The sequence below is a fragment of the Streptomyces sp. NPDC023573 genome (assembly GCF_055559735.1).
In genome coordinates, this window is the sequence record NZ_JBVHKB010000005.1 from 465,799 (window position 1) to 520,996 (window position 55,198).

55 protein-coding genes and 1 pseudogene (1 of these 56 cut by a window edge) are annotated in these 55,198 nt (G+C 70.4%); 30 read left to right on the forward strand and 26 right to left on the reverse strand.

Annotated elements, in window-relative coordinates; all coding sequences use genetic code 11:
* The 3 genes from ACZ32T_RS19125 to ACZ32T_RS19135 form a co-directional block, all read left to right on the forward strand.
* Positions 1-37: the end of a hypothetical protein gene (locus tag ACZ32T_RS19125; protein ID WP_467266132.1), read on the forward strand. It extends 239 nt beyond the left edge of the window; only the last 37 of its 276 coding nucleotides appear in the window; its start codon lies beyond the left edge, outside the window; its stop codon occupies positions 35-37.
* 71 nt (positions 38-108) lie between these two features.
* Positions 109-2,601 (forward strand): outer membrane protein assembly factor BamB family protein, encoded by a 2,493-nt coding sequence (locus tag ACZ32T_RS19130; protein ID WP_467367899.1) that lies wholly within the window; start codon positions 109-111, stop codon positions 2,599-2,601.
* Between the two features lie 152 nt (positions 2,602-2,753).
* Complete coding sequence (locus tag ACZ32T_RS19135) at positions 2,754-3,905, forward strand: C40 family peptidase (RefSeq protein WP_467266136.1); 1,152 nt, start codon at positions 2,754-2,756, stop codon at positions 3,903-3,905.
* A gap of 52 nt (positions 3,906-3,957) precedes the next feature.
* Here ACZ32T_RS19135 and ACZ32T_RS19140 read toward each other — a convergent pair whose 3' ends face one another.
* From ACZ32T_RS19140 to ACZ32T_RS19160, 5 genes are read right to left on the reverse strand one after another with little or no spacing between them, the layout of a single operon-like run.
* Positions 3,958-5,199 (reverse strand): styrene monooxygenase/indole monooxygenase family protein, encoded by a 1,242-nt coding sequence (locus ACZ32T_RS19140; RefSeq protein WP_467266138.1) that lies wholly within the window; start codon positions 5,197-5,199, stop codon positions 3,958-3,960.
* Between the two features lie 36 nt (positions 5,200-5,235).
* On the reverse strand, positions 5,236-5,886 hold the full coding sequence (locus ACZ32T_RS19145) for a GTP-binding protein (protein WP_356711684.1): 651 nt from the start codon (positions 5,884-5,886) through the stop codon (positions 5,236-5,238).
* Positions 5,867-6,280, reverse strand: coding sequence for a DUF742 domain-containing protein (locus ACZ32T_RS19150; RefSeq protein ID WP_467367902.1), 414 nt, complete (start codon positions 6,278-6,280; stop codon positions 5,867-5,869). The genes ACZ32T_RS19145 and ACZ32T_RS19150 overlap by 20 nt, the downstream gene beginning before the upstream one ends.
* The gene (locus ACZ32T_RS19155; RefSeq protein ID WP_467266144.1) at positions 6,277-6,756 is read right to left on the reverse strand and encodes a roadblock/LC7 domain-containing protein; all 480 of its coding nucleotides are present in this window, start codon (positions 6,754-6,756) and stop codon (positions 6,277-6,279) included. Before ACZ32T_RS19155 ends, ACZ32T_RS19150 begins: the two co-directional genes overlap by 4 nt.
* Entirely contained in the window at positions 6,753-9,650 is a 2,898-nt protein-coding gene (locus ACZ32T_RS19160) for a sensor histidine kinase (RefSeq protein WP_467367904.1), read from the reverse strand. Before ACZ32T_RS19160 ends, ACZ32T_RS19155 begins: the two co-directional genes overlap by 4 nt.
* 369 nt (positions 9,651-10,019) lie before the next feature.
* Here ACZ32T_RS19160 and ACZ32T_RS19165 point away from each other — a divergent pair, with 369 nt between their 5' ends.
* Complete coding sequence (locus ACZ32T_RS19165) at positions 10,020-10,805, forward strand: protein phosphatase 2C domain-containing protein (protein WP_467367906.1); 786 nt, start codon at positions 10,020-10,022, stop codon at positions 10,803-10,805.
* A gap of 19 nt (positions 10,806-10,824) precedes the next feature.
* On the opposite strand, the gene ACZ32T_RS19170 is transcribed toward ACZ32T_RS19165, so the two are convergent.
* Complete coding sequence (locus ACZ32T_RS19170) at positions 10,825-11,322, reverse strand: MarR family winged helix-turn-helix transcriptional regulator (protein WP_467266151.1); 498 nt, start codon at positions 11,320-11,322, stop codon at positions 10,825-10,827.
* Between the two features lie 236 nt (positions 11,323-11,558).
* Here ACZ32T_RS19170 and ACZ32T_RS19175 point away from each other — a divergent pair, with 236 nt between their 5' ends.
* A complete protein-coding gene (locus tag ACZ32T_RS19175; protein WP_467266153.1) occupies positions 11,559-12,404 on the forward strand; it encodes a lysozyme in 846 nt (281 codons plus the stop codon).
* A gap of 182 nt (positions 12,405-12,586) precedes the next feature.
* A complete protein-coding gene (locus ACZ32T_RS19180; RefSeq protein WP_467266261.1) occupies positions 12,587-13,339 on the forward strand; it encodes a polysaccharide deacetylase family protein in 753 nt (250 codons plus the stop codon).
* Positions 13,340-13,433: 94 nt separating this feature from the next.
* On the opposite strand, the gene lon is transcribed toward ACZ32T_RS19180, so the two are convergent.
* A complete protein-coding gene (gene lon, locus ACZ32T_RS19185) occupies positions 13,434-15,863 on the reverse strand; it encodes an endopeptidase La (protein ID WP_467367908.1) in 2,430 nt (809 codons plus the stop codon).
* Positions 15,864-15,992: 129 nt separating this feature from the next.
* Between lon and ACZ32T_RS19190 the strand changes: the two genes are divergently transcribed.
* The 6 genes from ACZ32T_RS19190 (at position 15,993) to ACZ32T_RS19215 (ending at position 23,986) form a co-directional block, all read left to right on the forward strand.
* A complete protein-coding gene (locus ACZ32T_RS19190; RefSeq protein ID WP_467266157.1) occupies positions 15,993-16,820 on the forward strand; it encodes a nucleotidyltransferase domain-containing protein in 828 nt (275 codons plus the stop codon).
* Positions 16,821-16,916: 96 nt separating this feature from the next.
* Positions 16,917-17,600 (forward strand): spermidine synthase family protein, encoded by a 684-nt coding sequence (locus tag ACZ32T_RS19195; protein ID WP_467266263.1) that lies wholly within the window; start codon positions 16,917-16,919, stop codon positions 17,598-17,600.
* A gap of 233 nt (positions 17,601-17,833) precedes the next feature.
* A complete protein-coding gene (locus tag ACZ32T_RS19200; RefSeq protein ID WP_014154105.1) occupies positions 17,834-18,571 on the forward strand; it encodes a response regulator transcription factor in 738 nt (245 codons plus the stop codon).
* Positions 18,568-19,644, forward strand: coding sequence for a HAMP domain-containing sensor histidine kinase (locus tag ACZ32T_RS19205; protein WP_467266159.1), 1,077 nt, complete (start codon positions 18,568-18,570; stop codon positions 19,642-19,644). Before ACZ32T_RS19200 ends, ACZ32T_RS19205 begins: the two co-directional genes overlap by 4 nt.
* 259 nt (positions 19,645-19,903) lie before the next feature.
* Positions 19,904-23,713, forward strand: a complete 3,810-nt coding sequence (locus ACZ32T_RS19210; RefSeq protein WP_467266161.1) for a multifunctional oxoglutarate decarboxylase/oxoglutarate dehydrogenase thiamine pyrophosphate-binding subunit/dihydrolipoyllysine-residue succinyltransferase subunit — start codon at positions 19,904-19,906, stop codon at positions 23,711-23,713.
* Between the two features lie 90 nt (positions 23,714-23,803).
* Complete coding sequence (locus tag ACZ32T_RS19215; RefSeq protein ID WP_003961784.1) at positions 23,804-23,986, forward strand: DUF6104 family protein; 183 nt, start codon at positions 23,804-23,806, stop codon at positions 23,984-23,986.
* Positions 23,987-24,001: 15 nt separating this feature from the next.
* On the opposite strand, the gene ACZ32T_RS19220 is transcribed toward ACZ32T_RS19215, so the two are convergent.
* Positions 24,002-24,883 carry a hypothetical protein gene (locus ACZ32T_RS19220; RefSeq protein ID WP_467266164.1) on the reverse strand — a complete coding sequence of 294 codons (882 nt, stop codon included), beginning with the start codon at positions 24,881-24,883 and terminating at the stop codon, positions 24,002-24,004.
* Between the two features lie 169 nt (positions 24,884-25,052).
* Here ACZ32T_RS19220 and ACZ32T_RS19225 point away from each other — a divergent pair, with 169 nt between their 5' ends.
* Together ACZ32T_RS19225 and ACZ32T_RS19230 are read left to right on the forward strand one after the other, a co-directional pair.
* On the forward strand, positions 25,053-25,910 hold the full coding sequence (locus ACZ32T_RS19225; RefSeq protein WP_467266166.1) for a DUF4097 family beta strand repeat-containing protein: 858 nt from the start codon (positions 25,053-25,055) through the stop codon (positions 25,908-25,910).
* Position 25,911: 1 nt separating this feature from the next.
* Positions 25,912-26,889 carry a helix-turn-helix transcriptional regulator gene (locus ACZ32T_RS19230; RefSeq protein WP_467266168.1) on the forward strand — a complete coding sequence of 326 codons (978 nt, stop codon included), beginning with the start codon at positions 25,912-25,914 and terminating at the stop codon, positions 26,887-26,889.
* A gap of 53 nt (positions 26,890-26,942) precedes the next feature.
* Here the strand turns inward: ACZ32T_RS19230 and ACZ32T_RS19235 are convergent, their stop codons facing one another.
* The 5 genes from ACZ32T_RS19235 to ACZ32T_RS19255 form a co-directional block, all read right to left on the reverse strand.
* Positions 26,943-27,515 carry a Clp protease N-terminal domain-containing protein gene (locus ACZ32T_RS19235; RefSeq protein ID WP_467367910.1) on the reverse strand — a complete coding sequence of 191 codons (573 nt, stop codon included), beginning with the start codon at positions 27,513-27,515 and terminating at the stop codon, positions 26,943-26,945.
* The gene (locus ACZ32T_RS19240) at positions 27,515-27,724 is read right to left on the reverse strand and encodes a sigma factor-like helix-turn-helix DNA-binding protein (RefSeq protein WP_033298277.1); all 210 of its coding nucleotides are present in this window, start codon (positions 27,722-27,724) and stop codon (positions 27,515-27,517) included. Before ACZ32T_RS19240 ends, ACZ32T_RS19235 begins: the two co-directional genes overlap by 1 nt.
* 31 nt (positions 27,725-27,755) lie before the next feature.
* The gene (locus ACZ32T_RS19245; protein WP_467266174.1) at positions 27,756-28,304 is read right to left on the reverse strand and encodes a GNAT family N-acetyltransferase; all 549 of its coding nucleotides are present in this window, start codon (positions 28,302-28,304) and stop codon (positions 27,756-27,758) included.
* Positions 28,301-29,266 (reverse strand): zinc-binding dehydrogenase, encoded by a 966-nt coding sequence (locus tag ACZ32T_RS19250; RefSeq protein ID WP_467266176.1) that lies wholly within the window; start codon positions 29,264-29,266, stop codon positions 28,301-28,303. The genes ACZ32T_RS19245 and ACZ32T_RS19250 overlap by 4 nt, the downstream gene beginning before the upstream one ends.
* 121 nt (positions 29,267-29,387) lie before the next feature.
* On the reverse strand, positions 29,388-30,623 hold the full coding sequence (locus ACZ32T_RS19255; protein WP_467266178.1) for an NAD(P)-dependent malic enzyme: 1,236 nt from the start codon (positions 30,621-30,623) through the stop codon (positions 29,388-29,390).
* A 522-nt stretch (positions 30,624-31,145) separates the two neighbouring features.
* Here ACZ32T_RS19255 and ACZ32T_RS19260 point away from each other — a divergent pair.
* Genes ACZ32T_RS19260 through ACZ32T_RS19270 form a run of 3 tightly spaced genes read left to right on the forward strand, consistent with a single transcriptional unit; the run spans position 31,146 to position 33,834 of the window.
* Entirely contained in the window at positions 31,146-32,105 is a 960-nt protein-coding gene (locus ACZ32T_RS19260; RefSeq protein WP_467266180.1) for an ABC transporter substrate-binding protein, read from the forward strand.
* A gap of 29 nt (positions 32,106-32,134) precedes the next feature.
* A complete protein-coding gene (locus ACZ32T_RS19265; RefSeq protein WP_467266183.1) occupies positions 32,135-33,076 on the forward strand; it encodes an amino acid ABC transporter permease in 942 nt (313 codons plus the stop codon).
* Positions 33,073-33,834 carry an amino acid ABC transporter ATP-binding protein gene (locus ACZ32T_RS19270; protein ID WP_401514113.1) on the forward strand — a complete coding sequence of 254 codons (762 nt, stop codon included), beginning with the start codon at positions 33,073-33,075 and terminating at the stop codon, positions 33,832-33,834. The genes ACZ32T_RS19265 and ACZ32T_RS19270 overlap by 4 nt, the downstream gene beginning before the upstream one ends.
* Positions 33,835-33,904: 70 nt before the next feature.
* Here the strand turns inward: ACZ32T_RS19270 and ACZ32T_RS19275 are convergent, their stop codons facing one another.
* Positions 33,905-34,666, reverse strand: a complete 762-nt coding sequence (locus ACZ32T_RS19275) for a class I SAM-dependent methyltransferase (protein ID WP_467367913.1) — start codon at positions 34,664-34,666, stop codon at positions 33,905-33,907.
* An 88-nt stretch (positions 34,667-34,754) separates the two neighbouring features.
* Between ACZ32T_RS19275 and ACZ32T_RS19280 the strand changes: the two genes are divergently transcribed.
* Complete coding sequence (locus ACZ32T_RS19280) at positions 34,755-35,384, forward strand: CGNR zinc finger domain-containing protein (RefSeq protein ID WP_356711728.1); 630 nt, start codon at positions 34,755-34,757, stop codon at positions 35,382-35,384.
* Here the strand turns inward: ACZ32T_RS19280 and sodX are convergent.
* The gene (gene sodX, locus ACZ32T_RS19285; RefSeq protein WP_356711730.1) at positions 35,288-35,725 is read right to left on the reverse strand and encodes a nickel-type superoxide dismutase maturation protease; all 438 of its coding nucleotides are present in this window, start codon (positions 35,723-35,725) and stop codon (positions 35,288-35,290) included. The genes ACZ32T_RS19280 and sodX overlap by 97 nt on opposite strands.
* Before the next feature lie 179 nt (positions 35,726-35,904).
* Here sodX and sodN point away from each other — a divergent pair, with 179 nt between their 5' ends.
* Entirely contained in the window at positions 35,905-36,300 is a 396-nt protein-coding gene (gene sodN / locus ACZ32T_RS19290; protein ID WP_033298259.1) for a superoxide dismutase, Ni, read from the forward strand.
* Positions 36,301-36,307: 7 nt separating this feature from the next.
* On the opposite strand, the gene ACZ32T_RS19295 is transcribed toward sodN, so the two are convergent.
* Together ACZ32T_RS19295 and ACZ32T_RS19300 are read right to left on the reverse strand one after the other, a co-directional pair.
* Positions 36,308-37,462: a tyrosine-type recombinase/integrase gene (locus tag ACZ32T_RS19295; protein ID WP_467367915.1), complete on the reverse strand. Its 1,155-nt coding sequence runs from the start codon at positions 37,460-37,462 to the stop codon at positions 36,308-36,310.
* A 24-nt stretch (positions 37,463-37,486) separates the two neighbouring features.
* A complete protein-coding gene (locus ACZ32T_RS19300) occupies positions 37,487-37,987 on the reverse strand; it encodes a helix-turn-helix transcriptional regulator (protein ID WP_100561490.1) in 501 nt (166 codons plus the stop codon).
* A gap of 120 nt (positions 37,988-38,107) precedes the next feature.
* Here ACZ32T_RS19300 and ACZ32T_RS19305 point away from each other — a divergent pair, with 120 nt between their 5' ends.
* The 4 genes and pseudogenes from ACZ32T_RS19305 (at position 38,108) to ACZ32T_RS19320 (ending at position 42,459) form a co-directional block, all read left to right on the forward strand.
* Positions 38,108-38,302, forward strand: coding sequence for a helix-turn-helix transcriptional regulator (locus tag ACZ32T_RS19305; protein WP_030628141.1), 195 nt, complete (start codon positions 38,108-38,110; stop codon positions 38,300-38,302).
* A gap of 143 nt (positions 38,303-38,445) precedes the next feature.
* Positions 38,446-39,886: pseudogene (locus ACZ32T_RS19310) on the forward strand (DUF3631 domain-containing protein).
* A gap of 313 nt (positions 39,887-40,199) precedes the next feature.
* Complete coding sequence (locus ACZ32T_RS19315) at positions 40,200-40,769, forward strand: hypothetical protein (protein ID WP_467368048.1); 570 nt, start codon at positions 40,200-40,202, stop codon at positions 40,767-40,769.
* The gene (locus ACZ32T_RS19320) at positions 40,759-42,459 is read left to right on the forward strand and encodes a relaxase/mobilization nuclease domain-containing protein (RefSeq protein WP_467367919.1); all 1,701 of its coding nucleotides are present in this window, start codon (positions 40,759-40,761) and stop codon (positions 42,457-42,459) included. Before ACZ32T_RS19315 ends, ACZ32T_RS19320 begins: the two co-directional genes overlap by 11 nt.
* Positions 42,460-42,717: 258 nt before the next feature.
* Here the strand turns inward: ACZ32T_RS19320 and ACZ32T_RS19325 are convergent, their stop codons facing one another.
* Entirely contained in the window at positions 42,718-43,371 is a 654-nt protein-coding gene (locus ACZ32T_RS19325) for a TetR/AcrR family transcriptional regulator (RefSeq protein WP_467367921.1), read from the reverse strand.
* Between the two features lie 106 nt (positions 43,372-43,477).
* On the opposite strand from ACZ32T_RS19325, the gene ACZ32T_RS19330 reads away from it, so the two are divergent.
* From ACZ32T_RS19330 to ACZ32T_RS19345, 4 genes are all read left to right on the forward strand, one after another.
* Complete coding sequence (locus tag ACZ32T_RS19330; RefSeq protein ID WP_467367923.1) at positions 43,478-43,660, forward strand: hypothetical protein; 183 nt, start codon at positions 43,478-43,480, stop codon at positions 43,658-43,660.
* A 58-nt stretch (positions 43,661-43,718) separates the two neighbouring features.
* Positions 43,719-44,120 (forward strand): VOC family protein, encoded by a 402-nt coding sequence (locus ACZ32T_RS19335; RefSeq protein ID WP_467367925.1) that lies wholly within the window; start codon positions 43,719-43,721, stop codon positions 44,118-44,120.
* A 59-nt stretch (positions 44,121-44,179) separates the two neighbouring features.
* Positions 44,180-44,437, forward strand: coding sequence for a hypothetical protein (locus ACZ32T_RS19340; protein ID WP_329232762.1), 258 nt, complete (start codon positions 44,180-44,182; stop codon positions 44,435-44,437).
* A 97-nt stretch (positions 44,438-44,534) separates the two neighbouring features.
* The gene (locus ACZ32T_RS19345; RefSeq protein WP_467367928.1) at positions 44,535-44,882 is read left to right on the forward strand and encodes a DUF1330 domain-containing protein; all 348 of its coding nucleotides are present in this window, start codon (positions 44,535-44,537) and stop codon (positions 44,880-44,882) included.
* Between the two features lie 144 nt (positions 44,883-45,026).
* Here the strand turns inward: ACZ32T_RS19345 and ACZ32T_RS19350 are convergent, their stop codons facing one another.
* From ACZ32T_RS19350 to ACZ32T_RS19365, 4 genes are all read right to left on the reverse strand, one after another.
* Positions 45,027-45,572: an HAD domain-containing protein gene (locus ACZ32T_RS19350; protein WP_329232758.1), complete on the reverse strand. Its 546-nt coding sequence runs from the start codon at positions 45,570-45,572 to the stop codon at positions 45,027-45,029.
* Positions 45,573-45,587: 15 nt separating this feature from the next.
* Positions 45,588-46,280 (reverse strand): class I SAM-dependent methyltransferase, encoded by a 693-nt coding sequence (locus ACZ32T_RS19355; RefSeq protein ID WP_329232756.1) that lies wholly within the window; start codon positions 46,278-46,280, stop codon positions 45,588-45,590.
* Position 46,281: 1 nt separating this feature from the next.
* Positions 46,282-47,193, reverse strand: a complete 912-nt coding sequence (locus ACZ32T_RS19360) for a phosphotransferase family protein (protein WP_467367932.1) — start codon at positions 47,191-47,193, stop codon at positions 46,282-46,284.
* 75 nt (positions 47,194-47,268) lie between these two features.
* Positions 47,269-48,018, reverse strand: coding sequence for a hypothetical protein (locus tag ACZ32T_RS19365; RefSeq protein WP_467367934.1), 750 nt, complete (start codon positions 48,016-48,018; stop codon positions 47,269-47,271).
* 223 nt (positions 48,019-48,241) lie between these two features.
* On the opposite strand from ACZ32T_RS19365, the gene ACZ32T_RS19370 reads away from it, so the two are divergent.
* The 3 genes from ACZ32T_RS19370 to ACZ32T_RS19380 all read left to right on the forward strand — a co-directional run bounded on the left by ACZ32T_RS19370 (position 48,242) and on the right by ACZ32T_RS19380 (position 51,553).
* Positions 48,242-49,597, forward strand: a complete 1,356-nt coding sequence (locus ACZ32T_RS19370; protein ID WP_467367936.1) for a helix-turn-helix domain-containing protein — start codon at positions 48,242-48,244, stop codon at positions 49,595-49,597.
* Position 49,598: 1 nt separating this feature from the next.
* The gene (locus ACZ32T_RS19375) at positions 49,599-50,129 is read left to right on the forward strand and encodes an NUDIX domain-containing protein (RefSeq protein ID WP_467367938.1); all 531 of its coding nucleotides are present in this window, start codon (positions 49,599-49,601) and stop codon (positions 50,127-50,129) included.
* Positions 50,130-50,461: 332 nt separating this feature from the next.
* Complete coding sequence (locus ACZ32T_RS19380) at positions 50,462-51,553, forward strand: hypothetical protein (RefSeq protein WP_467367940.1); 1,092 nt, start codon at positions 50,462-50,464, stop codon at positions 51,551-51,553.
* A 365-nt stretch (positions 51,554-51,918) separates the two neighbouring features.
* Here ACZ32T_RS19380 and ACZ32T_RS19385 read toward each other — a convergent pair whose 3' ends face one another.
* The 4 genes from ACZ32T_RS19385 to ACZ32T_RS19400 all read right to left on the reverse strand — a co-directional run bounded on the left by ACZ32T_RS19385 (position 51,919) and on the right by ACZ32T_RS19400 (position 55,189).
* Positions 51,919-52,800 (reverse strand): SDR family oxidoreductase, encoded by an 882-nt coding sequence (locus ACZ32T_RS19385; RefSeq protein WP_467367942.1) that lies wholly within the window; start codon positions 52,798-52,800, stop codon positions 51,919-51,921.
* Entirely contained in the window at positions 52,797-53,150 is a 354-nt protein-coding gene (locus tag ACZ32T_RS19390) for a DUF952 domain-containing protein (RefSeq protein ID WP_467367944.1), read from the reverse strand. Before ACZ32T_RS19390 ends, ACZ32T_RS19385 begins: the two co-directional genes overlap by 4 nt.
* Before the next feature lie 9 nt (positions 53,151-53,159).
* On the reverse strand, positions 53,160-54,164 hold the full coding sequence (locus ACZ32T_RS19395; RefSeq protein ID WP_467266195.1) for an NAD-dependent epimerase/dehydratase family protein: 1,005 nt from the start codon (positions 54,162-54,164) through the stop codon (positions 53,160-53,162).
* 71 nt (positions 54,165-54,235) lie between these two features.
* A complete protein-coding gene (locus ACZ32T_RS19400) occupies positions 54,236-55,189 on the reverse strand; it encodes a LysR family transcriptional regulator (RefSeq protein WP_467266197.1) in 954 nt (317 codons plus the stop codon).
* Positions 55,190-55,198: the final 9 nt, after the last annotated feature.

Genomic DNA, 55,198 nt, shown 5'->3' on the forward strand with positions numbered 1-55,198 from the left:
CAAGTGGCCCTGGACCAAGCCCCGCAGCGGGTCCTGAACCACCTCGGGGCCCCCGCCCGTAAGATCGGCGGTCAGGTGCCGAGGGCACGGTCACGAGGGGGGTGCGCCATGGAGGCGCCGCGTCAGGACGATCCACGCCGCTTCGGCCCGTACACCACGCTGGCGCGCCTTCGCGAGAGCGCGGGCGCCGTGCACTTCCTGACCCGGGGCGAAAGCCTCGACGACCTCGCCGTGGTGACGGCCGCCCGGCCCGCCCTCGCCTCCGTGCCCGCCTTCCGTCGCCGCTTCCGGTCCGAGGCCCGCACCGCGGAGCGGCTGGCCGGCGGATGGGTGCAGCCGGCGCTCGCCACGCCGGACGACGAGGGCCTGTGGACGGCCACGGCCTACGTGCCGGCGGTGACGCTCGCCGAGGCGATCGGCCTCGCCGGTCCGCTGCCCGAGCGTGCCGTACGGATACTGGGCGCGGGTCTGGCCGAGACCCTCTCCCGGGTCCACGCCACCGGGGCCGTGCTGCAGGGCCTGGCGCCGGAGACGGTGCTGCTGGCCGAGGACGGCCCCCGGCTGACCGCGTTCGGGCCTCTGGGAGCCGCCGCCTCCGCCGAGGCCAGGGAAGGCGGGCAGCTGTCCGTACGACTGGGCTACCTCACCCCCGAGCAGGTAGAGGGCAGGGAAGTGGGCCCGGCGTCCGACCTGTTCGTCCTCGGCCTGCTGCTGGCGTACGCGGCGACGGGGACGACCCCGCTCGCCGAGGGCCCCGCGGAGGAGGCCGCGGAGCGGATCGCTCACGGGTCCGCCGAACTCGGCGCCGTACCCGGCGATCTGCGCGCGCTGATCGCGCGCTGCCTGGCGAAGGACCCGGACGACCGGCCCGGTGCCGGGTCGGCCGCCGCCGAACTGGCGCTGGAGGGCGCGGCGGGGCTCGCCAAGGGCGGCTGGCTCCCCGGTCCGCTGTCGGCGGCCGTGAAGGACCAGGCGGCGCGGGTGCGCGCGCTGGAGACGCCGGACCGTGAAGGGACGGCCGGGGCCGGCGGCGGTGACATCGGCGAGGACAGCCGGACCACCCGTTTCCTGGGACCCGGGGCGCGCGCACCGCACTCCGACCGGGCGACGACCCAGCTCGCCGTCACTCGGGAAGCGGCCCCGCCCGCACCTCCGCGCACCCCTCCGCCTGCACCCGCCCGGCCCTACGCCTACCCGGCCACCGCACCGCAGGGCGTGCCCGCCGTGCCCGCACCACCGCTCCCCCGGGCCCGGCCCGCCGCCCCGTGCCCCGCCGCCGCCCCGGCCACCAGCCGCCGCGCGCTGCTCACCACCGTCGCCGCCGGTGCGGCCGGAATGGTCCTGGGTGGGGCGGCCGTGTCCGTCCTCGGGTCCGACGAGCCCGCCTCTGCGGCCGACGACAAGCCGGCCGCCGAGCCTCGCCCCACGGTCCCCGGCCGGGCGCCGGATCCCCGGTGGATGTACACCCACCCGGCCGCCTCGCCGGCGCCGCTCACCGCGGGCGTCTGGAAAGACGAGCTGCTGGTGCTGACGGACACTGCCGGGGCGACCGCCGTGAGCCTACGGACCGGGCGGAAGCTCTGGGATTGCGCCGACGCCGCGGGCGGCCAGGCGGTGCCGGCGGCCGGGGGCGGCCTCTGCTTCCTGGCGGCCCCCACCGAGTTCCTCTGGCTGGCGCCGAAGGACGGGCGGGTCGTGCACCGGGTGCGCTTCGTGGACCAGTTCGCCGGCGTACCGGACATGAAGGTTGCTCCGCTCACCGGGGTGTCCGGCACGGTCCTCTGGTTCACCGGCTCCCACACCGTCACGCAGAAGGCGCCGAAGCCGAAAAAGGGCAAGAAGCCCGGCAAGGACAAGCAGGTCGTCAAGGCGTACTTCTTCGCGTACGACATCGTGCGGCGCGAGGAGCTCTGGCGCGTCGCCGTACCCGCCGGGCGGGCGCCCGGCACCCCGGCCTACCGGCTGACCGCCGTGCGGGACGCCGACATCGTCGTACGCCAGGACGCGGGCACGCTCACCCCCGCCGACGCGGCGGCGGCCAAGGGCAGAGCGTCGTTCCGCTGCTTCGACCGCACCACGGGGAAGCAGCTGTGGACCCGGCAGTTCGGCAGGGTCGGGCCGTCCGGCGCGGCGGCCGGCGACGGGGAAGGGCGGCTGTACGGCGCGGTCGGCGACGGCCTCCAGGCCTTCGAGACCGGCACGGGGAAGCCGGTCTGGACGCTGAACGGCACCGAGTCGTCCGTCTTCGGCACGCCCGTCCCCGCCGGGACGCTGCTCCACACCACCAATCGCGACCAGGAGGTCGGCGCGGTGGAGCGGGCGACCGGAAAGCAGGTCTGGCGGCGGTCCACCGAGATCCCGCCCGGCCAGGACGCCCCCGTCCTCACGCTGAGCGGTGGCGGGAAGACGCTGCTGGCCGCGGACGCCTCCCAGGTGACCGCGTTCGCCGCGGCGGACGGGCGCCGGCTGTGGAAGTTCCAGGACATCGGGGCCCAGGACCCGAAGGGCGCCACCGTCAGCGCTCCGTACAGGGTGCTGGCCACCGGGCGGACGGCTGTCGTGCAGCGCGAGCGGGCTTTCTACGCGTTCCCCGCCCAGTGACCTCCAGGCGTCCGCCGTTCGGGGCATTCCCCCGGGCGGCACGCCCGGCGGTCCTTGCATCACCCGGGACCGGGTGACCGGATGGACGAGATCCGAGCACTTGTGGGGTAGTCCGATTAATCGGCCTCGCCCCTGTCACCGGAGGTGATGTCGTGGCACGCAGGTTCGCGCGCACCCTCTGCGCGGCGGCCCTGGCCTGGGTCGTCGCCGCCTCCCCCGCCGTGGCCGAGCCGTCGGAGCCCGAGCCGGAGCCTGTGACCGCTCCGGCCGCCGGGGCGCCGGGGAGCGTCGCCGGGCTCCTGAAGCAGTTGCAGACGCTCTACCGGAAGGCCGAGGAGGCCGGTGAGCTCTACAACGGCACCGAGGAGGAGCTGAAGAAGCGGACCGCCGAGGCCAGGAAGCTCCGCACCGAGCTGGCCGAGGCACGGAGGGCGCTGAACGCCGGGCGCAGGGACGCCGGACGCCTGGCGCGCGACCAGTACCAGGGGAGCACCGACTTCTCCGTCTACATGACACTGCTGCTGGCCGACGACCCGGCCCGCGCCCTGGAGCAGAGCCATGTCATCGAGCGCGCACAGGCCGGCCGTTCGGCCGTGGTCGACCGGCTCGCCGGAGCGGAGAAGCGTGCCGAGCTCCTGGCGGCCAGGTCCCGGACGGCCCAGGAGCGGCAGCGGGTGCTGGCCGAGCGGCAGAAGAAGCAGCGCGACACCGTGCGGTCCCGGCTGAAGGGCATCGAGGCGATGCTGGCCTCGCTCTCGGCGGAGCAGCTCGCCGCGGTGGCGAAGCTGGAGGAGCGGAACATCGGCGCCGCCCAGGACGCGCTGACCGCCTCGGGAGCGCTCAGCTCCGTCCGCCCGCCGTCCGAGGCGGGCGGGGAGGCCGTCCGCTACGCCGTCGAGCAGATCGGCAAGCCCTACGTGTGGGGCGCGGAGGGCCCGGAGTCGTACGACTGTTCCGGGCTCACCTCGCAGGCGTGGTCCACCGCGGGCCGGGCCATCCCGCGCACGTCGCAGGAGCAGTGGCGGCAGCTCCCGAAGGTGCCGGTCCGCTCGCTGCGCCCCGGGGACCTGGTGGTCTACTTCCCGGAGGCGACGCACGTCGCGCTCTACATCGGCGACGGCCTCGTGGTCCAGGCGCCCAGGCCGGGCGCCACGGTGAAGGTCTCACCGCTGGCGTCGAACCCGCTCCTGGGGGCCGTACGCCCGGACCCGGGCGGCAAGCCGCTCAGCACGTACACGCTCCCCGAACTCCCCGAGGGCGCCACCTCGGGCGCGGACACGGGGTACGACGCCCCGGAAGCCTGAGAACCGGGCCGTCATCGCCCTGGTGACGGCCCGGTTCCCGTGCGTGCCGGCGTCAGTCCTGGGGGCCCGAGATCTCGGCGAGGTACGCGTTCGTCTTCTCGGGCTCGTAGAAGAAGTTCTCGAAGTCCGCCGGGTCGTTGAACCCGTTCGCGAACCGGTCGGCGGCGGGCTGGAGCCCGCCGGCCGCACCGATGAGGTTCAGGACGTGCTCCGGCGGCGGCGCGAGCATCGCGTTCGTCCACTTCACCACGTGCTGGGTCTTCTCCCAGTGCCGCTCGAACGTGGCTTCCATCCACTCCTCGTCGAACGGCCGGTCGCCGTGTTCCAGGATCGAGTGCAGGTAGGAGTGCGCACACTTGGACGCGGTGTTGGAGCCCTGGCCGGTGATCGGGTCGTTGGCGACGACCACGTCCCCCACACCGAGGACCAGGCCGCCTCCGGGCAGCCGGCCCACGGGCTTGCGCACGGTCGGGGCGTAACGGCCCGCCAGCGTCGCGTTGGCGTCGGTCAGCTCGACCTTGGTGGCGCGTGCGTACTCCCACGGGGTGAACCGCTCCATGAGCTCCAGCGTCTTGGCCAGGTGCTCCGAGGGGTCCTTCACGCCCTGGAAGGCGTCGAGGGGGCCGCCGGGGACACCCTCCCAGAACAGGATGTCCGCGCGGCCCGACATCGTCAGGGTCGGCATGACGAAGAGTTCGCCGACGCCCGGGACCAGGTTGCACCGGACCGCGTCGAACTCCGGGTGCTCCGGGCGCGGGCCCAGACCGTGCACATAGGCGACGGCCAGTGCGCGCTGCGGAGCGTCGTACGGCGAACGCGAGGCGTCCCGGCCGAACATGGAGACGAGCTCGCCCTTGCCGGCCGAGACCATCACCAGGTCGTACGTACGGGAGAAGTAGTCCAGGTCGGAGACCGCGGCACCGTGGATGACGAGCTGCCCGCCGCGCTGGGCGAACGTCTCCATCCAGCCGGCCATCTTGACGCGCTGGTCGACGGACTGGGCGATGCCGTCCAGCTTGCCGACCCAGTCGATGACACGCGAGGAGTCCGGCCCGGCGACCGAGACGCCGAGGCCCTCGATCCGCGGGGCCTGCGACTCCCAGAAGTTGAGCTGAAGGTCGCGCTCGTGCTGGAGAGCCGTGTGGAACATGCACTGCGTCGACATGACCCGGCCGGACCGGATCTCGTCCGCGGTGCGGTTGGACATCAGGGTGACTTCGTACCCGTTGGACTGCAGTCCGAGGGCGAGCTGGAGACCGGACTGGCCGGCTCCGACTATGAGTATCTTCCGCATCGCGGTTCTCCGTTACGTGTACTGGGCGCGTCGGTCTTACTCGGGGGCGACGTCGAGTGCGTGGCCCACCAGGGCGAGCAGCGACTCGACGACGGTGATCCTCTTACGCGCGTCCATGATCACAACAGGTACGTGCGGAGCTATTGTCAGGGCCTCCCTGACGTCCTCCTCCTCGTAACCGGTCGTCCCCTCGAAGTGGTTGACGGCCACGATGTAGGGAAGTCCGCAGCTCTCGAAGTAGTCGAGCGCCGCGAAGCAGTCGGCGAGGCGCCGGGTGTCGGCCAGGACCACGGCGCCGATCGCGCCGCGCACCAGGTCGTCCCACATGAACCAGAAGCGCTGCTGGCCGGGGGTCCCGAAGACGTACAGGACGAGGTCGTCGTCCAGTGTCAGTCGGCCGAAGTCCATCGCGACGGTCGTGGTGACCTTGTCGGGCGTGGCCGAGAGGTCGTCGGTCTCCTCGCTGGCCTGCGTCATCAGCGCTTCGGTCTGCAGCGGGGTTATCTCGGAGACCGAGCCGACGAAGGTCGTCTTGCCCACGCCGAACCCGCCGGCGACCACGATCTTGGTCGCGATCGGCGCGCGGGTGTGGTCGAGCTGCCAGGTCTGTACCGGCTCGTCCGGCCGCTCCTGCGGCCCTCGCTGACGCGGAGTGAAGAGCGGCGCCTCAGAGACGGCGGAGTCCATTGAGCACCCTTTCGAGCAGCGCGCGGTCGGGCTGGCCGGTGCCGTGACCGGTCCCGTAGACGCGGATCTTTCCCTGGTCGGCCAAGTCGCTGAGCAGCACACGGACCACACCGAGCGGCATCTTCAGCAGGGCGGAGATCTCCGCGACCGTACGCATACGGCGGCAGAGTTCGACGATGGCGTGGAGCTCGGGCATGACGCGCGAGGCGAGGTTGCCGTTGGTGAGCTCGCGGCGCTCCTCGGGGGCGTCCAGCGCCGCGACGAACGTCTCGACGAGCAGGACGTGGCCGAAGCGGGTGCGGCCTCCGGTGAGGGAGTACGGGCGGACCCGTGCGACCTTGCGGTCGGCACCGCGGACCGGGAGTTTTCGTGCGGGTTCAGCAGCTGACGTCACTGGGTGCTCTCCATCGATTTGCGCAGCTCACTGCGGAGTTCGGGGGTGAGTACGTGTCCGGCACGGCCGACGAAGAGCGCCATGTGGTAGGCGATGACGCTCATGTCGCAGTCGGCGGTGGCGTGCACACCGAGCAGGGAACCGTCGCTGATCGACATGACGAAGACGCTGCCCTCGTCCATGGCGACCATCGTCTGCCTGACGCCGCCGCCGTCCATCAGCTTGGCGGCGCCGATCGTGAGGGACCCGATGCCGGAGACGATGGTGGCGAGGTCGGCGCTGGAGCCCCTGGGGCCCGTCTGCCGTCCTCCCACCTCGGCCGCCGCGAGACCGGGGTCCGAGGAGAGCAGCATCAGTCCGTCGGACGAGACGACGGTGACCGAGTGGACCCCTGGCACCTCCTCCACGAGATTGCTCAGCAACCAGTGCAGGTTCCGGGCCTCGGCGCTCAGCCCGAATGTGCTGGGTGCAGTCAACTGCGTGCCTCCTCGACTGTGTCCCCCGTCTCATCGATGCGACCGTCGGTACGGTCGTGGTCGGTCTGTGGGCCGGTGTCGGCGATCTCCGCCTCGACATCGTGGCGGCCGTCCTTCGCGCCCTGGTGGAACCCGCCCAGCCGACGGCGCAGGGCCTCCTTGTCCAGGGTGCGCTTGCGATCGGTGGCCGGGGCCGCCGGCGCTGCCGCGATCTTCGGGGTGCGCTTGGGCAGTCCCTTGTCCGTGAGGCGCTCGGGCAGCGGTGCCGGGTCGGGCACCTCCTCGCCCAGTCCGGTCAGCGGCTGCCGGGGGCCGGGAAGGGCGTCGGCGGCGGGCTCGGCCGCCGGGGTCGCGGGCGCGGGGGCGGGGGCTGCCGGCACGGGGCTCGTGTCGGCGGCACGCTCATGACGGTCGGGGCCGACGGCGTACGGGCTCGGCGCGTCCTGCTGAGCGGGCAGCCGGACCTGCATCGTGGTCTCGGACTCGGACTCCTGGCCGGCGGCGGGACCGGCCCCCGGCACGGCCTCGGACGTCGGCTCCGCCGCGGGCTCGGCCCCGGCCCCGGCCCCGGTGGGCGCGGCCGCCTCCGGTGCCTTGGGCTCCGGTGCCGTGGGCTCCGGTGCGGTCGGCTCCGGCGCCGCCGTCTGCAGGGTGCGCTCGGCGGCCGCGATCAGCGGGTCGTCGGCGGGCTGGGGCGAACGGGGCGGCAGTGCGTTGGAGTTGGCCTCGGCGACCGATCCCGGGAGGTTCAGCGTGGGCGCGTCCCCGGGCAGCGGCACGGGCGGCGGGGACGCCGCGGGCGGCGCCTTGGGCAGCAGCGCCTGCGGAAGGACGACGACCGCGGTCACCCCGCTCCCCTTCTGTTCGCGCAGCTGCACCCGCACTCCGTGGCGGGCCGCCAGCAGCGAGGTCACCTGAAGACCGAGCCCGGCCCCGTCCGCGGCCTGTTCGCCGGCTTCGAAGGACGCCGGGTCGGCCAGCCTCGCATTGAGCTCGCTCATCCGGACCGCCGACATGCCGATGCCCTCGTCCTGCACGGAGAGCATCACCTCCCCGGTCTCCAGCAGCCAGCCGGAGAGCTCGACATGGGAGTCCGGCGGGGAGAAGGAGGTCGCGTTCTCCAGGAGTTCGGCGACGAGGTGGCTCAGGTCGTCGGCGGCGAAGCCCGCGATCTGGGCGTGCGGCGGCAAGGACTGGATGGTGACCCGCTCGTACCGCTCGATCTCGCTGACCGCGGCGCGCAGTACGTCGACGAGCGGGATCGGGCCCGCGTGCCCCTGGTTGTGGTCGGTGCCCGCGAGGACCAGCATGTTCTCGCTGTGGCGCCGCATGACGGTGGCCATGTGGTCCAGCTTGAAGAGGGTGGCGAGGCGTTCCGGGTCCTGCTCACGCTCCTCCAGGCCCTCGATGACGCCGAGCTGGCGCTCGACGAGCCCGAGCGTGCGCAGTGACAGGTTGACGAAGGTGTGGTGGACGGTGTTCCGCAGCCGCTCCAGCTGCTTTCCGAGCTCGGCCACCGTGACCTGGAGTTCGGCCCGCTGGAGCGTGAGGGCCTCCCGGCCGGCGATGAGTTCGCCGCGCTCGGTCTGCAGGCCCTCCAGCCGGCCGGTGACGTCGTGGTGCAGTCCGTGCAGCTTGCCGTGGAGGGCGTTGATGGACCGCACGACCTGGGCGAACTCGTCGTTGCGCCCGGTGTAGCGGACCGGTTCGGCGGTCTCGGGCTCGGCGGCGATGCGGCCGGCCCCGATCCGCAGGACGGCCAGCGGCTGGGTGAGGGTGCGGGCGACGGCGGTGGAGACGCCGACGGCGATGAGGAAGCAGCCGCCGAGCAGGGCGAGGTGGAGTTCCAGCGCGGTGACGTCGTCGTCGCGCAGCGCTTCCAGGCGCTTGACCTGTGCGGTGCCCAGCGCGGACTCGACTCCGCGCATGCGGTCGATCCGGGCGGAGAGCGCCGCCCCGACCTTCTCGGGGTCGGCTTCCCGGTCGGATTCGGACAGCTCGGGCCGGTCGGTGAGCCGGGTGAGGTACTTCTCCGCGCCGGTGACCTCGGGCCCGGTCACCGTGGAGGCGAGCCGGTCCCGGGCCGAGGGTCCGGCCGCCTGGTCGAAGTCGGCGAGAGAGGCGAGCTCCCGCACCCGTGCCTGCTGGGCGGCGGCGCTCAGCTCGTCGCGGTCGCGGTCGTCCTCACTGTCGCCCTCGTCCTGGGTCTGCACGGGCAGACCGGTGAAGGGGTCGATCTGCTGCTGCGGCTCGGTACCGGGCACGGCGAGCGCGGCCAGGAGCAGGCCCCTGGTGGCGGAGGCCTGCTCCACGGCACTGCCGAGGGCCAGCGGGGCCCGGGTGGCGTCGGCGGCGCGCGGCGGGGTCTTCTCGGCGAGCTCGTCGGCGAGGCCGTGGAGCTTGGCGATGACCTCGGAGTACTCCTGGTACGCCTCCATCGCCGAGCCCTTGCCGGTGAGGGCGGTCCTGCGGAGCGAGGGGACGGCGGCGAGGTCCCGGCGCAGCGACGCCGGGGCCGCCTCCCGGATCTCGTCCATCTGCTGGTCGACGCGGGCCGCGGTGCTCGTGGTGCCGGAGTCGCCGGCCTGGTCCTCACGGCCGCCCGCGATGTGGGCGGTGACCTCGTCGCGCTCGTCCGCGAGGGAGTGCGCGAGAGTGATCGCCTGCTGGTTCAGCTCGGCGAGGGTGACGAGCCGCTGGGACTCGTTGAGATCGGAGGACGCGCCGAGGGCCGCCGGGGCTCCCGCCGCGATGACGGTGATCCCTACGACGGCGACGCCGGCGACGAGCCGGCTGCGTACCCGTACGGTCCGCTTGGAGGCACCCGCTGCCGGAGGCATCGCCCCGGACTCCTCGCGCGCGCTGTCCTTGCTCCGAGGCCGCTTCTTCTGCACCGGTGCTCGCAATCTTGACTCGTCCGCCCTTGAAGCAGAGGTGACGCACGGTCACGTGAATGGGCACCCGCCCTGATGTGCGCCGTACGGCTTCCGACCATTCCAGCGCTTTTGGGAGGGGGCCGTGCATCAACCGCTCCGCCACTCGAACGAGTGAACATCACTCCGGAGTTGGCGAACAAGTCTCCCCACGGGCGCGGCAGGCCATGCACGGACGACCGGGTGGAACTTCGGGCCAGGCTTTGGCAGTATGCCCGCCCGCATCCGCGCGGAGCTCCGGATTGCGTGGATGGGCGCCATCTGACCTGCTGGTACGGTCCAACCGCGGGATTGCGGGGGGCCGGTGAAGACATCGTGCAGACTGGCCGGATGCGTATCGAACTCGCCACCGAGCCCGGCAGCCGCGAACGCCCCAACGAGGATTGGGCGTCGGCCGCCGTGCCCGCGGCAGGCCAGGGCGGAACCCTCGTTCTGCTCGACGGCGTCACGCCACCCCCGGGCAGTGACGGCTGCGTGCACTCGGTTCCGTGGTTCACCGCGCGGCTCGGAGGGGCGCTGGCCGAACTGTCCGCTTCGCGACGGGATCTGACACTCTCCGAGATCCTCTCGGTGTCCATCCGGCGCACCGCCGACACACACCGTTCCCTGTGTGACCTTTCTCACCCGCGCACGCCTCAGGCGACGGTGGTCCTGGCGCGTTGGGACGAGGAGCGGGTCGAGCACCTGGTGCTCTCCGACTCGGCTCTGCTCGTGGAGGCATCCGACGGCACGGTCCGGCCGCTGCTCGACGACCGGACCGACCGGCTGCCCCCGGGTTCGCTCGCCTCGGAGGAGATCGCGGACGCCCGCGTCCGGAACAAGGAGGGCGGCTTCTTCACGGCCGCGGCGGACCCCTCGGTGGCCTCCCGCGCGGTGACGGGCGAGACCCCGCGCGGGGAGGTCCGGGCACTGGCGGCACTGACCGACGGGGCGAGCCGCTGGACGGAGATGTTCCGGGAGGGTGACTGGACGGCCACCCTGGAGGTGCTCCGCAAGGCGGGGCCGCAGGGGCTGATCGACCGCGTCAGGGAGCTGGAGCGGGCCGACACCGGCCGGGTGCGTCTGCGCCGCGGCAAGACGCATGACGACGCGACAGCGGTTCTGGTGGAGCTGTGACGGTCGTCTTTCCGGCCTTTCAGTCCTCGGCGCGCTCGTTGAAGTGGTGCAGCAGCCGCGCCAGCTCCGCGACCTCGGCCCGGTCCCAGTCGGCGAGCTTGCGGGCGTAACGGCCCCGGCGCGCGTCACGGACGCTGCGGAAGCGCGCGAGGCCTTCCTCGGTGAGGTGAACGAGCGAGGCGCGGCCGTCCGCCGGGTCGGTCTCCCGCGCCACCAGGCCGAGGCCCTCCAGGGCGCGCAGCTGACGGCTCACGGTCGCCTTGCCCACTCCGAAGTAGGCGGCGAGATCGGTGGCACGCTGCCGGCCCGCGGACTCCAGCCGTACGAGAAGTCCGTAGGCCGCGGCTTCCAGGTCCGGATGGACCTCGCGGGCCATTTCCCCCGAATTGGCCCGGGCCCGGCGCAGGAAGACAGCCAACTCCCGCTCCAGAGCGAGAAATTCATGGTCCACACCACTTCCGGCCGTCGCACCGGGTTCACCGCCGCTTCCGCTCCCGTGCACGTCAGCACCCCTCATACGTTTTCCCGCCGATGAAAGTTTCTTTCAACTCCGGCCATCACCGCAGCTGGGCCAGTATTTCGCAGGCGTAGACCTCCGGCACCGGCCAGGCCCCCTTCCGGAGGGCGGGTCTACGTGCGTAGCTTCGTTCCTGCCACGGGTGGCATGTCCACACCATGGTGCACGCACCGCAGGAGCGTCCCGCACCCGCTCCCGCGCCATGAGCTCCCCCACCGAGCCCTCGGAGGCACGCAATGCCCGTGCACAGATCCGGATCCGCAGCTTCAGCGCACCGCCCCCGCCTCTTCGCGGCGGGCACCCTCCTCGCCGCCCTCGCCCTCCTGGTCACGCTGCCCGGCGCGGCGTCGGCGGCCGACTCCGCGACCGCCCCCGAACGGGGTACGGCCAGGATGGGCCAGGGCGTCATCGCCCACGACGGCCAGGGCCGCGGCGCCCCCACGGGGACGAGGGCCGTCCAGACCGAAGGGGTGGACGTCAGCAGCCACCAGGGCAACGTCGCCTGGTCGACCCTGTGGAACAGCGGCGTGAAGTGGGCCTACGTCAAGGCCACCGAGGGGACGTACTACAAGAACACGTACTTCACGCAGCAGTACACCGGCTCCTACAACGTCGGCATGATCCGGGGCACTTACCACTTCGCCACTCCGGACACGACCAGCGGCGCGGCCCAGGCGAACTACTTCGTGGACAACGGCGGCGGCTGGTCCAAGGACGGCAGGACCCTGCCCGGCGTGCTGGACATCGAGTGGAATCCGTACGGCGCGCAGTGCTACGGGAAGTCCCAGGCCGGCATGGTCGCCTGGATCCGCGACTTCGTGAACACCTACAAGGCGCGGACCGGGCGTGACGCCGTGATCTACACCGCCACCAGCTGGTGGAAGGACTGCACGGGCAACAACGCGAGCTTCGGCGCCACCAACCCGCTCTGGGTCGCCCGCTACAACACCACGGTCGGTGAACTCCCGGCCGGGTGGAGCTTCTACACGATGTGGCAGTACACGTCGTCGGGCCCGACGGTCGGCGACCACAACCGCTTCAACGGCGCCCTCGACCGCGTGGTGGCACTCGCGAACGGCTGAGCCGGCACGACGCAGGACCCGAGCCCCGGTGACGAAGCTCCAGGTCACCGGGGCTCAGCGCTGCCCCGCCCCCCACTATGCACTAAGCGTATACACGCTATGTATAGTCCTGGCGTGCCGTACCACCGGTGTGCGGCCGAGCCATGGGGAAGTGACGCGTCGTGTCTGTTGTGCCCGGAAAGATGACTGCGCGGGGCGCGGGGTTGGCCGCGACTCTTGTGACGGTGCTCACGCTGACGCTCAGCGGCTGCTCCATGGAGACGACGGCTCCCGGTTCGGCGCGTGCCGACGCCGCCTCCGACGCCAAGGGCTCCTTCGGACAGGCGGACTGCCGCAAGGCCAAGTGCATCGCCCTGACGTTCGACGCCGGTCCCGGCGAGGACACCCCGCGTCTCCTGGACATCCTCAAGGAGAAGAAGGTGCCGGCGACGTTCTTCCTGCTGGGCAGGAACCACGTGCTCGAACACCCCGACACCGTGCGGCGTATCCAGGCGGAGGGCCACGAGGTCGCCAACCACACCTGGTCGCACGAGATCCTGACCGACAGGGAGCCCGACGAGATACGCGCCGAGCTGAAGAAGACCCAGGACGCGATAGCGGAGATCACGGGCAGGGAGCCGCGGCTTATGCGCCCGCCGCAGGGCCGCACCGACGACACGGTCTCCGAGATCAGCAAGGAGCTGGGGCTCTCCCAGGTCCTCTGGAGCACGACGGCCAAGGACTACTCGACGACCGACTCCGCGCTGATCAGGAAGCGGACCCTCGACCAGGCGGACAGGGACGGAATCATCCTGCTGCACGACATCTACAAGGGCACGGTGCCCGCGGTGCCGGGCATCATCGACGCGCTGCACGAGGACGGCTACACCTTCGTGACGGTCCCCCAGCTGATGGCCCCCGCCGAGCCCGTACCCGGCACGGTCTACCGTCCGTGAACCTCCTGGAACGCGGAACGGCCCGCCTCCCAGGGGGAGACGGGCCGTCCGTACCGGCCGTCGGCGTGATGCCACGCCCGTCACAGCATGACGCCTACGCGGCGGCCGGGATCCTCTCCCGCACCCTGGCCGAGGCCGGGGCGAGGGCGATCTCCAGCACCTGGCGGACGTCGGTGACCGGGTGGACGTCCAGCTTCTCCAGCACCTCGGCCGGGACGTCGTCCAGGTCGGCCTCGTTGCGCTGGGGGATCACCACCGTGGTGATGCCCGCGCGATGTGCCGCCAGCAGCTTCTGCTTGAGGCCGCCGATCGGCAGCACCCGTCCGGTCAGCGACACCTCGCCGGTCATCGCCACGTCCGTGCGGACGAGCCGCCCGGAGAGCAGCGAGGCCAGCGCCGTCGTCAGGGTGATACCGGCGCTCGGGCCGTCCTTGGGGACCGCGCCCGCCGGGAAGTGGATGTGCACACCCCGGTCCTTGAGGTCCGCGACCGGCAGCTCCAGCTCCGCGCCGTGCGACCGCAGGAAGCTGAGGGCGATCTGCGCGGACTCCTTCATCACGTCGCCGAGCTGACCGGTCAGGGTCAGTCCGGACGCCCCGGTCTCCGGGTCGGCCAGCGACGCCTCGACGAACAGCACGTCACCGCCCGCTCCTGTCACCGCGAGCCCGGTGGCCACACCCGGCACCGCAGTGCGGCGCTCGGCGGGGTCCTGGGCGGACTCGGGCACGTGGTGCGGCCGGCCGATCAGTCCCCGCAGGTCCTCCTCGGCCACCGTGAACGGCAGCTCCCGCTCGCCCAGTTCGTGCTGGGCCGCGACCTTGCGGAGCAGCCGGGCGACCGCCCGCTCCAGATTGCGCACCCCGGCCTCCCGGGTGTACTCGCCGGCCAGCTTGCGCAGCGCGGACTCGTCGAGCCCGACCTCGTCCTCCTCCAGACCGGCCCGCTCCAGCTGGCGCGGGAGCAGGTGGTCCCGGGCGATGACGACCTTCTCGTCCTCGGTGTAACCGTCCAGCGTGACCAGCTCCATGCGGTCGAGCAGGGCCTCCGGAATGGCTTCGAGGACGTTGGCCGTGGCCAGGAACACGACGTCGCTGAGGTCGAGTTCGACCTCCAGGTAGTGGTCGCGGAAGGTGTGGTTCTGCGCCGGGTCGAGCACTTCGAGCAGGGCGGCCGCCGGGTCGCCCCGGAAGTCCGAACCGACCTTGTCGATCTCGTCGAGCAGGACGACCGGGTTCATCGAGCCGGCCTCCTTGATGGCCCGCACGATGCGACCGGGAAGCGCGCCGACGTACGTACGCCGGTGGCCCCGGATCTCGGCCTCGTCACGTACACCGCCGAGCGCGACCCGGACGAACTTGCGGCCCATGGCGTGCGCGACGCTCTCGCCGAGCGACGTCTTGCCGACGCCGGGAGGGCCGACCAGAGCCAGCACGGCACCGCCGCGCCGGCCGCCGACCACACCCAGTCCGCGCCCGGCACGCCGCTTGCGTACCGCGAGGTACTCGGTGATGCGTTCCTTCACGTCCTGCAGTCCGGCGTGCTCGGCGTCCAGGATCTCCTGGGCACCCTTGATGTCGTAGGCGTCCTCGGTCCGCTCGGTCCAGGGGAGTTCGAGGACGGTGTCGAGCCAGGTCCGGATCCAGGAGCCCTCGGGGCTCTGGTCGGACGCGCGCTCCAGCTTCTCGACCTCCTTGAGCGCGGCCTCGCGGACGTGTCCGGGCAGGTCGGCGGCCTCGACACGGGCCCGGTAGTCGTCGGACTCGTCCTCCGGGTCGCCGTTGAGCTCGGAGAGCTCCTTGCGTACGGCGTCGAGCTGGCGCCGCAGCAGGAATTCGCGCTGCTGCTTGTCGACGCCCTCCTGGACGTCCTTCGCGATGGACTCCGCGACGTCCTGCTCGGCGAGGTGCTCGCCGAGCCACTGGATCGCCAGTTTCAGACGGGCGACCGGGTCAGCGGTCTCCAGCAGTTGGACCTTCTGAGCGGTGGTCTGGAAAGGCGAGTACCCGGAGTTGTCGGCGAGCGCGGAGATGTCCTCGATCTGCTGAACCCGGTCGACGACCTGCCAGGCACCGCGCTTCTTCAGCCAGCTGGTGGCGAGCGCCTTGTACTCCTTGGCGAGTTCGGCGGCGGAGCCTGGGACGGGGTCGGGGACGGATACGTCGATCCTGGTGCCCTCCACCCACAGCGCGTTCCCGGGACCACTGGTCCCGGCGCCGATCCGCACACGGTCACGCGCCCTGATGAGGGCGCCCGGGTCGCCGTCCGAGAGCCGGCCGACCTGCTCGACCGTGCCCCGGACACCGGTCCCGGTGTAATTCCCGTCGATCCGCGGCACGAGGAGCACCTCGGGCTTACCGCCTCCGGGCCGCGCGACCGCCTGCGCGGCCTCGACCGCGGCGCGCACCTCCGCGTCCGACAGGTCGAGCGGCACCACCATCCCGGGCAGCACGACCTCGTCGTCGAGCGGCAGCACGGGCAGGTCGACCGGCGTGGACGCCTTCGACGCATTCGACTCAGCAGTCATGATCTCCCCTTCGGCAGGCAAGTTGAGCTATGTGGGCTCAATGCTTGTGAGCCGCCGAATGTTCCCCGGAGCGTGTTCGCTCTCAGCGATCACTCGATCCCCGACCCCCTCACCTGCGAGGATCCGGTCATGCACGAAGAGGACAAAGGGCTCGCCACGGACGGAACGATCCGTCGCGAGGGGTCCGTCGGCCTCGTGACCGCGCCGTTCGCCCCGGTGGTCGAGGCGGTCCTCGTACGCCTCGCCGGCGCGTTCGGCCCCTCGCGGCTGCACAGCGCCTACCTCTACGGCAGCATCCCGAGGGGCACGGCCATTCCCGGCGTCTCCGACCTGGACCTGCAGGTGGTCCTGCGCGACGGGCCCACCGACGGGGACCGGGCGGCGGCCGGGGAGACCGCCGCCGCCCTGGACGCCGCCTTCCCCGTGATCGACGGGGCCGGACTGCTCCTCTCCACCGTCCGCGACGTGCTCGGCGAAGCGGAGCGCCATGACGCCGGCTTCTTCGTCGCCTGCCTCTGCACACCGCTGCTGGGGGAGGACCTGGCCGCGCGCCTGCCCCGCTACCGGCCGACATCGCTGCTGGCCCGCGAGACCAACGGCGACCTCGCGCTCGTGGTCCCCCGGTGGCGCGCCGACGCCGCCGGAGCCACCACCGACGAGGCGCGCACCAGGCTGAGCCGGCGCGTCGCCCGCCGTCTCGTACGGTCCGCTTTCACGCTGGTCATGCCGGCCTGGGGCGGCTGGACGAGCGACCTGCGGCGGTCCGCCGAGCTGTTCGCGCGCTTCCGCCCGGACGCCCCGGAACGCGCCGCGCAGGTCCGCACGGCCGCCGTCACGGCGCGCGCGCCCTCGCCCGATCCGGCCGTGCTCGCGATGCTCATCGAGGACCTCGCCCCCTGGCTTGCCGCCGAGTACACCTCCGCGCACGGCACGAAGGCGCCGCGCCACGGAGGGTGAGACCGGGCGAATCCGCTGGTCCGGGAGGCCCGCGGCGAGGAAGGATGGATGCCCGGAGAGAACGACCGCCGCCGACCGGAGACCGGAGACCGCACCATGCACGCCCCAGACACCCACCGCCCCGTCGTCCTCGACCGGCGCGAAGGCCCGTTCGGCGAAGTCGTCCTGCGTGAGCACGGCGACAACTTCGAGATCATCGCCAACGGATGCTTCCTGATGGACACCTCCGACGGGCGTTCCGAGCGGCTGCTGATCGACGCGGCGCTCGCCGCGCTGCCCGCCGGCCGGCCGGACCCGTCGGTACTGATCGGCGGACTCGGTGTCGGCTTCTCGCTGGTGCGGGCCTCCGCCGAGCCGCGCTGGGGCCGGATCGCGGTCGTCGAGCGGGAGCAGGCCATCGTCGACTGGCACCTCGGCGGACCGCTCGGCCGGATCTCCGGGGCGGCGCTCTCCGATCCGCGGACGGAGATCCTCCGTACGGACCTCGTCACCCATCTCCGTACGACCACGGAGCGTTACGACGCACTGTGCCTGGACATCGACAACGGCCCCGACTGGACCGTCACCCAGGACAACGGAAACCTCTATTCCTCCGCCGGTCTCGCGGCCTGCCGCGCGCGTCTGACGCCCGGTGGAGTCCTCGCCGTCTGGTCCGCGCAGCCGTCCGCCGAGTTCGGCGAAGCTTTGCGGAATGCCGGATTCCACGCAGTAACGACCGAAGAAGTAGCCGTTGCCCGAGGTGTGCCGGACGTGGTCCATCTCGCACTCAGGGACGGCTGACCCCCCACCCGGTACCCACGACCCCGCCCCACCACGGATCAGGTGGCACAAGTCCGCCGTTCCGTCTCCTTTCCCGTGGGTAACACCTTCACGACGGACAACACCCTGCGTAGCCGAGAGGTGCCTTGTGCCTTTACGCTGCTGACCGGCACAAGGGATCACCGACGAAATCCACAAGCGATAACCGTGCCTCCGGGGGAATGGCCTCCGCGAGAACGGGCAGGGGCGGGGCGATGGAACAGACACACACCACCCACAACGGCGTCGCGGCCACCCCCGGGGCTCAGCGCCGGGTGCTGGTGGTAGAGGACGACGCAACAATCGTCGACGCCATTTCCGCCCGTCTGCGGGCCGAGGGCTTCCTGGTGCAGACCGCACTGGACGGGCCCGCGGCTGTGGACGCGGCCGAGGCGTGGCAGCCCGACCTGATGGTGCTCGACATCATGCTTCCCGGCTTCGACGGCCTGGAGGTCTGCCGTCGCGTGCAGGCTCAGCGGCCCGTGCCGGTGCTGATGCTCACCGCACGCGACGACGAGACCGACATGCTGGTCGGGCTCGGGGTCGGCGCCGACGACTACATGACCAAGCCGTTCTCGATGCGGGAGCTGGCGGCGCGGGTCCACGTCCTGCTGCGCCGGGTCGAGCGGGCCGCGCTGGCCGCGGTGACGCCGCGCAGCGGCATCCTGCGCCTCGGCGAGCTGGAGATCGACCACGCACAGCGCCGTGTCAGGGTGCGCGCCGACGACGTCCACCTCACCCCGACCGAGTTCGACCTGCTGGTCTGCCTGGCCAACACCCCGCGCGCGGTGCTGTCCCGGGAGCAGCTGCTGGCCGAGGTGTGGGACTGGGCGGACGCCTCAGGGACCCGTACGGTCGACAGTCACATCAAGGCTCTGCGCCGGAAGATCGGCGCCGAGCGGATCCGTACCGTGCACGGCGTCGGCTACGCCCTGGAGACACCAGCGCCATGACGCCGCCCGGTTCGGGACTGCGGCCCTTCTCGATCAAGGCCAAGCTGGGCACGCTCGTCGTGGTCTCCGTGTTCATCACGACCGGACTGCTGATCGTCGCCCTGCGGACCAGGACCGAATTCCGGTTCATCACGGTCTTCTCGGTGATCGCCACTCTGCTGATCACCCAGTTCGTCGCTCACGGTCTGACCGCGCCGCTGGACGAGATGCGCGCCGTCGCCCGGTCGATCTCGCACGGCGACTACACCAGACGGGTGAGCGGCGCCGGGCGGCGTGACGAGCTCGGGGACCTGGCGCAGACCATCAACCGAATGGCGGACGATCTGGAGGCGGAGGACCGGCACCGCAAGGAGCTGGTGGCGAATGTCTCCCACGAGCTGCGCACCCCGATCGCGGCGCTCAGAGCCGTCCTGGAGAACGTGGTGGACGGGGTGTCCGCCGCCGATCCCGAGACGATGCGTACGGCGCTGAAACAGACCGAACGCCTGGGCAGGCTGGTGGAGACCCTGCTGGACCTCTCCCGGCTGGACAACGGCGTGGTGGCGATCAAATCGCGCCGCTTCGAGGTCTGGCCGTATCTGTCGGGCGTGCTGAAGGAAGCCAACCTCGCCGCCTCGCATCGCCGGCTCTCCTCCGGCTCGGGCAACCACTCCCGTACGGACGTCCATCTGCACCTCGACGTGTCGCCGCCCGAGCTGACGGCTTACGCGGACGCGGAACGCCTGCACCAGGTGGTCGCCAACCTCATCGACAACGCCGTGAAGCACAGCCCGCCGCACGGGCGGGTCACCGTGCTGGCGCGGCGCGGCGAGTATCCCGAGTCGCTGGAGCTGGAGGTCGTCGACGAGGGCCCCGGCATCCCGGAGGCCGAGCGCCACCGGGTCTTCGAACGCTTCAACCGGGGCCAGGCGCCCTCCCCGCACGGGCCGGGCTCCGACGGCGGCACCGGGCTCGGGCTCGCGATCGCCCGGTGGGCGGTGGATCTGCACGGGGGCCGCATCGGCGTGGCCGAATCCGCCCGTGGCTGCCGAATCCAGGTCACCCTTCCAGGGAGCACCCAGGCGCACGGTTGACCCCGTGTTCGAAGCGGAGGGCCCCGTTCTCCCTGTCGTCCGGGAAAGAGATACGGTCCAGGGGGCCTGAGCGCAGGCCTCGCGTACCCGAAGGGCAGCGGAACCCTGCTTGTTTCCCGCCATTTCATGCGCCGAAACCCGCCTTCAGATGTGATGTGCACGACGAAGACCGGCCCGGCCTGCACGTAACGGCTCGGGAGGCGTAGCCTTGATTTCCGCTGTCCATCACCTTGTGAAGCGGAAGAGGGCGGTTGCCGCCGTGTCGTCTCAGTCCCCCAGTAACTCGAGCATCTCGACCGATCAAGAAGCAGGCTCCGGGTCCAACCCGGCGGCCGCTTTCGGCCCCAATGAGTGGCTCGTCGACGAGATCTACCAGCAGTACCTCCAGGACCCCAGTTCGGTCGACCGCGCCTGGTGGGACTTCTTCGCCGACTACAAGCCGGGTACGACCGGCACGGCGGACAAGCCCGTCCCCGCCCCTGCGGGAGCGGTGACCCCGGCCCCGGCCGCCACCGCCGCGAACAACACCGCTCCGGCACAGGCCGCGACGCAGGCTCCGGCCGCGCCCCCCGCGGCTCCGGCCCAGCCCGCGGCCGCCGCTCCGGCGGCCCCGGCGAAGGCGCCGGCCGCTCCCGCGAAGGCAGCGCCGGCGAAGGCGGCCCCGGCACCCGCGAAGACGGACGCCCCGGCCGAGGCCCCCGCCGGCCCGGAGTACGTGACGCTGCGCGGCCCGTCGGCCGCCGTCGCGAAGAACATGAACGCCTCCCTGGAGCTGCCGACGGCCACGTCGGTCCGCGCCGTGCCGGTGAAGCTGCTCTTCGACAACCGCATCGTCATCAACAACCACCTGAAGCGCGCCCGCGGCGGGAAGATCTCCTTCACGCACCTCATCGGGTACGCGATGGTGCAGGCCCTCAAGGCCATGCCGTCGATGAACTACTCCTTCGCGGTGAAGGACGGCAAGCCGACCCTGGTCAAGCCCGAGCACGTCAACCTCGGCCTGGCCATCGACCTGGTGAAGCCGAACGGCGACCGCCAGCTGGTCGTAGCGGCCATCAAGAAGGCCGAGACGCTCAACTTCTTCGAGTTCTGGCAGGCCTACGAGGACATCGTCCGCAGGGCCCGCGTCGGCAAGCTCGGCATGGACGACTTCTCCGGGGTCACCGCCTCGCTGACGAACCCCGGCGGCATCGGCACCGTCCACTCGGTGCCCCGCCTGATGCCCGGACAGGGCCTCATCATGGGCGTCGGCGCGATGGACTACCCGGCGGAGTTCCAGGGCACCTCGCAGGACACGCTGAACAAGCTGGGCATCTCGAAGGTCATGACCCTGACCTCGACGTACGACCACCGGGTCATCCAGGGCGCCGCGTCCGGCGAGTTCCTGCGCGTCCTGTCCCAGCTGCTGCTCGGCGAGAACGACTTCTACGACGAGATCTTCAAGGCGCTGCGCATCCCCTACGAGCCGGTCCGCTGGCTCAAGGACATCGACGCCTCGCACGACGACGACGTCACCAAGGCCGCGCGGGTCTTCGAGCTGATCCACTCCTACCGGGTCCGCGGCCACGTCATGGCCGACACCGACCCGCTGGAGTACCGCCAGCGCAAGCACCCCGACCTGGACATCACCGAGCACGGTCTCACCCTGTGGGACCTGGAGCGGGACTTCGCGGTCGGCGGTTTCGCCGGCAAGACGATGATGAAGCTCCGCGACATCCTCGGCGTCCTGCGTGAGTCGTACTGCCGCACCACCGGCATCGAGTTCATGCACATCCAGGAGCCGAAGGAGCGCAAGTGGCTCCAGGACCGGGTGGAGCGTCCGCGCCCGGCTCCGGAGCGCGAGGAGCAGCTGCGGATCCTGCGCCGCCTCAACGCCGCCGAGGCGTTCGAGACGTTCCTGCAGACCAAGTACGTCGGCCAGAAGCGGTTCTCGCTGGAGGGCGGCGAGTCCGTCATCCCGCTGCTCGACGCGGTCATCGACTCCGCCGCCGAGGCCCGCCTCGACGAGGTCGTCATCGGCATGGCCCACCGCGGCCGGCTGAACGTCCTCGCGAACATCGTCGGCAAGTCGTACGCGCAGATCTTCCGGGAGTTCGAGGGCAACCTCGACCCGCGGTCGATGCACGGCTCCGGGGACGTCAAGTACCACCTGGGCGCCGAGGGCACCTTCACCGGTCTGGACGGCGAGCAGATCAAGGTCTCGCTGGCCGCCAACCCCTCGCACCTGGAGGCCGTCGACCCGGTCCTCGAGGGCATCGCCCGCGCCAAGCAGGACATCATCAACAAGGGCGGCACGGACTTCACTGTCCTGCCCGTCGCGCTCCACGGCGACGCGGCCTTCGCGGGCCAGGGCGTCGTCGCCGAGACGCTCAACATGTCGCAGCTGCGCGGTTACCGCACCGGCGGCACCGTGCACGTGGTGATCAACAACCAGGTCGGCTTCACCGCCGCCCCGGAGTCCTCGCGCTCCTCGATGTACGCCACGGACGTGGCGCGCATGATCGAGGCGCCGATCATCCACGTCAACGGCGACGACCCGGAGGCCGTGGTGCGTGTCGCGCGCCTCGCCTTCGAGTACCGGCAGACGTTCAACAAGGACGTCGTGATCGACCTCATCTGCTACCGCCGCCGCGGTCACAACGAGGGCGACAACCCGGAGTTCACCAACCCGCAGATGTACACCCTGATCGACAAGAAGCGCTCGGTGCGCAAGCTCTACACCGAGTCCCTCATCGGTCGCGGCGACATCACGCTGGAAGAGGCCGAGCAGGCTCTCCAGGACTTCCAGGGCCAGCTGGAGAAGGTGTTCGCGGAGGTCCGCGAGGCCACCTCGGCGCCGTCCCAGCCGCACGTCCCGGACGCGCAGGCGGAGTTCCCGGTCTCCGTGAACACCGCGGTGTCCTCGGAGGTCGTCAAGCTGGTCGCCGAGTCGCAGGTGAACATCCCCGACGGGATCACCGTGCACCCGCGCCTCCTGCCGCAGATGCAGCGCCGCGCCGCCTCCGTGGAGAACGGCACGATCGACTGGGGCATGGGCGAGACCCTGGCCATCGGTTCGCTGCTCATGGAGGGCACCCCGGTCCGGCTCGCCGGCCAGGACACCCGCCGTGGCACGTTCGGCCAGCGCCACGCGGTCCTCGTCGACCAGAAGACCGGCGAGGACTACACCCCGCTGCTCTACCTCTCCGACGACCAGGCCCGGTACAACGTCTACGACTCGCTGCTCAGCGAGTACGCGGCGATGGGCTTCGAGTACGGCTACTCGCTGGCCCGTCCGGAGTCCCTGGTCATCTGGGAGGCGCAGTTCGGTGACTTCGTCAACGGCGCGCAGACCGTCGTGGACGAGTTCATCTCCTCGGCCGAGCAGAAGTGGGGCCAGACGTCCGGCGTCACCCTGCTGCTCCCGCACGGCTACGAGGGTCAGGGCCCGGACCACTCGTCCGCCCGCCCGGAGCGTTTCCTGCAGATGTGCGCGCAGGACAACATGACGGTCGCGATGCCCACGCTCCCGTCGAACTACTTCCACCTCCTGCGGTGGCAGGTGCACAACCCGCACCACAAGCCGCTGATCGTCTTCACCCCGAAGTCGATGCTCCGCCTCAAGGCGGCCGCGTCGAAGGCGGAGGAGTTCACCACGGGCGGCTTCCGTCCGGTCATCGGTGACGAGTCGGTCAAGGCGGAAGCGGTCCGTAAGGTCGTCTTCGTCTCGGGCAAGCTCTACTACGACCTGGACGCCGAGCGCGAGAAGCGTGGCGACACGGAGACGGCGATCATCCGTCTGGAGCGCCTGTACCCGCTGCCGGGTGCGGAGATCCAGGCCGAGATCGCCAAGTACCCGAACGCCGAGAAGTACCTCTGGGCCCAGGAGGAGCCGGCGAACCAGGGTGCGTGGCCGTTCATCGCGCTCAACCTGATCGACCACCTGGACCTGGCCGTCGGGTCCGACGTCCCGCACGGTGAGCGCCTGCGCCGCATCTCGCGTCCGCACGGCTCGTCCCCGGCGGTCGGCTCGGCCAAGCGCCACCAGGCCGAGCAGGCACAGCTGGTCGCCGAGGTCTTCGAGGCCTGATCAGCGGCTGTACGCCATCGAAGGGCCCGGCCCCGCGAGCATCTCGCGGGGCCGGGCCCTCGCGCTTTCCGGCCTCGTTATTCTGGTCGTATGTACTTCACGGACCGTGGCATCGAGGAACTTGAGAAGCGGCGCGGCGAGGAGGAGGTCACCTTCGAGTGGCTCGCCGAGCAGCTCCGTACGTTCGTCGACCTCAACCCCGACTTCGAGGTCCCTGTCGAGCGCCTCGCGACCTGGCTGGCCCGCCTGGACGACGAAGACGAAGACGAATAGCCGAGTAGCCGGCAGTCACCGTCCCGGGCTTCCGCCGCCCGCGTCCCTGAAGCGGTTGTACGCGAGCCCCAGCAGGCCCTGCACGAGAAGGACGAGGCCGGCGGCGAGCCAGCCGCCGCTGCGCCGGCGGGCACCCCAGAGGGTCAGCGGCAGGCCCGCGGCGACCTGTCCCGCGGCCACGGCGCGTGCCCTGGGGCCGACTACCCAGGGGCCGAGGCTGCCGCTCTCCACGGCGTCGAGTTCCACGCGCACGGCGTCGCGCCAGCCGGCCCATTCGATCTGTTCCGCCTCCGGGTGGATCCCGGCGACCGAACGCAGCCGGTCGGCGGGCTCCCCGGGTGTGAGACCGGTCGGCAGGCCGACCCCGGCCCGGGTGAGGACGGCGAGCAGTCCGCGCAGCCGGGCGTCGGCGTCCGCCCCCGGGTCCTCGCGGGTGAGGGCCTCCAGCGCCTGGACGTCCGTGACGGGGTCGAGGCCCAACCGGAGTGCAGACGTCCGCATGGCTTCCTCCTCGGCGGCCGGGGTGCCGTCGGCGAGCCAGGTGTAGCCGACCGGGCGGCGGAAGCCCGAGGCGAGGGTGTAGCCGGAGCGGTCGCCGTCCCACCACAGGGCGAGCACCGGCCAGACGGATCCCACGGCGAGGGCGGTGGCCCAGCCGCCGACGACCCGGTCGACGGGTTCGACGCCTCCGCCGGCCGCCGTGGGCCCGGCGGCCGGTGCGCCTCGGTGGCCTTCGTGGGTGTCCTTCCGCCAGGGCTTCCCTTCGGGGACGAGCACGCTCCAGCCGTCCCCCGCGGGCAGGAGCAGCATGCGCTCCCGCAGGAGATGGGCCACGGGCCGTACGGTCTCGGGGTCGGCGCGGCACAGAAGCAGGGCGCCCACGGATGTCGCGGTCATGTCCCACACGCTAGGTCAGTTTGCCCATATATGAACCATTGGCGACCCATCCTCACCCTCCCATCGGCACCCGTTCCGGCTGCCCCTTGACTTCCTCGATCCGCGATATATCGTGTTCTCAGTAAGACGCGATATGTTGCGTCGCGCCACCCAGTGGGAGGTCAGATCCATGCCCGAGTCGACGTGGACCGTCGCCGAGCCCCAGAAGCTCGCCTTCGACGCCCCAGTGACAGCACTCAACGTGCGCATCGTCGACGGCATGGTCAATGTCGTCGGCACCGACGAACCGACCGCCCGGCTGGAGGTCGCCGAGATCGACGGGCCACCCCTGGTCGTCACCCTGGAGGGCGGGACCCTCACCGTCACCTACGAGGACCTGCCGTGGCAGGGCCTCCTGACCTGGCTCGACCGCAGGGGCCCGCACCGCAGCGCCGCGGTCTCGCTCGCCGTGCCGGCCGGCGCGGCGGTGGAGGTCGGTGTCATCGGAGCGGAGGCGGTCGTCTCGGGAATCCAGGGCCGCACGGAGCTGCGCGGCATCTCGGGGGACAGCACCCTGGTGGGGCTCTCCGGAGTGGTCAGGGCCGAAACCGTGTCCGGCAGCCTGGAAGCCCAGACCGTCACCGGAGACCTCCGCTTCCAGTCCGTGTCGGGCGACCTGACGATCGTCGAGGGCGCCGGCACATCGGTCCGGGCGGAGTCCGTCACCGGTCACATGGTGCTGGATCTCGACACCTCACCGAAGCCGACGGACATCCGGCTGACCTCGGTGTCCGGCGAGATCGCCATCCGCCTTCCGCACCCGGCGGACGCGAAGGTCGAGGCGAACACCGCGAGCGGGACCGTCTCCAACGCCTTCGACGATCTACGGGTGGGCGGTCAGTGGGGCGCGAAGAAGATCACCGGCACGCTGGGAGCGGGCACGGGGAAGCTGAAGGCGACCACCGTCTCGGGTTCCATCGCCCTCTTGCGCCGCCCACCGGCCCAGGACAACCAGCAGGACGCCGAGCCCACCGGAAAGGTGCTCTGACATGGCTCCCGTATTCGCCCACGGCCGTCTGCGCCTGTACCTCCTCAAGCTGCTGGACGAGGCTCCCCGCCATGGTTACGAGGTGATCCGGCTCCTGGAGGAACGCTTCCAGGGGCTGTACGCCCCGTCGGCGGGCACCGTGTATCCGCGGCTGGCCAAGCTGGAGGCCGAAGGCCTGGTCACCCATGCCACCGAGGGCGGCCGCAAGGTCTACTCCATCACCGACGCCGGTCGGGCCGAGCTGGCGGGGCGCGGCGGCGAACTGGCCGATCTGGAGCTGGAGATCCGCGAGTCCGTCTCCGAACTGGCTGCCGAGATCCGGGACGACGTGCGAGGAGCGGCAGGCCAGCTCCGCAGCGAGATGCGCGCGGCGGCTTCCGAGTCCCGCCACACCTCCGGCGGCGGCAAGGGCGGCTGGGACCCCGGCTTCGGGGACAAGGAGGCGTGGCGCACGGCGAAGGAGGAGCTGCGCAAGGCCAAGCAGGAGTGGAAGGAACAGGCCCGCAGGGCGAAGGACGAGTCACGCAAGGCCCGCGAGGACGCGGACCAGGCCCGCCGTCAGGCTCAGGAAGCGCACGAGAAGGCACGGGAGCAGATGCAGAACGCCGCGCGCCAGGTCCAGGAACACTTCGCACGGGGCGACTGGCCCGCAGGAGTGCGGGACGGGCTGGCCGAGATCACCGGCCAGCTGGGCAACTTCGCCAGGACCGGCGCCTGGCCGACGTACAGCCGTCCGGCGCCCGAGGAGCCGGACGTCGAGTGGGCCGCCGATGCCACGACCACCGGTGACCCGGCCCGGGACCTGGACCGCCTGCTGGACCGGTTCCGCGACGACATCCGTGACGCGGCCCGGGATCACGGCGTCACCGAGGCGCAGCTGTCGGAGGCGCGCGGCCATCTGGCCTCGGCCGCGACACGTATCGGTTCGCTGCTGCGGTCATCGGCCGAGGAGGAGAAGGGCGCCTCCGGCACGTCCTGACCCCGTGCGCGGTCCGGCCGGAGGCGGCCCGGCCGGACCGTGCCGCCCGGTCGTCAGCTCGCCCGGGCCTGGCCCTGCCCGCCGTCGCCGTACAGCGCGCGTTCCACCGTCGCGTAGGTGGCACCGTGATCGGCGAGCACATCGGCGACGACGCCCGGGCAGGCGGTCAACGCCAGCAGCAGGTGCTCCTCGCCGATGAAGCGGTCGCGCCGGCCGAGGGCGATGCGCAGGGACTTCTCCAGGATGCCCTTGGCACCGCCGGTGAAGGTGCGGCGTCCGGACCACCGGCGCCGGTTCCCGCGGTCGCCCGCGAGGACTCCTTCGCCGTGGGCGTCCTCGACCCGGGCCACGATCTCGGCTATGTCGATACCGATGCCGGCGAGTGCCTCCGCGTCGGCCCTGGTGAGCCCGCCTCGGCGGCGGGCCTCACCGAGCGCGGCCTCCATCGAGGCGCGCCGGTCGGTGAGTCCGAGGGCGCTGACGGCGAAGGACGCCCGGCTGCCCTCCTGGTCCAGCAAGGAGAGCAGGAGGTGTTCCTCGGTGACGGAGTCCGCTCCGGCCTGCTCGGCGTGGGTCACCGCGCCGGTCACGGTGGCCCGGGCTCCCACGGTGAATCGCTCGAACATCAATGCCTCCCGTACTTCTTGTGCACGGCCTGCCTGCTGACACCCAGCTCGGCAGCGATCTCCTGCCACGACCAGCCCTGGACGCGGGCGCTCCTCACCTGGACGGCTTCGAGTTGTTCGAGCAGCCTTCGCAGCGCTGCCACCGCCCGCAGCCCGACGCGGGGGTCATGGTCGCCGGCACGCGCGGCGAGATCCGTTGCTTCGGTCATGACGTCAACTTACGTTGACAAACGGCCTCCGTCAACCGTCGTTGACAAGGTCGGTGGCGAGGCGGGCGTGACGCTCCACGTCGTACCGTGTGTCCCCGTAGCGGAGCTTCTGCCGCTCGATGCCCTCCGGGGCGAAGCCGGCCCGCAGGGCGACGGCGCAGGAGGCGGGATTGTTCGTCCTGTGCCCGAGCTCAAGCCGGTGGAGGCTCAGTTCACCGAAGGCCCAGCAGACCGACGCCCGTACGCCCGCGAGCGCGATGCCCCTCCCCCGCGCTGTCTCGACGGTCCAGTACGAGACCCAGCCGGTGCCGTGGACGTGGTTCACCGCCGCCACGGCCACCGAGCCGAGCGCGGCTCCGTCGCGGACGACGGCCCATGTGTACGCACTGCCGGCCGCCCGCTCGCCCTCACGGGCGGCGATCCATTCCAGCGCCTCGGCGGTGGTCGTGACGGGCCGTCCGGCCTGACGTGCCATCTCCTCGGACGCGAAGGCGCGGAGCACGGCCGGAGCGTCCTCGGACCGCCAGGGCCGCAGCGACAGCCCTTCCGGCGTCAGCAGTTCCGCGACCGGCCGCTTCACGACGTGGTGAGCACGATCTTCCCGAAGAGGTCTCCGGCGGCGAGCCGCTCGAAGCCTTCGCGGGCCCGGTCCAGCGGCAGGGTCTCGTCGATCACGGGCCGCACACCGGTGGCCGCGCAGAACGACAGCAGGTCCTCCAGCTCGTCCTTGGAGCCCATCGTGGAGCCGACGATCCTGAGTTCCAGGAAGAAGATCCGGGTCAGCTCCGCGTGCGAGGGCCGGTCTCCGCTGGTGGCACCCGAGATGACCAGGGTCCCGCCGGGCCGCAGCGACTTGACCGAGTGGGACCAGGTCGCCGCTCCGACGGTCTCGATGACGGCGTCGACACGCTTCGGCAGCCGGGCGCCGGGCTCGTAGGCCTCGACGGCTCCCAGTTCGACGGCCCGCTTGCGCTTGGCCTCGTCGCGACTGGTGGCGAACATCCGGAGTCCGGCGGCCTTGCCGAGCACGATCGCGGCGGTGGCCACACCACCGCCCGCCCCCTGCACGAGGACGGAGTCCCCGGGCCGAACGCCGGCGTTGGTGAACAGCATCCGGTACGCCGTCAGCCAGGCGGTCGGCAGGCAGGCGGCCTGCTCGAAGGTGAGCTCCTTCGGCTTGGGCAACACGTTCCAGCTGGGTACGGTGACCTGCTCGGCGAAGGTGCCCTGGTAGCGCTCGGTGAGGATGGAGCGCGGTTCGTCCGGGCCGACGCCGTGGCCCGTCTGGCCGATGACGGAGTGCAGGACGACCTCGTTGCCGTCCTGGTCGACGCCGGCGGCGTCGCAGCCGAGGATCATGGGCAGCTTGTCCTCGGCGAGGCCCACCCCACGCAGGGACCAGAGGTCGTGGTGGTTGAGCGATGCGGCTCTTACCTGGACGGTGGTCCAGCCGGGGCGGCTCTCCGGTGAGGGGCGTTCGCCCAGCTCGAGGCCGTCGAGGGGCTGGTCACGGTCGATGCGTGCGGCGTAGGCGGCGAACATGGCCATGACGATAGGCCGTGACGCCTCGTGACGTAACCGTCCAAGGGTGTGACACGCGCCGCGCGCGTGACGGGGCGGGGGAGCGGAGCCCGCACAGCGGATTCCGCTCCCCCGCCTTGTGTCAGCGCCGCGCGACGCCCTCCGCGCGGGCGGCCGCGGCCACCGCGGCGGTGACGGCGGGGGCGACCCGCTCGTCGAACGGCGACGGGATCACGTAATCCGCGGCCAGCTCGTCACCCACGACATCCGCCAGGGCGTTCGCCGCGGCGATCTTCATGCCCTCGGTGATCCGGGAGGCGCGCACCTGCAGCGCGCCCGCGAAGATCCCGGGGAACGCCAGCACGTTGTTGATCTGGTTCGGGTAGTCCGACCGCCCGGTGGCCACCACGGCCGCGTACTTGTGCGCGACATCGGGGTGGACCTCGGGGTTCGGGTTGGCCATGGCGAACACGAACGCGCCGGGTGCCATCGAGGCCACGGCCGGCTCGGGGACCGTACCGCCGGAGACTCCGATGAAGACGTCGGCGCCGGCCAGCGCCGCCTCAAGGGAGCCGGTGATGCCGGCGCGGTTCGTGAGCCCCGCCAGCTCGCGCTTGACGTCGGTGAGATCGTCGCGGTCGGCGCTGACGATGCCCTTGCGGTCGGCCACGGCGACATCGCCGATGCCCGCTTCCAGCAGGAACTTCGCGATGGCGACACCCGCCGCGCCCGCGCCGGAGATGACGGCGCGCAGATCACCGAGCGTCCGGCCGGACAGCTTCGCCGCGTTGCGCAGAGCCGCGAGGGTGACCACGGCGGTGCCGTGCTGGTCGTCGTGGAAGACCGGGATGTCGAGGCGCTCCTGCAGTTTGCGCTCGATCTCGAAGCACCGGGGTGCCGAGATGTCCTCCAGGTTCACTCCGCCGAAGGACGGCGCGAGGCGCACGACGGTGTCGACGATCTCGTCGGCGTCGGTCGTGGCCAGCGCGATCGGCACCGCGTCGACACCGCCGAACTGCTTGAAGAGGATCGCCTTGCCCTCCATCACCGGGAGGGACGCCTCGGGACCGATGTCCCCCAGACCGAGGACGGCCGTGCCGTCCGTCACGACGGCCACGACCTGCGATTTCCACGTGTAGTCGTGGACGAGCTCGGGATTGTCGGCGATTGCGCTGCACACCTTGGCGACACCGGGCGTGTAGGCGAGGGACAGGTCGTCCTTGTCGCGGATCGGGACGGTGGCCTGCACGGCCATCTTCCCGCCGCGGTGGAGGGCGAACGCCGGATCGAAGAGCTCGTCCGCACTGCCGAGCCCTTCCGCACCGGCCTCGCCGTGTGTCTTGCTGTCGCTGCGAGGATTGACGATCTCCGCTGCCATTGTGTTGACCCCTTAAGTCTTCATCAGTTGAGGGTGGCCACTCCTGGTTGAGGAGGGGTGGGCGGGCACCGCGTACGTTCCCGGCACTGAGCGGTTGGACCGCTCCGGCAGGGGAGACACATACGCGCGGGCGCGCCGCACACGCGCCCTGAGCCCCGGATGAGGGGTGTAAAGGTCTTTCTTACCGGACGGACCGGGCCTCTTACGAGTCGGTATCGACTCGGTGACATGACTCATAGCCGAATATCTGGACAAGTCCACTAAGGCCCACAAAGGCCGTCCGTAGGTCGAGACGCACCGGAGATTCTCCGGAGGGGCACGCACTTTCCAGCAGATGGTCCGGCCTTGCCGTGTCGGCCCGTTGAGGTTCGGGGGTCGCCCGTTACCCGATTTTGACATGACCGGCCCCCTGTTTGGGTGAGTCCGAATGGCAAGATGCCCTAATCACACGAGGTGGCGGCACTCGAAGGTGCGTGCGTATCCACCCCACCAGCATTCCCTCACCGCCGGAGGATTCCGATCATGACCGCAAGCACCCTCTGTCGTACGACCGCGAAGTCCCGGATTGCCGCGGTCTGCGCAGTCGCGGTCGCCGGCACTCTGCTGCTGACCGCCTGTGGCGACCAGACCGACAGCGCGACCAAGAAGGAGTCCGGCGCGAGCGCCACCGAGGAGGCACCGCTGGCCGATCTGCTCCCCCAGTCCGTCAGGGACAAGGGTGAGATCAAGGTCGGGTCCGACATCGCCTACCCGCCGGTCGAGTTCAAGGACGAGTCCGGCAAGACGGTCGGTATCGACCCCGACCTCGGGGACGCCCTCGGCAAGCAGCTCGGCGTGAAGTTCGTCTTCGAGAACGGCACCTTCGACACGCTGCTCACGGGCCTGCGCTCGAAGCGCTACGACCTCGCGATGTCGGCCATGACCGACACGAAGGACCGCCAGGAAGGCGTCGACTCCGAGACGAAGAAGAAGGTCGGCGAGGGCGTCGACTTCATCGACTACTTCACCGCCGGCGTCTCCATCTACACCAAGAAGGGCGACGACAAGGGCATCAAGACCTGGTCGGACCTCTGCGGCAAGAAGCTGGTCGTGCAGCGGGGCACGGTCTCCCACGACCTCGCCAAGGCCGAGAGCGCCAAGTGCGGCAGCAAGGGCAAGATCTCCGTCCAGGCGTTCGACAACGACCTGGAGGCCCAGACCCGGCTCCGCGGCGGCGGCGCCGACGCGGGCTCCTCCGACTTCCCGGTCGCCGCCTACGCGGTGAAGACCTCGGGCGGCGGCAAGGACTTCCAGCTGGTCGGCGAGCAGGTCGAGGCGGCCCCGTACGGCATCGCCGTCGCCAAGGGCAACGACGAGCTCACCAAGGCCATCGAGGCGGCCCTGAACGCGGTCATCAAGAACGGCGAGTACGGGAAGATCATCGAGAAGTGGGGCGTCCAGGCCGGCGCGGTCACCGAGGCGAAGATCAACGGCGGGTCCTGACCGGAGACCGGCGCTGAAAGGCGACATCTGTGACTGACATCAAGAAGGCGGGCCCGGCGGACACCCCGCCCACCCCGTCGGCGGGGCCGGAGGCGATCAAGGCCGTCCCGGTACGTCACTACGGCCGGTACGTCTCCGCGGTCGTCGCGCTCGGCCTGCTGGCCTCGCTCGTCTACGCGTTCGCCCAGGGCGACATCAACTGGAACGCGATCCCGGACTACTTCTTCGACGACCAGATCCTCGAAGGGGTCAAGAACACCGTCATCATCACGGTCCTCTCGATGATCATCGGTGTCGTGCTGGGCATCGTGCTCGCCGTGATGCGGCTCTCCAAGAACCCGGTCACGACGTCCATAGCCTGGGGCTACATCTGGTTCTTCCGCGGCACCCCGGTCTACGTGCAGCTGCTGGTCTGGTTCAACCTCGGCATCGTCTTCGAGTACATCAACCTCGGGCCGATCTACAAGGACGAGTGGTCGTCCTTCATGACGCCGTTCCTCTGCGCGCTGCTCGGCCTCGGGCTCAACGAGGCCGCGTACATGGCGGAGATCTGCCGGGCCGGACTCCAGTCGGTCGACGAGGGCCAGACGGAGGCGGCGCACGCCCTGGGCATGAGCCACGGCAAGACGCTGCGCAGGATCGTCGTACCGCAGGCGATGCGCGTCATCGTCCCGCCCACGGGCAACGAAGTCATCAACATGCTGAAGACCTCGTCCCTGGCGGTCGCCGTCCAGTACACCGAACTCCTGCGTTCGACCCAGAACGTGTCGCAGACCTCCGGTGCCACCGTGGAGATGCTGTTCCTGGCCGCGGCCTGGTACATGATCCTCACCTCGATGCTCAGCATCGGCCAGTACTACCTGGAGCGGTACTACGCGCGCGGCTCCAGCCGCAGCCTGCCGGACACCCCGTTCCAGAGGATCAGGGCCAACATGCTCTCGCTGGGCCGCCCGAAGGGAGGCGCCGCATGAGCGCCATGGTGAAGGCCGAAGGCGTGCACAAGTCCTTCGGCCCCGCGCACATCCTCAAGGGCATCGACCTGGAGGTCGCCCCGCGTGAGGTCTTCTGCCTGATCGGCCCGTCCGGCTCCGGCAAGTCGACGTTCCTGCGGTGCATCAACCACCTGGAGAAGGTCAACGCCGGGCGGCTGTACGTCGACGGCGACCTGGTCGGCTACCGCCAGAAGGGCGACAAGCTCTACGAGCTCAAGGACAGCGAAGTCGCACTGAAGCGCCGGGACATCGGCATGGTCTTCCAGCGCTTCAACTTGTTCCCGCACATGACGGCCATCGAGAATGTCATGGAGGCGCCGATCCAGGTCAAGGGTGAGGCCAAGGCCGTCGCCCGGGCCCGCGCGGAGCGGCTGCTGGACCGGGTCGGCCTGTCCGACAAGGCGAAGAACTACCCGTCCCAGCTCTCCGGTGGTCAGCAGCAGCGGGTGGCCATCGCCCGCGCCCTGGCCATGGAACCGAAGCTGATGCTCTTCGACGAGCCGACGTCGGCGCTCGACCCCGAGCTGGTCGGCGACGTGCTGGACGTCATGCGCGGCCTGGCCGAGGACGGCATGACGATGATCGTCGTCACGCACGAGATGGGCTTCGCCCGCGAGGTCGGCGACGCGCTGGTCTTCATGGACGACGGCGTGGTGGTCGAGTCCGGCCACCCGCGCGACGTCCTGACGAACCCGCAGCACGACCGGACGAAGTCCTTCCTGTCGAAGGTGCTGTAGTACCTTCGCGGACCTTGCGCACCGGGAACGAGGGGCGGCTCCGGCCGCCCCTCGTTCGCGTTCGCGCGCCCTACTTCACGGCGAGGACCATGGTGTCCGACGGTGACGCCCAGACCGCCCGGGCCTCGCCGAAACCGGCCTCGCGGAGGGTACGGGCGTGCCACTGCGGAGAGGGCATGTCACCGTCCGCGTGCTCGCCGTAGATCTCGAACCGCTCGGCGGTGGGCCCCGCGAGGACCGGGTCCTTCGCCATCAGGGCCCACCACTCGCGCCAGTCCACCGCACCGGCGGCCTTGGCCCGGTCCATGGCCGCGTGCCGGTGGGCGCGTTCGGCGGCGTTGATGCGGGGGGTGCCGGTGTCGATCATGTGGTCGGCGTTCATGAAGACCCCGCCGTCCCTGACCAGTCCGCCGATCTGCCCGTACAGGGCGGCGAGGGGCTCGCTGTGCAGCCAGTGCAGGGCGGTGGCCGTGAGCACGGCGTCGTACGACGTGTGCGGAAGCCGCTCGGTCCAGGTGGCGTCCTTCAGGTCCGCGGTCACGAAGGTGACCCGGTCGTCCCCCTCGAAGGTTCCGCGCGCGATGGCGAGCAGCGCGGGGTCGAGGTCGACACCGGTACTGGTGGCCTCGGGGAACCGCTTGAGGAGCCGGTCCGTGATACTGCCCGTACCGCACGCCAGGTCGAGCACTCTCGGTCCGGGCCCCACGACGGCCTCGACCATGTCCAGCATCACCCGGAACCGCTCCTCGCGGTCCGGCATGTACCACTCCTGCTGCCGGTCCCAGCTCGCCTGCCAGGACTGCCAGTCGGTGCCCGTAGCCGTATCCGCCATCCCAACCTCCACGTAATACCCAGTGTTCATCATCGACCATTACACTGGTCGACACAGCGACCATAGACCGACGCCGTAAGGACTACAAGTGGAACTGGCCTATTACTCGGATTACGCCGTGCGTCTGGTCAACACCGAGGAGCCGGCCCGCAACAAGGACTCCCTCACCACCGTCGACTGCATCCGCGAGCTGTTCGGTCCCAACGCCCAGGCGGCCCGGCGTGCCACGGACGCCGATGTGACGCGCTTCCGCTCCGTGCGGGCGCGGCTGCGCGCGGTGTTCGAGGCGGCCGACGGCGGCGACGAGACACTCGCGGTCGACCTGCTCAACTCACTGCTGCTGGAATTCCCGGTCAGCCCGCAGATCTCCGGCCATGACACCCGTGACGAGGACGGCAAGCCGGACTGGCACATGCACCTGGCCGATCACCCGTCGAACGCGACGGCCGGCTTCGCCGCCATCGCGGCGATGGGCCTCGCCTTCCACCTCACCACGCACGGCGTGGACCGGCTCGGCCTCTGCGAGGCGGCTCCCTGCCGCAACGCCTACCTCGACACCTCCACCAACCGCTCCCGCCGCTACTGCTCCGACCGCTGCGCGACCCGCGCCAACGTGGCGGCCTACCGGGCCCGCAAGCGGCTGGAGGCCGACCGCACGGGCGAGACGCGGCGCACCGCGGAGACCGCCCAGCCCAGCAGCCCGAGCACCGACCGCTGATCCTTCCCCAGCGGCCGGTAGCGGGCCCGGACGCGGGCCAGTACGAGCTCTTCGGGCACCGCCCCGTAGTCCGTGCTGTCCCCGCCGGCGTACGAGTTGTCGCCCAGCACCCACCAGCCGCCGCCGCGCCGCTCGGTGGCCCGCTTGACGACCAGCAGGTCCTGCTGCAGCGGATGACGCAGGATCACCACGTCCCCCGGGCGCACCGGCGCCCCGCGCTGCACGAGCAGCAGGTCGCCGTGGTAGAGCGTGGGCACCATCGACGGCCCCGTCACCTCCACCACCTGGAACGGCTTACGCGCCGCCCGCCCGCTCCACGGTTCCTGTGCCGGTTCCGGCATCTGTGGCACCTCCCGGTCCATCCTCCAGCACACGGCAGCGCACACCGCTCCGTATTTCGGTCGCCGGTCTCATCCTCACCCCGGACTTTTGGCCTAAGCCCTAGGGGGCAGACGCAAAAACAGGCTCCCTACGGAGTAATGTCCCACCTGAGAAGACGATCACGAGGAAGGACAGCTCCATGCTTTCCCGCCTGTTTGCCCCCAAGGTGAAGGTCAGCGCCCACTGCGACCTGCCCTGCGGTGTGTACGACCCGGCCCAGGCCCGCATCGAGGCGGAGTCCGTCAAGGCCGTCCAGGAGAAGTACCAGGCCAATGAGGACGCGGACTTCCGCACGCGCGCCGTTCTGATCAAGGAACAGCGTGCCGAGCTCGCGAAGCACCACGTCTCGGTGCTCTGGAGCGACTACTTCAAGCCCCCGCACTTCGAGAAGTACCCGGAGCTGCACCAGCTGGTCAACGACACCCTGAAGGCGCTCTCCGCGGCCAAGGGTTCGAACGACCCGGCCACGGGCCAGAAGGCTCTGGACCTGATCGCCCAGATCGACAAGATCTTCTGGGAGACCAAGAAGGCTTGATCTCTGGTTAGGCCGTCTGACCTGCGGTTTCGCTGGTCATGTCGCCTACCTGTCCGCACCCGGTCCGCAGGCCGCCGAGAACGGCGTCCTTCACGGACCGGGTGCGGTCTTCTTCGCCCGGCCACAGGTGCGCGTAGATCCGCAGCGTGATGACGGCGGACGCGTGGCCGAGGACCATCTGGACCTGCTTCACGCTCGCCCCGCCCGCGATGAGCGCGGAGGCGTAGAAGTGCCGCAGGTCGTGGGTCACCATGTGCGGCAGCCCGACGGGCTTGCGGCCCTCACGCTTGGCTGCTTCGCTCTCCGCCGCCTGGAGCGCCCTACGTGCGCAATTCCACTCGGTTTTCCAGCGGCGGTAGTTGAGCGGTTCCCCCTCCTCCATCGTGAACAGCCACTCCGTGGAGGGGCGCGCGGCGAGGTGCCCGAGGAGCGCGTCGGTGACGACCTCCCCGACCGGAACCGTACGCCGGGACTTCGCGGTCTTCGGCGGGCCGATCTTCCCCGACTGGAGCCGCTGCCGCTCCACGCGAATGCTGCCGGCCTTGAAGTCGACGTCCGACACCTTCAGGCCCAGCAACTCACCTATGCGCAAGCCTGACCCTGCGAGCACGACGACGGCTGCCCGGATGTACGGCGGCATCACGCGTGCCATGGCCTCCACCTGGGCGACGGTGGGCGGAGTGACCTCCTCGTCCGGCATGACCGGAAGGGTGATCCGGCGGCACGGAGTGGATGCGATGACCTTGTCGTCCACGGCCGCGGTCATGACGCGCACGAGGACGTCGTGGACGTTCCGGACGCTGCCGGGGCCGAGTTGGTCGGACAGGTGCTTGAAGAGCACCTGTATGTCATTACGGCGTATCGCCGCCAGTGAGCGGGCGCCCAACGCCGGTACGAGGTGGAGCCGGAGCGCGTTATCGGTGATGCGCTCACCCGCCTCGCTCGCGATGAGCGAGCCCTGCCACCTCTCGGCGTACTTCTGGAACGTGATGCGACCGGCGCGCGGGTCGACGTACTGCCCGGTGACCACGCTGGTCGTGACTTCGTCGAGCCAGCGCTGGGCGTCGATCTTGCGGTCGAAGTGGCGGGCGTGCTCCTTGCCGTCGAGGTCGCGGTAGCGGGCGCGCCATTTGCCGTTGGGGCGCTTCTGGATGTTCGCCAAGTGGCTTCTCCTCTGTGCTGGTTGTCAGTAGTGGCCCCCGTCCTCGATGTCGCCGCTGAGGACGCGGGCGTCTCGCTCGTCCCCCATGAGGCGGAGGCATTGCTCATGGATCGCCCGCGAGCTGTCCGGGTGGGCCTTGATGTGGCCGGCGACGGCGACCACGGCACGGTGCAGACGGTCGCGGGCGTCACGGGTTTCGTAGAACGCTTCGACGGCTTCCTGGACGAGCCGTCGGCTGTCGACGTCGAGCCCTTCGAGGGGCGGCGACATCAGCTCTTCGAGGGGGAGCTCAAAAACGCGGGAGAAGGCGAGCGCCTCGTCGAGGTTGATCCGGCGACGGGGTGAGCCGTTCTCGATGCGCCAGACGGCCGTCTGATTCATCTTCACGCCGGCTCTGGTCACCCGTTCGGCCAGCTCGGTCGTGCTCCACCCTCTGACCTCGCGCTCCAGGGCCACGCGGCCCGCCACGTTGCCTTCGCTGTAGAGCAGCGGCACTTCGCCACCCTCGGCCTTCTCGCTTGCCATCGAACCTCCATCGCGACCGTCGCTATCCAAATTGAAACACGGGCTTCCCGGTTTGGCTAACCTCCGATCATGAGGTACTGATTATGCATATCGAATCGTCGCCTAGCCGAATGGGAACACATGCGATACCTGACCACCGCCGAGGTAGCCGAGCGCTACCGCACCGCCGAGAGCACCGTCCGCTACTGGCGCCAGCTCAAGAAGGGGCCGCGCGGCATCAAGGTCGGCAAGCGGGTGCTCTACCCCGAGGCCGAACTGCTGCGCTACGAGCGCGCGCTGATCGACGGCGGAGACGAGTGGGGCCTGGCCTCATGAGCCGCCGGACCGCCCGGACACAGGAACGGCCCTCGGCGCGCCTACGCCGAGGGCCGGAGATCCCCTTGCACCTCGCCCATCCCTGAACGAACTGGTCGGGGGCGAGACCTTGCCCGTCTCGCCCCCACCTGAGAGGAACATCTATGAAGGACCCTACGTCCCCCGCCACCTCGAAGGCATCCGGTGTTGCCTGGCCACCGATCGCGGTCCCGGGCCAGGGTCTGCCTCGCGACCGAGAAGCACTCCCCGCCATCGGAGGCCCGCCCGCCGATGCTCCGAGCCGGAGCTCACGCGATTCGCGACCTGCCGAAACTAGTGCCCCGACAACAGCGTCGGACAGCGCAGGCATTCCTGGTCCAGGCGGACCAGAGTCCCAAGATAGCGGCGGGTCGGCAGGCGCAGGCAGCGCGCTGCTGGACGACCTCCGTACGGCGATCGGGCGGTACGTGGTGCTGCCGAGCGACGAGGCCCTGACCGCGGCCACCCTCTGGGTCGCGGCCTCCCACATCCAGCCCGGCCTCCAGCACGCGCCACGGCTGGCGGTGGTCGGGCCGACCAAGGGGTGCGGCAAGTCCCGCCTCCTGGACGTCCTCTACGAGACCGTCCACCAGCCGATGATGACGGTCAACACCTCCCCCGCCGTCGTCTTCCGCGTCATCGGCAAGAACCCGCCGACGCTGCTGGTGGACGAGGCCGACACCATCTTCGGCCCCAAGGCGGGCGACAAGGAGGACCTGCGCGGCCTTCTGAACGCCGGGCACCAGCGCAACCGGCCCGCCTGGCGGATCTCCGGGCCGGAGCACAAGCCGACCGCGTTCCCCACCTTCGCCATGGCGGCGCTGGCCGGCATCGGCGACCTGCCGGACACGATCATGGACCGGGCGATCGTCATCCGCATGCAGAAGCGCAAGCCGGGTGAGCGGATCACCCCGTTCCGATCGCGATACTCCGTACCGGAACTGCACGCGATTCGCGACCGGCTGGCCGACTGGCTGATCCCGCAGCGCGGCACCGTCGCGGGCTCGGTGCCGAAGATGCCCGTCGAGGACCGCGCCGCCGACACATGGGAGCCGCTCGTCATCGTCGCCGACCTCGCCGGCGGGCACTGGCCCGCGCTGGCACGTGCCGCCTGTCTGGCGATGACGCGCAACGAGGTGGTCCAGGACGAGCAGACGACGCTGAAGACACGGCTGCTGCGTGACATCCGCCGCGTCTTCGACCAGGAGGGCAGCAAGGAGGCACTGCGCAGCCAGGACCTGCTCGCCGCCCTCATCCAGGACGCCGAGGCCCCGTGGGCCGAGTACGGCACCAAGGGGCTCAACGCCTACCACCTGGCGAATCTGCTGCGCGACTTCGGCATCAGCCCGGCCAACCACCGGTTCGAGAACGGCAGGCAGGCCAAGGCGTACGCCCGCAACCAGTTCGTGGACGCCTGGGCCCGCTACTGCCCCGACCCCGCCCCGTCGGCACCCACCGCCGAGGCCCCGGCACGTCCGGCCCAGGGCAGGCCGCCCGCCCCTCCGTCCCGGGGCGCTGCCCACCGGCCCGCCGGGAAGGCCCGCAGGGCCCAGGCCCACTCGCTGACACCAGGTCCGCATCAATCCGTCGCATCCGTCCCCGCGCAGGTCAGCGCGGGGACGGATCTCCTCGCCGTTACGGATCGATCCGTACCTGCGGCCCTCTCCGTACCTGTGCTGGCCAGCCACGCGACGGATGCGACGGATGCGACGGCACCACCCCTCACGACTGACGGAGCACCACCATGCCCGAATCGAACTCCGACGACACCACCTCCCGCCGCCGTAGGAGCCTGTTCAGGCTCACCCGACGACCAGCAGCAAGCTGGAGCGAACGAGCCTCTAACGAGGCTTCGTCCGCGCTTGCCCCCGCCCCAGGGGTGGCGGAGGACAAGGCCGAGCGCCAGGGGGCGCCCGAGCCGGAGGAGGGGGTGGCCGAGGGCTCCGGCCAGCCCGCAGCCGACTCCGCTCCTCGCAGTACGCCGGCCGATGCCCCACCGCTTGTCGAGCAGCCCTCCTGGCGGGATCTCGACGCCCCCGCCCTGCCCGCGCAGATGAACCGCAAGCGCACCGTGGAGAAGCGCGACCAGGAGAAGACCATCCGCTTTACACGCACCGCAGTCCAGGTGATCAGCGCCGCCGCTCACCAGCGCGGTCAGAGGTTCGCCGGATTCGTCGGGGACGCAGCCCTGGCTGTTGCGCAGGGCAAGGCGGCGATGGTCGGCAGCCCGGAGGACGATCCTCTCCGCCCGCTGATCGAGGCCGTCGAGGCGCACACCGTCGCGCTGAACCGCATCGGCGGCAACCTCAACCAGATCACCGCAGCCATCAACCGAGGAACCGTGCCCGAGCACGCCGAGACGGTTCTCGACCGCGTCGAGCAAGCAGCACAGAACAGCTTCCACCTCATCGACCAGCTCCTCGCGAACGGCACGCCCCATGGTTCCTGACGTCTCCACCGGCTCCGACAGCCGCGGACTGATCGCCTACCTCTTCGGCCCTGGGCGCCGCGACGAGCACACCAACCCCCACATCGTCGCCGCATGGGACATGGCCGGCGCTCCCGACCCCGGCCGCGACCCGGCAGCCACCTACTCCCAGCTCGCCAGGCGACTCGACCACCACGTCGATCTCCGCACCCGCGAGCTAGGCGGCAAGAAGCCACCGCAGCACGTCTGGCACTGCCCGGTCCGCACCGCGCCCGGCGACCGCTACCTCACCGACGCCGAGTGGGCCGAAGTCGCCCGCCGCGTCGTGCACGCCACGGGCATCGCCCCCGACGGCGACGAGCGGGCCTGCCGATGGATCGCGGTACGCCACGCCGAAGACCACATCCACATCATGGCCACCACCGTCCGCGCCGACGGACGCCGCCCACGCACCCACCAGGACGGCCGACGAGCTCAGGCCGAGTGCCGTCGGATCGAAGCTGAGTTCGGTCTGCGCCGCCTGAAGTCCGGCGACCTCACCGCGCCCCGCACCCCCACCGGTGCCGAACGCGCCAAGGCCGAGCGCCAGGGCCAGACCGTGACGGCACGGCACTGGCTGCGCGAGCGGGCATACGCGGTCGCCGCCGCAGTACACACCGAAGCCGACTACTTCACCGTGCTGCAGTCCCTCGGCATCAAGGTCAAGACACGCCTCGGCCCCGAGAGCGGCGACGTGATCGGCTACAGCCTCGCCGCACCCGGCGACACCAACAGCGCTGGCGAACCCATCTGGTACGGCGGCTCGAAACTCGCCCCCGACCTCTCCATCAACCGCCTCCGCGAACGCCTCCCCGACCAGGAGGTAACCGACCGCCCCAGGTTCGCGGCAGATCCCGCCGAGCCGTGGCAGCACACCATCACCGCGATTCAGACGGCGCACTTCGCCCTCGACTCCGACGACCATGCCGCCGCCCAAGGCCAGCTCGCCGCCTTCGGCGACGTCCTCTACAACATCGCCAGCGCCACACCCGGCCCGCACCGCGCAGAGCTACGCGCAGCGGCCTCGGCGTTCAACCGCGCCCGTCGCTCCGCCACCCGCGCCGACCACCAAGCAGCCCACGCCCTGCGCCAAGCCGCCAAGGAACTCGCCTATGCCTCCAACGAACCCGGCGGACTCGCCATAGCCCTACTCTTCGCCACCGTGCACCTGGCCCGCGCCGCCGCCAAGTGGCACGAGCAGCGCGGCCACGAACAGCAGGCCGCAGCCGCCGACGAAGCCTTCCACCACCTCCAGGCCGGCTACGAGCAGGCCGCCGCGCCCGCCTTGGCGGAGCTTGCCCACCCTGCACCACAAGCCGCGACCGCCAGCCGCTTCGAGCGGGACGTGCGCGCCGCCCTCCCCGACCACGCCGACCGAATCCTCGCCGACCCCACTTGGACCGCCCTGACCACAACCCTGGCTCAAGCCGAAACCGCCGGCCACAACCCTCGACGTCTCCTGATCGAAGCGAGCGCCCAACGAGAGCTCGACAGCGCCGAGCGCCCCGCTGAGGTCCTCAACTGGCGTATCGCCGCCCAACCGAACCGGCGGACGCAAGCAGCTCGCAGCCGAAGCACCCTGAGGAGCGTCTCGCCCGAGTCCGCCGTCATCCGTCCTTCGACCTCACCACCGATAGGCAGCAGGTCCGAAGAACGCAGTCGAAGCCGCTAAGCCCGCCAGCCGCCCCACCACTGGCCATGGTGGGCCGTTGAACGTCTGAGTGCGTGCGAGGGGCAGCAATCCGAGCCGGGCCTGTCGCCGAGTGCTCACGGGCCTTGCCCCTCCGGAGAGCCCCCGCGGAGCCCTCCGCCACAAGCGGTCAGGCCGGAGGAGCCGCAGTGTCTACTCAAACAGCATGAGCGTCTCTGCTGAATCACGTTTGCCGCCAGGGTCCGGGCTGTGCCGGAACGCCGACGAGCGACGCGTGGCTCACGCCACGGCGTAGTCGGCGAGCGAGGGTTCCAACAGGCCGAAGGCGGTGTCCGCCTCCACGATGACAGTGGCGGAGATCCGGGCGTTGCCCTCGCCGACGAGAGTGAGCTCCTGGATGCGCTGGAAAAGGGTGCGGTGCACGGACCCGAGCAGGGCGGCGGCGGTGCGGGGGGCGATGTCGCCGCGGGATGCGCCGACGGCGTCGGCCAGGGCATCGGCCAGGGCTGCCTCGCGCAGGTCGTGCAGATCGCGCAGGCGAGCGGAGAGGGTGGGGCTGTCGGCGACCATGCGGGCGAAGTCGGGGCCGGAGAACCCGGCGACCGGGTTGGCATCCGTGGCCGCGTCCAGGAAGGCGCGGCGCAGGGCCGACAGGGCCGACTCGCCGACCCGACGGCCCGTCACGGTGTGGGCCAGGGAGGCGGTGAAGGCGTCCTGATGGTCCAGTGCCAGGTCCTCCTTGCGTGGGAAGTAGTTGGTCACCGTCTTCTTCGCCACCCGTGCGGCGGCGGCGATCTCGGCGATGGTGGTCCGCTCGAAGCCCTGGGTGAGGAACAAGCCGGTGGCGACGTCGGAGATGAGCTGCCGGGTCTCTTGCTTCTTCGATTCCCGCAGGCCGGCAGGGGGTGCGGACGAGGTGGCGTTTGTAGTCATGAGGCAATCTTACCCTCGTGGCATTTATATGTTGACTCCCCGCCGAGGTTCGGGTTAAGTTTACGTCCGTCGCAAGTTTTTCACGAAACTAAGAATGGATGTGCCCATGCTCGAACTCCGCCCTGTCGCCGTTCTCATCGCACCCGTCAAGATCGGCCCGGTCCTGACCGAGCGCACCAGCCGCACCCCGTCACTGCCTCGCGGAAAGCGCCCCACCCGCGCCATCCCCGCTCCCACCCGCCAAGTTCCCCCGAAGGCCCCCAATCTGCCGCGCCGCTCCGGCTACTGACCTGCACCCACCCGGCACCCGTCCTTTCGCCTCCCGGAAACCACAGAGGAGAATCACCTTGCAGATCACCGCCTCCACCGTCTCGCTCACCGTCGACGACGTCGCCGCCTCCCAGGCGTTCTTCACCACCCGCCTCGGCTACACCGAGCAGGCCGCCGCCGACGGCTTCGCCTCGCTCACCCGGCCGGACGCGGCCGCCGACATCGTCCTGCTCGCCGGCGGCATCGAGATACTGCCGCCCGAGCAGCGGGACCAGCGCGCCTCCGGCCTCATCCTCGCCTTCACCCTCACCGCCGGAATCGAGGAGGAGGAGAAGCGGCTGCGCGCCGAGGGCGTGGACATCACCATGCCGCTGCGCGAGGAACCCTGGGGCGAGCGGCTCTTCCAGGTCACCGATCCCAACGGCGTGATCGTCCAGTTCGTCGAGTGGGTCACGCCGTCCAGCTCTGAGAACGCCTGACAACCCTCCACCCCGCGTGGCCACATCGCATCCACACTCGGCACCACACGCCCCTCATCATGTGGGACAACCCGCAACCCGGCAGCCGCGGCATCCTTGCCCGCTCGGCAAGGTTCATCCGGTCGTGGATGCCGCACCAGATCGAGGTGTTCACCTCGATGCGGCTCGTGAAGGTCATCGTGTGGAAGGCGGAGAGCGCCGGCAGCTTCAGTCCGGCAGCCACCATCTTCCCCAGCGCGATATTGATCAGAGCGACTGGGCGGTTCGTCTACGCGGCCTCGTTGCGGAACACCGCCTCAGCGATCTGCCCTGCCTGAAACTGCGTGTACTTCGCCCACCCGCTGGCGCGCCTCAGCACGTTGCCGCTCAGCGGTGCGGCTCGTCTCGTGCAGCCCGACCGACCGTAAGGACGCCATGCCCGCCTACGCCATAGCTCACCTGCAAGAGGCCGCACCACACCCGGAGATCGTCGAATACATCGAGCGCATACCCGCCACCTTCGAAGCGTACGGCGGCCGCTTCCTCGTGCACGCCACCCAGCACGAGGTGAAGGAGGGCAGCTGGCCCGGACACGTCGTGGTGATCGGCTTCCCCGGGATCGCCGAGGCGCGGGCCTGGTGGGACTCACCCGCCTACCAGGCGATCGCACCGCTGCGCTCACGGCACATCGAAGGCGACATCATCCTGGTCGAAGGCGTTTCCGAGGACTACGACCCGACCGCCACCACAAAGGCTATGAGGGAGGCGCTGCCTGCCGATTAAGCCCGGGCCCCAGGCTGCAGAGCCCGCCTCCGCCGGCCCGAGCTCGTGAACAGACTCACCCCCCGAGGCCCAACAGGCGAGGTACGGCTCGTCGGTTCCGCCTATGCGTCGGTCGCAACAAGGTGACATCGAGGCCAGGAGTATTCAGGCGGCGTCGCCCGCCGACACCCGAGACACCCACGACGCAGCCTCTTTCAGATGTCCCGGCTGCAGTCCCACGTACGGATCAGGCTCGATGAGGAGAGTCGCCACTCCCCGGGCGGTGCGCTCCGCAGCCCAGTCGTAGTCAAGGCTGCTGAAGTCGTCATCGATCCATACGGTCAGAGCTTGGCCCAGCCACGCGTCGACGTGATCGCGCTTCCACAGGTAGCCGTTGGGATGGCTGGTGGTGATCGGCAGGCGCGGGAGGTCGACGTACGGCAGGTCTGGCAGGCCCAGGAGGGGTCCGATGAGGGTGGCGGCATCCTGCCGCCAGCTGGTGCACCAGACCGGGGTGAACAGGCCGGTGCGGATGACGTCCAGGAGCAGGCGGCCGTGCTCGGGGTTGAGCCAGACGGTGACCGGGTTGTCGGCGCTCCGGCCTTCGGGGACTACGTCGTGGCGAGTGTGGGTGGCCGGGGTCGAACCGTCTGCGGCGGGGAAGGGTATGAGGACGCCGTCGACATCGAGGAGCAGGTAGGACGAGCGCATCGGTTCCTCCAGCGGTCAGAGCTTGTGGGCGCGGATCAGCAGAGTGGCGGGCGAGCGGCCCATACGGAGGTCGTGGAACTCCTCTGCGGAGCTGAGGCGGAAGCCGCTCCGGCTGAGGTGCCGCTCCCAGCGTTCGGCGTCGAACTCCCAGCGGGCGATGGGGAGACGGGTGCGGTCGGGCAGAGTGACGAAGTCTCGGCGAGGCCGGTCGTCGCCGGAAGCGCCGCGCCCACGGCGCTGCGGGTGCGGGACGGAGAAGGCGAGCACCCGACCGGGCTTGAGGCGTTGAGCGATGGCTGCCAGCAGGAGCTCGGGAGCGACGAGCCCCACCGCGCCGAAGACGGAGTAGATCGCGTCGAACTGCTCGTCGGAGGCGTGCAGATAGTGCAGAGCGTGCCCGGCAACGAAACCGAGGTTGTTCAGTCGGCCGTAATGGGAGCGGGCGCGGCGAACCTGAAGTCCGACGAAGTCGACGCCGGTGACGTGAGCACCGTGGCGGGTGGCGAGGTGGGCGGCGTTGTGGCCGGGGCCGCAGCCGAGTTCCAGTAGGCGCTTGCCGCGTGGGGCCGGGCCGAGGATCTCGGCGGCGGGGCCTTGGCCGGGTCTCGTGGTCCATTCCATCCGGGCGGGCACGGCCAAGGGTTCGGCGAGCCCGGCGGCGGTGCGCTGGATGGCGTGGGCGTGCCACGGCGAGGTCTGGGCGAGCACGTCAGATCTCCAGGAGGTGGAGCACGTCGGTGAGGTGGCGGCGGACGACCTTGATGTAGCCGGGGTCGGTGGCAGGGTCGTTGATCCAGCGAACCGACTGCTCCATGAACCACTCGACGGCCCACATGCGGTGCCAGCCCAGCGCCCAGTTCTCGGCGGTCAGCCCGCCCCGCGAGACGAGAGCGTCCGGAGTGCCGCCGGCAACGACGTACTGCTCCAGAAAGACGCGCAGCCGCAGGGGATGCGGAGGCTCGATGGTCCCGTGCCAGCTGGCGAGGTCGAGCAGGCCGGGGCCGGTGAAGGCGCGGGCGAAGTCGAGCAGCCACCACCCGCGCTCGCCGACATGCAGGCTGGTGGGGTGGAACTCCGAGTGCACCCATCCGAAGGGCGCCAGCGTCGCTCCGGCCGAGCGAGCTTCCGCGGCCTGAGCGATTCGGTCGAGCGCCTTCTCGACATCGTCGGCGTCCTGCCACCGGTCGGCCTTGCGTAGCCGTTCGAGATGCTCCAGCGCTCGGACGGGCAGCATACGTAGCCGCTCCTGGTCGAGGACCGGCAGGGCGGAAGCCGTACGGGTGCTGTGCAGGACCACAGCCGCGGCGACGCCGTCGAGGTCATCGGCATCGCGGGCGGACGGCCCGAGATCTTCCATGAGCATCCCGAGCCAGCCGTCGAGAACGGCGGAGGTGTGGAGCTGGGGCACGGCGACGCCAAGCGTGCGGGCCAGGCGAAGGGCTTGGTCCTCGCTGTCGAAGGGCTTCTTGGCGTACTTGAAGATGGCCGTGGAGCCTTCGGGGAAGGTGACGCGCTCGACGCCGGACATAGACCACACCCGCACCTCCTCCCGTCGGACAGTGGGCTGGCCGGTCGCGGTGAGCAGGTTGTCGAGGAGTTCGGCGCTGGGGTTCGTGGGCATGTGAGGGCTCCGGGGGATGGTGGCGTCCGGGGCGGGCGAGGGAGGCCGGCCCGCCCCGTAGCTTGATCGGGTGGGTTACGCGGCGGGATTCACGCGGTGGGCGTAGACCTGCTCGATCCAGCCCGCCTTGAACGCGGCGAGGTCGTCGCGGAACCTGGCCATCGACGCCCCGTAGGGCGCGACCACGCCGCCGGACTGGTCCGGCACGGACTGGCAGCCGTGCACGAGCCGGCCGCCGAGGGCGGCGTGGGCCTTGATCGACTCGATCCGGCGGTGCTCGTTGAACCAGCCACCGTGGTAGACCTCGTCGAGCATCCCGCCCATCTCGTCGTCCAGGTCGAAGACGACGGAGGTGGCGGCCGGGAAGAACCAGCACGGGCCGACGTTGGAGATGTGCCCGTCCAGCTCGACCTTGTTGAGAGCCATCAGCGTGGCCGCCTCACGGAGCATCCGCAGGTGGTCGGCGGTGATCTGCGGGAGACCGAGGTCGGCGAGGTGCTCGTCGCGGAACAGGTACGCGTACACCTCGTACGCGGTGGCCAGCACGCGGGCCGCGTCGGAGGTGGACTCGCCGTGGTGCTTGGTGAAGTCGAGCGCGAGCTGCTCGACCGCGTTCTCGGTCGTCTCGTCCACGTCCAGGAGCTGGGTCTTGACCAGCTCCCAGTCGGCGACGAGCCAGGTGTTCGACTCGAAGCGAAAGAAGTACTCGGCCGGGTCGATGGTGATGCGCCGGCCGTCGACCTGGATGCCGGGCAGGCGGCTCCAGCGCGGGTCGAACGCCTCGGGCAGCTCGACCGTGATGGCCGTGGTGTCGATGGTGGTCACCGTGTCTCCGTCTCTGATCGGCCGGGTCCGGGCACAGGAGTGCCAGAACCCGGTTTGGACGTACGGAACTTCGGGGTGCCGCCCGGACCAAGGGGGAGCCTGGATTACGGTCACGCCGTTCCGGGCGGCTGCTGATAAGTGAACCTGTGGTCACGCTCAGTGGGTACGGTGGTGGGCAGTTGAAGCGGTATACGCGGTTTACAGCTCCGGGGTGGAGGTGGTCATGGCGGTGCACAGAGATGCCAACTCCCGTCTGCGGGATGCCATCGACGCGGCCGGATGCACCTACGAGGCGCTCGCGAGAGACGTGCGTCGCGTGGCCGCCGAGAACGGCGAGATGCTCCAGACCAACAAGTCGGCCGTCTCGCACTGGGTGAACGGCACCCGCGCCCCGTCAGGGCAGGTGGGTCAGTACCTGGCCGAGGCTCTGTCCCGCCGAGCAGGACGCACGATCACCCGGACCGAGATCGGTCTGCATGCCGGTGACGCCGAGGAGCCGGTGGAGGCCGATCCAGTCCTCGCCGTCACCGACCTCGGCCGCGCCGATGTCGAACGCCGCCGCTTCCTCGCCATCGCAGCCTTCACCACCGCCGGCGTCGCCATGCCCCTCAGCCACGACCACGAGGCCACCGCCCGCATGCTCCGCGCCCGCACCGGCACGTCCCTCGTCGGCGCGGACGACGTGGACGTCGTACGTCAGATCACCACCGCCTTCAGCGCCGCCGACGAACGCCTCGGCGGCGGGCACGGTCTGACCACCGTCTGCGCCTACCTCGCCGACACCGCCGCCCCTATGCTGCGCGGACGCTTCCCCAGCGAAGTCTTACGCCGAGCCGCCTTCGGAGCCGTCGCCGAACTCGCCTACCTGGCCGGGTGGAAGCACCACGACCTCGGTCAGGAAGGCGCCGCCCAACGCTACTACCAGGTCGGCTATCAGCTCGCCTGCGAAGCCGACCCCCAAGGCCACGCCGCCTGGATGATGCGCGCCCTCGCCCACCAGTCCCTCAGCCTCAAGCAACCCCACCACTGCGTGGACCTCGTCAAAGGAGCCCTCGCCCGCAGCCTCGGCCACGTGGACGGCCAGACCGAAGCCCTCCTCCACATCACGCACGCCCGCGCCTACGCAGCCGTCGGCGAGAACCCATTGGCCGCCCGCGCTCTCCTCGCCGCCGAAGACGCCCTCCTGCGCGAGGACGGGCCCCAGCCCAGCTTCTCCCGTGTCAGCGGCCCCGCCGCCGGCACCGTGGCCAGCCACACCGCACGCACGCTGACCGACCTCGCCGACCACATCGGCACCGAGCAACAACACCGCGACGCCCTCATCCGCTGGGACCCCGACAAGTACAAGCGCGTACACGCCCTCACCCACGCCGACCTCGGCGACAGCCTCGCCGCCCAAGCCCGAGCCGACGAAGCCGTCGCCGCATGGACCCAGACCCTGGTCCTCATGGAGGGCATGACCTCCCACCGCACCCGCAAGGCGATCACCTCGATCCGCTCCACCCTCGCCGTCTACCAGCGCCGACGCGTCCCGGGAGCTGCGGATCTCGCCCGCCGCGCCCGCGAGGCCCTCGCCTAACATGCCCAACAACCGCCCCGACGAAGGGAATCCCGTGGCTCCGCAGACCGAAAACCGCCCCCCAGCCCTCAAGCCGGCACTCGACTCGATGACACTGCTTGTCGCGGCCGTCATCGTCCACGACAAGGCCACCAACCGCGTCGTGCTCCTCCAGCGCGGCGAAAATGCCAAGTTCGCCCAGGGCCTGTGGGACCTCCCTGTCGGCAAGAGCGAACCGGGCGAGCCCATCACTGAGACGGCAGTCCGCGAGCTCTACGAGGAGACCGGCCTCACGGTGAAGCCCGAGTCCCTCAAGGTCGCCCACATCATCCACGGCGCCTGGGGCGTCGAAGCACCCAACGGCTTCCTCACAGTCGTCTTCGCCACCCACGAATGGACCGGCGAACCCGAAAACCGCGAACCCCGCAAGCACGCCCAGGTCCGCTGGGTCGATGCCAAAGCCATCCCCGAGAACTTCGTGGAAACCACCTCAAGCGCCCTCCATCGCTACCTCGCGGGAGGCCCAGCCGTCTCCGTGGATGGCTGGCGATAGAAAGGTGCGGCGCCCAGCGAGGGCTGAAGTGGCCAGATTTGGACCCTTTCTCTTCTATGTAGCCGCAGCCGCTATAGCCATTGTTCGGAGCTTCGGCACTACTGCCACATCCGAGAATTCCGTTGTATGCTTTGCAGGTGACACTGTCAAATAGCGAACCCTCCTCTATTTCGATTAACACCATGCGGGCAAGTTTTGCTGTGCGTTGGTCCCCTGGTATGTCAGCCGGAGAGCACATTTCCGCATCAGTAGGAAGCGCTCTGGGCGGGGAACCAGTCGCCGCTCGTGTAGTCCTGCAAGTCATCAGGCCCGCAAATGGGAACCATGAAACCATGATGCTTTCCCATGTGGCGGAGATGGTCACCGGCAGCGGACCAATGCACCCATTGATTGCCGATCTGGCGACTGGCAGTTGGGGCGAGCCACTTTGCCTCGCCACAGTCATGTGCGAACTCCCAAGGGTCGCAGACGTAATTTGGGATTCCGCCGATGGTGAGCCCTTCACCGTCAGCTACTCTGGGCTCAGCCGGATGGGGGATCTCGCTTTGGACCTCACCTCCGAAGCCATGAGAGTCATGCTGGACGCCACAGATTCCCCGGGCTCGGTAGGTCCTCTTTGCCGAGCCGACCTCGTGGGTGCAGGCGCATTCAGGTTCGGCGTGGACCACGATCAGGAATATGTGCTACCGCTCCTGCCTCATACACCGATTGGAAGCTGGGGCACTAGCAGTCCCGGTCGCGAACTCACCGAAGAGGGCGGTGGCCTCTTCATTGCCGCTGAGGATTTCAGCAATTCATTCTCGAATATTCGGCGACTCAGATCTTGGGATGCACGCTTCTCCCATCGACTTTTCCGAGGCGAGTGGGCCGAAGCGGTCGTCGCATACGAAGCTTCCCAGGAACAGCTTCTCTGGCATATTTTCGAAGCTATCCTGATCGACCATAATTGGCGTCGGTCAGATTTTGAAATGCAGGATCTCCCCGGCAATAGCAGCAGCGTACTCTCTGCCATCCAAGCCCATCTCGGGGGCTCTTCAAAAGTGTGGGGACCTGCCAAGGATGCTTTCGCTAAAATCTGGAGAGCCAGGAACGACGTAATCCACCGAAGCATCGAGGTGGATTCGAAGGTTGTAACCGACCTGATGGAAGTAGGTTATCTAATTAAGGCTGCGATCGACGAACGCCTGAAGGATCCAAATGTCGCCGCGCGCCACCCCTTGACTTCATGGCTTCACGTACCAAATGTCGACTTCCCGCTGGGACCCAAGATCGAGGAAGCAGCTCGCCGCCTCCTGTCAAGCGTCAGGATCCTTGACACCAGGGAAATTAATGACATGACAGAGTTGCCCGCATCTCTTAATGCTGAAATTCCATACCGGAATTGCGGTGGGGGAAGCAAGAAGGATCAGTTGCTGAGTCGATGACAAGAAAGAAACAGTCGCTCAGTAGTTCACCAGCACGAGGGGCCGCAGCGCTTCATTACCCCGGGCGCCCGGTCGACTGCCTACGCAATCACCCGGCCAGTCCACGACAGTCCGCACACAGTCCGCAGGACACCCGATCAGGACCGTCGGACCCCATCGCCAACCATCAGCAAAAGGCCAGGTCAGCGCCCCACAGGGAAGATCCCCGCAGGTCACCGACCCGGCCCGTTACTTGGAGACCAAGAAGGCCTGACCTGCGGTCCTCTTCCGCGAGGCCGAACAACGACCGCACCCGGTCCGCCGCTGCCCCTGACGGGGTGGGACGGACCGGGTGCGGTCGTTGTTCCGGCGCCGGACGGGCCGTGTCAGGAGTCCGGCAGGAGGTGGCTGCAGCTGTCCGGGTTGTCCTGGAGGTAGGCCGCCAGGCTCCGGGCGGGACGTCCCGTCAGGGTGGGGACGGCGTCCGAGACGGTCGCCAGCTCACCCGCCGCGATCGCCTCGTACGAGGTGACCCAGCCGGCCACTTCCCACTCCGGGGCCCCGTAGTGGGCGCGGGAGGCGTAGGCCTCCTCCCTGGTCTCGGCCACGTACCGGACGGCGCGGCCGGTGCTCCGGCTCAGCTCTCCGGCCGCCTCCGCCAGGGTGAACGCCTCGGGGCCCGTGAGGTCGTACGTAGCCCCGTCGTGGGTGGTCCCCTCGTCCAGCAGGACGGCTGACGCCGAGTCCGCGATGTCGTCGTGCGAGACCGCCGACACCCGCCCCTCACCGGCGGGGCCGCGCAGGACTCCGTCGGCGCCCGTCATCGCGGGGATCGCCGCGAGATACCAGCTGTCCCGCAGGAACGTGTGGCGCACGCCGGTCATCCGGATGTGCGCCTCGGTGTGCCAGTGGTCGCGGGCGAACGTGAACGTCGCGTCCGGTGCCGCGCCGAGGAACGACACGTACACGATGCGCTCGACGCCCGCGGCCAGGGCCGCGTCCACCGCGGTGGTGTGCTCCGTCACCCGGCCCGGGCTCTCGTGCGCCGAGACGAGGAACAGGGTCTGTGCGCCGTCGAGCGCGCGGCGCATCGCCTCGCCGTCGCCGTACGCGGCGGGGGGTGCGGCCACCGTGCCGGGCAGCCGGGGCAGCCGTGCGGGGTCCCGGCCGAGGAGACGCACGGGAACGCCGGTGCGGGCCAGCCGGGCGGCGACGCGCCCACCGACGGCCCCGCTCGCGCCGGTCACCGCCACGAGAGGGCTGATCATCCCGCCTCACCGTCCTCCGCCGTCAGGGGCCCGGCCCAGCGGCGCACCTCCACGACCGCGCTCGCCGGCAGCGGTCCGTAGATGTGCGGGAACTCCTCGCCGCCGGGCTCCACGGCCTCGTAGCGGACGGGCGCCGGGAGCTGGCCGGTGTCGATGACCAGGACCACCAGACCGTCGTCCTCGGAGCCGTACAACGCCCGGGCCACGGCGGGCAGCTGATGGGGCAGCGAGCAGTGGATGAATCCTTCCTCCCCCAGGGTGCGGCCCCGGGTGGACATCTCGTACGTCCCCGCTCTGCGGGCGGCCTCCCACAAGGGCTCTTCCGTGAGGTGCAGCAGCTGTTCGGTCATGGGGCCACGCTAAGGTCTGCCGGGCGCGGCCAGGAGCTTCACCTCCGTTCGCGCGTCGAGACCGACGGCGGGCCGGTCCGGCCGGTGCGGGGCTGTCCCTCCGAGCTCGCGCAGCCAGCCCCATGTGTCGGCGACGGTCTCTCCGACGGGTCTGCAGCGCAGGCCGGCGGCGTGCGCCTTGGTGGCGTCCCCCTGGTGCAGGGCGTCGTAGAGCTCTCCGGCGGGAAGCCAGACCGGCAGGTCCGTCCATGGCTCCACGCCCGCCGCGAGGAGCGCCCCGGGGTCCGTCCAGCGCAGCCGGGCGCGCGATCCGGTGACGCGGACGCAGGCGTCCAGGAGCTCGCCCATGGTCGTGTGCCCCGGATGGCTCACGGTGTTGTACGGCCCGGACAGGCCCTCCGCGGCGGCGTCCAGCAGCCACTCGGCCAGGTCACGGGCGTCGATGTACTGGAGCGCGGCGTCCGGCGGCCCCGGTGCGACGACCTCTCCGCCCCGGGCCGCCCGCGTGAGCCACCACGGCAGCCGGCCTATGTTCTCCCCGGGGCCGAGGATCAGCCCGGCCCTGGCGAGCAGCGCCCGGTCGCCGAAGGCGTCGAGCGCCGCGAGCTCCCCGCCGCGTTTGGCCAGGGCGTACGGGATGTCTCCTCCGGCGTCCGGGGACGCCCCGTCCACCAGCGGCCCGTCCTCCGTCAGCCCGGCCGGGGCCGGGTGGGCGTACACGGACCTGCTGGAGACGTAGGTGAAGTGGCGGGCCCTGTCCGACAGCAGCCGGGCGGCGTCCCGCACGGCCGAGGGGGCGCCGCTCCAGGTGTCGACCACCAGGTCCCAGGAGCCCTCGGCGAGGGCGGCGAGACCCGCCTCGCCCGTCGTCCGGTCACCTGTCAGGGCCCGGACCCCGGCCGGCGCCGCGTGGCGTCCGCGGTGGAGGACGGTGACCTCCCATCCACGGTCAAGTGCCGCGACGGTGACGGCGCGTCCCACGAATTCCGTGCCGCCCAGCATCAAGAGCTTCATGAGGTGATCCTGCCGGTCGGGGGCCCGACGAAACGGGATGTCGCTGTCGGCAGAACGGGGAACTCTCCGGCTCAGGAGGTGTGCGCGAGGGGGCTGCGGTGGCGCAGCAGCCACCGGTGGTACTCCTCGGCCCTCCGTGCCGCGTCGCGGTAGGCCGCCTCCAGCTCCTCGTACACGGCGTCGATGTCCGCGCCCGGCCGCGAGACCAGCAGCAGACGCACCGCCAGCGGGTCACCGCGCAGGGGGCGGATCGCCATGTCCTCACGGGGGCCGGAGGTCGGCTGACAGGGAGCGACCGCCTCGCCGAGCACGACGAGGGAAGCAGCGGTGAGGTAGTCGCCGTGCAGGACGGGCGGGTCGAGACCCGCGGCACCGAGGACCCGGCGCACGCCGTCCCACTCACCGTCCACCGACGGGTCGACCATCCACCGGTCGCCCGCCAGGTCGTCGAGGTCCACCACCGGCCGGCCGGCCGCGGGGTGGTCCCTGGCCAGTGAGATGAACTGCGGTTCGCGCTCCAGGAGTACGCGCTGGACCAGCCCGTCCGGGACGGCGAGCGGGCAGCCCTCCACCTCGTGCACGAAGGCCACGTCGAGCCGGCCGGCCGCCACCGCCCCCAGCAGCGCCCGGGCCGACACATCGACCCGGAGCGAGATGTCGGTGCCCGGCAGCCGCACCCGCAGTCCGCGCAGCCAGCCGCCGATGACCCGGCTCGCGGTGGATCCGATCCGCAGACCGGGGCCGCCGGCCCGCGCGGCCGCGGCCTCCGCCGTCGCGGCGCCGACCAGGGCGGACATGCCGTCCACCAGAGGACGGGCGCGGCTGAGGACGGCACGCCCCAGGAGAGTCGGCCGGCAGCCTGTCCTCCCGCGGCGGAACAGCTCCGCGCCCAAGGTCCTCTCGATCCGCTGGAGCTGGGTGGTCAACGCGGGCTGGCTGACGCCCAGACGCCGTGCGGCCTGGTGCAGGCTGCCCGTGTCGGCGATGGCGCAGAGCGCCCTGAGGTGTCTCACCTCGAGCTCCATGACGGCGAG

Coding starts and splice junctions, on each gene's coding strand:
- ACZ32T_RS19370 (WP_467367936.1), top strand. CDS start 48,242: ATGGCGGTGCACAGAGATGCCAACTCCCGTCTGCGGGATGCCATCGAC.
- ACZ32T_RS19250 (WP_467266176.1), bottom strand. CDS start 29,266: ATGTTCGCCGCCTACGCCGCACGCATCGACCGTGACCAGCCCCTCGAC.
- ACZ32T_RS19345 (WP_467367928.1), top strand. CDS start 44,535: ATGCCCGCCTACGCCATAGCTCACCTGCAAGAGGCCGCACCACACCCG.
- lon (WP_467367908.1), bottom strand. CDS start 15,863: ATGACTGCTGAGTCGAATGCGTCGAAGGCGTCCACGCCGGTCGACCTG.
- ACZ32T_RS19130 (WP_467367899.1), top strand. CDS start 109: ATGGAGGCGCCGCGTCAGGACGATCCACGCCGCTTCGGCCCGTACACC.
- ACZ32T_RS19330 (WP_467367923.1), top strand. CDS start 43,478: ATGCTCGAACTCCGCCCTGTCGCCGTTCTCATCGCACCCGTCAAGATC.
- ACZ32T_RS19380 (WP_467367940.1), top strand. CDS start 50,462: ATGATGCTTTCCCATGTGGCGGAGATGGTCACCGGCAGCGGACCAATG.
- ACZ32T_RS19230 (WP_467266168.1), top strand. CDS start 25,912: ATGGCTCCCGTATTCGCCCACGGCCGTCTGCGCCTGTACCTCCTCAAG.
- ACZ32T_RS19400 (WP_467266197.1), bottom strand. CDS start 55,189: ATGGAGCTCGAGGTGAGACACCTCAGGGCGCTCTGCGCCATCGCCGAC.
- ACZ32T_RS19395 (WP_467266195.1), bottom strand. CDS start 54,164: ATGAAGCTCTTGATGCTGGGCGGCACGGAATTCGTGGGACGCGCCGTC.
- ACZ32T_RS19180 (WP_467266261.1), top strand. CDS start 12,587: ATGACTGCGCGGGGCGCGGGGTTGGCCGCGACTCTTGTGACGGTGCTC.
- ACZ32T_RS19145 (WP_356711684.1), bottom strand. CDS start 5,886: ATGGACTCCGCCGTCTCTGAGGCGCCGCTCTTCACTCCGCGTCAGCGA.
- ACZ32T_RS19175 (WP_467266153.1), top strand. CDS start 11,559: ATGCCCGTGCACAGATCCGGATCCGCAGCTTCAGCGCACCGCCCCCGC.
- ACZ32T_RS19220 (WP_467266164.1), bottom strand. CDS start 24,883: ATGACCGCGACATCCGTGGGCGCCCTGCTTCTGTGCCGCGCCGACCCC.
- ACZ32T_RS19270 (WP_401514113.1), top strand. CDS start 33,073: ATGAGCGCCATGGTGAAGGCCGAAGGCGTGCACAAGTCCTTCGGCCCC.
- ACZ32T_RS19190 (WP_467266157.1), top strand. CDS start 15,993: ATGCACGAAGAGGACAAAGGGCTCGCCACGGACGGAACGATCCGTCGC.
- ACZ32T_RS19360 (WP_467367932.1), bottom strand. CDS start 47,193: ATGCCCACGAACCCCAGCGCCGAACTCCTCGACAACCTGCTCACCGCG.
- ACZ32T_RS19385 (WP_467367942.1), bottom strand. CDS start 52,800: ATGATCAGCCCTCTCGTGGCGGTGACCGGCGCGAGCGGGGCCGTCGGT.
- ACZ32T_RS19255 (WP_467266178.1), bottom strand. CDS start 30,623: ATGGCAGCGGAGATCGTCAATCCTCGCAGCGACAGCAAGACACACGGC.
- ACZ32T_RS19390 (WP_467367944.1), bottom strand. CDS start 53,150: ATGACCGAACAGCTGCTGCACCTCACGGAAGAGCCCTTGTGGGAGGCC.
- ACZ32T_RS19200 (WP_014154105.1), top strand. CDS start 17,834: ATGGAACAGACACACACCACCCACAACGGCGTCGCGGCCACCCCCGGG.
- ACZ32T_RS19325 (WP_467367921.1), bottom strand. CDS start 43,371: ATGACTACAAACGCCACCTCGTCCGCACCCCCTGCCGGCCTGCGGGAA.
- ACZ32T_RS19275 (WP_467367913.1), bottom strand. CDS start 34,666: ATGGCGGATACGGCTACGGGCACCGACTGGCAGTCCTGGCAGGCGAGC.
- ACZ32T_RS19140 (WP_467266138.1), bottom strand. CDS start 5,199: ATGCGGAAGATACTCATAGTCGGAGCCGGCCAGTCCGGTCTCCAGCTC.
- ACZ32T_RS19205 (WP_467266159.1), top strand. CDS start 18,568: ATGACGCCGCCCGGTTCGGGACTGCGGCCCTTCTCGATCAAGGCCAAG.
- ACZ32T_RS19240 (WP_033298277.1), bottom strand. CDS start 27,724: ATGACCGAAGCAACGGATCTCGCCGCGCGTGCCGGCGACCATGACCCC.
- ACZ32T_RS19305 (WP_030628141.1), top strand. CDS start 38,108: ATGCGATACCTGACCACCGCCGAGGTAGCCGAGCGCTACCGCACCGCC.
- ACZ32T_RS19170 (WP_467266151.1), bottom strand. CDS start 11,322: ATGAGGGGTGCTGACGTGCACGGGAGCGGAAGCGGCGGTGAACCCGGT.
- ACZ32T_RS19320 (WP_467367919.1), top strand. CDS start 40,759: ATGGTTCCTGACGTCTCCACCGGCTCCGACAGCCGCGGACTGATCGCC.
- sodX (WP_356711730.1), bottom strand. CDS start 35,725: ATGCCGGAACCGGCACAGGAACCGTGGAGCGGGCGGGCGGCGCGTAAG.
- ACZ32T_RS19260 (WP_467266180.1), top strand. CDS start 31,146: ATGACCGCAAGCACCCTCTGTCGTACGACCGCGAAGTCCCGGATTGCC.
- ACZ32T_RS19375 (WP_467367938.1), top strand. CDS start 49,599: ATGCCCAACAACCGCCCCGACGAAGGGAATCCCGTGGCTCCGCAGACC.
- ACZ32T_RS19235 (WP_467367910.1), bottom strand. CDS start 27,515: ATGTTCGAGCGATTCACCGTGGGAGCCCGGGCCACCGTGACCGGCGCG.
- ACZ32T_RS19300 (WP_100561490.1), bottom strand. CDS start 37,987: ATGGCAAGCGAGAAGGCCGAGGGTGGCGAAGTGCCGCTGCTCTACAGC.
- sodN (WP_033298259.1), top strand. CDS start 35,905: ATGCTTTCCCGCCTGTTTGCCCCCAAGGTGAAGGTCAGCGCCCACTGC.
- ACZ32T_RS19215 (WP_003961784.1), top strand. CDS start 23,804: ATGTACTTCACGGACCGTGGCATCGAGGAACTTGAGAAGCGGCGCGGC.
- ACZ32T_RS19340 (WP_329232762.1), top strand. CDS start 44,180: ATGTGGGACAACCCGCAACCCGGCAGCCGCGGCATCCTTGCCCGCTCG.
- ACZ32T_RS19165 (WP_467367906.1), top strand. CDS start 10,020: ATGCGTATCGAACTCGCCACCGAGCCCGGCAGCCGCGAACGCCCCAAC.
- ACZ32T_RS19195 (WP_467266263.1), top strand. CDS start 16,917: ATGCACGCCCCAGACACCCACCGCCCCGTCGTCCTCGACCGGCGCGAA.
- ACZ32T_RS19225 (WP_467266166.1), top strand. CDS start 25,053: ATGCCCGAGTCGACGTGGACCGTCGCCGAGCCCCAGAAGCTCGCCTTC.
- ACZ32T_RS19350 (WP_329232758.1), bottom strand. CDS start 45,572: ATGCGCTCGTCCTACCTGCTCCTCGATGTCGACGGCGTCCTCATACCC.